The sequence below is a fragment of the Pararhodospirillum oryzae genome (assembly GCF_007992075.1).
Taxonomy (GTDB): domain Bacteria; phylum Pseudomonadota; class Alphaproteobacteria; order Rhodospirillales; family Rhodospirillaceae; genus Pararhodospirillum; species Pararhodospirillum oryzae.
The window spans coordinates 1-57,671 of record NZ_BJZO01000004.1 but is presented as its reverse complement, the minus strand read 5'-3'; the positions used below and the strand labels follow the sequence as shown (position 1 = coordinate 57,671).

At 62.6% G+C, this 57,671-nt stretch carries 47 protein-coding genes (1 of these 47 running past the window's edge); 22 read left to right on the top strand and 25 right to left on the bottom strand.

What is annotated here, in order from left to right; translation table 11 throughout:
• The 7 genes from ROR02_RS01385 to ROR02_RS01355 form a co-directional block, all read right to left on the bottom strand.
• A protein-coding gene (locus tag ROR02_RS01385) for an acyltransferase family protein (RefSeq protein WP_147162214.1) crosses the window boundary here: on the bottom strand, positions 1–328 show its beginning. 719 nt of this gene lie to the left of the window's left edge; the window shows 328 of its 1,047 coding nt (coding positions 1–328); its start codon is at positions 326–328; its stop codon lies off the left edge, out of view.
• Positions 329–640: 312 nt separating this feature from the next.
• Positions 641–1,642 carry a glycosyltransferase family 2 protein gene (locus tag ROR02_RS01380; protein WP_147162213.1) on the bottom strand — a complete coding sequence of 334 codons (1,002 nt, stop codon included), beginning with the start codon at positions 1,640–1,642 and terminating at the stop codon, positions 641–643.
• 35 nt (positions 1,643–1,677) lie between these two features.
• On the bottom strand, positions 1,678–2,571 hold the full coding sequence (locus ROR02_RS01375; protein ID WP_147162212.1) for a glycosyltransferase family protein: 894 nt from the start codon (positions 2,569–2,571) through the stop codon (positions 1,678–1,680).
• A 135-nt stretch (positions 2,572–2,706) separates the two neighbouring features.
• Complete coding sequence (locus ROR02_RS01370; protein WP_147162211.1) at positions 2,707–4,170, bottom strand: lipopolysaccharide biosynthesis protein; 1,464 nt, start codon at positions 4,168–4,170, stop codon at positions 2,707–2,709.
• A gap of 164 nt (positions 4,171–4,334) precedes the next feature.
• The gene (locus tag ROR02_RS01365; RefSeq protein ID WP_147162210.1) at positions 4,335–6,737 is read right to left on the bottom strand and encodes a tetratricopeptide repeat protein; all 2,403 of its coding nucleotides are present in this window, start codon (positions 6,735–6,737) and stop codon (positions 4,335–4,337) included.
• 82 nt (positions 6,738–6,819) lie between these two features.
• On the bottom strand, positions 6,820–7,731 hold the full coding sequence (locus ROR02_RS01360) for a response regulator (RefSeq protein ID WP_147162209.1): 912 nt from the start codon (positions 7,729–7,731) through the stop codon (positions 6,820–6,822).
• Positions 7,732–7,842: 111 nt separating this feature from the next.
• A complete protein-coding gene (locus tag ROR02_RS01355; RefSeq protein WP_147162208.1) occupies positions 7,843–8,502 on the bottom strand; it encodes a hypothetical protein in 660 nt (219 codons plus the stop codon).
• Between the two features lie 591 nt (positions 8,503–9,093).
• On the opposite strand from ROR02_RS01355, the gene ROR02_RS01350 reads away from it, so the two are divergent.
• The 4 genes from ROR02_RS01350 to ROR02_RS01335 all read left to right on the top strand — a co-directional run bounded on the left by ROR02_RS01350 (position 9,094) and on the right by ROR02_RS01335 (position 14,097).
• The gene (locus ROR02_RS01350; RefSeq protein WP_170244910.1) at positions 9,094–10,467 is read left to right on the top strand and encodes an undecaprenyl-phosphate glucose phosphotransferase; all 1,374 of its coding nucleotides are present in this window, start codon (positions 9,094–9,096) and stop codon (positions 10,465–10,467) included.
• A 296-nt stretch (positions 10,468–10,763) separates the two neighbouring features.
• A complete protein-coding gene (gene galE, locus ROR02_RS01345; protein ID WP_147162206.1) occupies positions 10,764–11,765 on the top strand; it encodes a UDP-glucose 4-epimerase GalE in 1,002 nt (333 codons plus the stop codon).
• 86 nt (positions 11,766–11,851) lie between these two features.
• Positions 11,852–12,853 carry a glycosyltransferase family 2 protein gene (locus ROR02_RS01340; RefSeq protein ID WP_147162205.1) on the top strand — a complete coding sequence of 334 codons (1,002 nt, stop codon included), beginning with the start codon at positions 11,852–11,854 and terminating at the stop codon, positions 12,851–12,853.
• Positions 12,850–14,097: a glycosyltransferase family 2 protein gene (locus tag ROR02_RS01335; protein ID WP_147162204.1), complete on the top strand. Its 1,248-nt coding sequence runs from the start codon at positions 12,850–12,852 to the stop codon at positions 14,095–14,097. Before ROR02_RS01340 ends, ROR02_RS01335 begins: the two co-directional genes overlap by 4 nt.
• 57 nt (positions 14,098–14,154) lie before the next feature.
• Here ROR02_RS01335 and ROR02_RS01325 read toward each other — a convergent pair whose 3' ends face one another.
• Complete coding sequence (locus ROR02_RS01325) at positions 14,155–15,339, bottom strand: ExeA family protein (RefSeq protein WP_218032744.1); 1,185 nt, start codon at positions 15,337–15,339, stop codon at positions 14,155–14,157.
• Positions 15,340–16,009: 670 nt separating this feature from the next.
• On the opposite strand from ROR02_RS01325, the gene prsK reads away from it, so the two are divergent.
• The 10 genes from prsK (at position 16,010) to ROR02_RS01275 (ending at position 27,313) form a co-directional block, all read left to right on the top strand.
• Positions 16,010–18,106: an XrtA/PEP-CTERM system histidine kinase PrsK gene (gene prsK / locus ROR02_RS01320; protein WP_170244909.1), complete on the top strand. Its 2,097-nt coding sequence runs from the start codon at positions 16,010–16,012 to the stop codon at positions 18,104–18,106.
• Between the two features lies 1 nt (position 18,107).
• Positions 18,108–19,529, top strand: a complete 1,422-nt coding sequence (gene prsR, locus ROR02_RS01315; RefSeq protein ID WP_147162202.1) for a PEP-CTERM-box response regulator transcription factor — start codon at positions 18,108–18,110, stop codon at positions 19,527–19,529.
• 102 nt (positions 19,530–19,631) lie between these two features.
• On the top strand, positions 19,632–20,279 hold the full coding sequence (locus tag ROR02_RS01310; protein ID WP_147162201.1) for a hypothetical protein: 648 nt from the start codon (positions 19,632–19,634) through the stop codon (positions 20,277–20,279).
• 17 nt (positions 20,280–20,296) lie between these two features.
• Positions 20,297–20,668 (top strand): hypothetical protein, encoded by a 372-nt coding sequence (locus ROR02_RS01305; RefSeq protein ID WP_147162200.1) that lies wholly within the window; start codon positions 20,297–20,299, stop codon positions 20,666–20,668.
• A gap of 10 nt (positions 20,669–20,678) precedes the next feature.
• Positions 20,679–21,110 (top strand): hypothetical protein, encoded by a 432-nt coding sequence (locus ROR02_RS01300; RefSeq protein ID WP_147162199.1) that lies wholly within the window; start codon positions 20,679–20,681, stop codon positions 21,108–21,110.
• A gap of 293 nt (positions 21,111–21,403) precedes the next feature.
• Positions 21,404–22,045 carry a polysaccharide biosynthesis/export family protein gene (locus tag ROR02_RS01295; protein WP_147162198.1) on the top strand — a complete coding sequence of 214 codons (642 nt, stop codon included), beginning with the start codon at positions 21,404–21,406 and terminating at the stop codon, positions 22,043–22,045.
• A gap of 10 nt (positions 22,046–22,055) precedes the next feature.
• Positions 22,056–23,267, top strand: coding sequence for a hypothetical protein (locus ROR02_RS01290; RefSeq protein ID WP_147162197.1), 1,212 nt, complete (start codon positions 22,056–22,058; stop codon positions 23,265–23,267).
• 34 nt (positions 23,268–23,301) lie between these two features.
• Entirely contained in the window at positions 23,302–25,116 is a 1,815-nt protein-coding gene (locus tag ROR02_RS01285) for a GumC family protein (protein WP_147162196.1), read from the top strand.
• A gap of 16 nt (positions 25,117–25,132) precedes the next feature.
• Positions 25,133–25,936 carry a P-loop NTPase gene (locus ROR02_RS01280; RefSeq protein ID WP_147162195.1) on the top strand — a complete coding sequence of 268 codons (804 nt, stop codon included), beginning with the start codon at positions 25,133–25,135 and terminating at the stop codon, positions 25,934–25,936.
• A 51-nt stretch (positions 25,937–25,987) separates the two neighbouring features.
• Positions 25,988–27,313 (top strand): O-antigen ligase family protein, encoded by a 1,326-nt coding sequence (locus ROR02_RS01275; RefSeq protein ID WP_147162194.1) that lies wholly within the window; start codon positions 25,988–25,990, stop codon positions 27,311–27,313.
• A gap of 235 nt (positions 27,314–27,548) precedes the next feature.
• On the opposite strand, the gene ROR02_RS01270 is transcribed toward ROR02_RS01275, so the two are convergent.
• The 4 genes from ROR02_RS01270 to ROR02_RS01255 all read right to left on the bottom strand — a co-directional run bounded on the left by ROR02_RS01270 (position 27,549) and on the right by ROR02_RS01255 (position 32,694).
• Positions 27,549–28,841 carry a glycoside hydrolase family 16 protein gene (locus ROR02_RS01270; RefSeq protein ID WP_147162193.1) on the bottom strand — a complete coding sequence of 431 codons (1,293 nt, stop codon included), beginning with the start codon at positions 28,839–28,841 and terminating at the stop codon, positions 27,549–27,551.
• A gap of 131 nt (positions 28,842–28,972) precedes the next feature.
• Positions 28,973–29,812 (bottom strand): glycosyltransferase, encoded by an 840-nt coding sequence (locus ROR02_RS01265; protein WP_170244908.1) that lies wholly within the window; start codon positions 29,810–29,812, stop codon positions 28,973–28,975.
• A 351-nt stretch (positions 29,813–30,163) separates the two neighbouring features.
• Entirely contained in the window at positions 30,164–31,738 is a 1,575-nt protein-coding gene (gene xrtD, locus ROR02_RS01260; RefSeq protein ID WP_147162191.1) for a VPLPA-CTERM-specific exosortase XrtD, read from the bottom strand.
• Positions 31,739–31,824: 86 nt separating this feature from the next.
• Entirely contained in the window at positions 31,825–32,694 is an 870-nt protein-coding gene (locus ROR02_RS01255) for a glycosyltransferase family protein (protein ID WP_170244907.1), read from the bottom strand.
• 579 nt (positions 32,695–33,273) lie between these two features.
• Between ROR02_RS01255 and ROR02_RS01250 the strand changes: the two genes are divergently transcribed.
• Together ROR02_RS01250 and ROR02_RS01245 are read left to right on the top strand one after the other, a co-directional pair.
• Positions 33,274–34,320: a glycosyltransferase family 2 protein gene (locus ROR02_RS01250; RefSeq protein ID WP_307725132.1), complete on the top strand. Its 1,047-nt coding sequence runs from the start codon at positions 33,274–33,276 to the stop codon at positions 34,318–34,320.
• Between the two features lie 136 nt (positions 34,321–34,456).
• Positions 34,457–35,374 (top strand): glycosyltransferase family 2 protein, encoded by a 918-nt coding sequence (locus ROR02_RS01245; protein ID WP_147162188.1) that lies wholly within the window; start codon positions 34,457–34,459, stop codon positions 35,372–35,374.
• A gap of 629 nt (positions 35,375–36,003) precedes the next feature.
• Here the strand turns inward: ROR02_RS01245 and ROR02_RS01240 are convergent.
• Entirely contained in the window at positions 36,004–37,428 is a 1,425-nt protein-coding gene (locus ROR02_RS01240; protein WP_218032742.1) for an inorganic phosphate transporter, read from the bottom strand.
• A 600-nt stretch (positions 37,429–38,028) separates the two neighbouring features.
• Here ROR02_RS01240 and ROR02_RS01235 point away from each other — a divergent pair.
• Together ROR02_RS01235 and ROR02_RS01230 are read left to right on the top strand one after the other, a co-directional pair.
• Positions 38,029–40,650 (top strand): B12-binding domain-containing radical SAM protein, encoded by a 2,622-nt coding sequence (locus tag ROR02_RS01235; RefSeq protein ID WP_147162186.1) that lies wholly within the window; start codon positions 38,029–38,031, stop codon positions 40,648–40,650.
• 25 nt (positions 40,651–40,675) lie between these two features.
• The gene (locus ROR02_RS01230; RefSeq protein ID WP_147162185.1) at positions 40,676–41,035 is read left to right on the top strand and encodes a NifB/NifX family molybdenum-iron cluster-binding protein; all 360 of its coding nucleotides are present in this window, start codon (positions 40,676–40,678) and stop codon (positions 41,033–41,035) included.
• 85 nt (positions 41,036–41,120) lie between these two features.
• Here the strand turns inward: ROR02_RS01230 and ROR02_RS01225 are convergent, their stop codons facing one another.
• Together ROR02_RS01225 and ROR02_RS01220 are read right to left on the bottom strand one after the other, a co-directional pair.
• Positions 41,121–41,525 (bottom strand): VOC family protein, encoded by a 405-nt coding sequence (locus ROR02_RS01225; RefSeq protein WP_218032741.1) that lies wholly within the window; start codon positions 41,523–41,525, stop codon positions 41,121–41,123.
• Between the two features lie 91 nt (positions 41,526–41,616).
• The gene (locus ROR02_RS01220; protein ID WP_147162184.1) at positions 41,617–42,528 is read right to left on the bottom strand and encodes a 2-dehydropantoate 2-reductase; all 912 of its coding nucleotides are present in this window, start codon (positions 42,526–42,528) and stop codon (positions 41,617–41,619) included.
• A 246-nt stretch (positions 42,529–42,774) separates the two neighbouring features.
• On the opposite strand from ROR02_RS01220, the gene ROR02_RS01215 reads away from it, so the two are divergent.
• The 4 genes from ROR02_RS01215 to ROR02_RS01200 are packed head-to-tail and all read left to right on the top strand — an operon-like array spanning position 42,775 to position 46,566.
• Positions 42,775–43,434, top strand: a complete 660-nt coding sequence (locus ROR02_RS01215; RefSeq protein WP_147162183.1) for a TetR/AcrR family transcriptional regulator — start codon at positions 42,775–42,777, stop codon at positions 43,432–43,434.
• Entirely contained in the window at positions 43,431–44,411 is a 981-nt protein-coding gene (locus ROR02_RS01210; protein ID WP_147162182.1) for an HlyD family secretion protein, read from the top strand. The genes ROR02_RS01215 and ROR02_RS01210 overlap by 4 nt, the downstream gene beginning before the upstream one ends.
• The gene (locus ROR02_RS01205) at positions 44,408–45,430 is read left to right on the top strand and encodes an ABC transporter ATP-binding protein (RefSeq protein ID WP_147162181.1); all 1,023 of its coding nucleotides are present in this window, start codon (positions 44,408–44,410) and stop codon (positions 45,428–45,430) included. The genes ROR02_RS01210 and ROR02_RS01205 overlap by 4 nt, the downstream gene beginning before the upstream one ends.
• Complete coding sequence (locus ROR02_RS01200) at positions 45,427–46,566, top strand: ABC transporter permease (protein WP_147162180.1); 1,140 nt, start codon at positions 45,427–45,429, stop codon at positions 46,564–46,566. The genes ROR02_RS01205 and ROR02_RS01200 overlap by 4 nt, the downstream gene beginning before the upstream one ends.
• Before the next feature lie 59 nt (positions 46,567–46,625).
• On the opposite strand, the gene ROR02_RS01195 is transcribed toward ROR02_RS01200, so the two are convergent.
• From ROR02_RS01195 to ROR02_RS01150, 10 genes are all read right to left on the bottom strand, one after another.
• Positions 46,626–47,249: a PqiC family protein gene (locus ROR02_RS01195; protein WP_147162179.1), complete on the bottom strand. Its 624-nt coding sequence runs from the start codon at positions 47,247–47,249 to the stop codon at positions 46,626–46,628.
• 5 nt (positions 47,250–47,254) lie between these two features.
• On the bottom strand, positions 47,255–48,874 hold the full coding sequence (locus tag ROR02_RS01190) for a PqiB family protein (RefSeq protein ID WP_147162178.1): 1,620 nt from the start codon (positions 48,872–48,874) through the stop codon (positions 47,255–47,257).
• Positions 48,871–49,548 carry a paraquat-inducible protein A gene (locus ROR02_RS01185; protein ID WP_147162177.1) on the bottom strand — a complete coding sequence of 226 codons (678 nt, stop codon included), beginning with the start codon at positions 49,546–49,548 and terminating at the stop codon, positions 48,871–48,873. The genes ROR02_RS01190 and ROR02_RS01185 overlap by 4 nt, the downstream gene beginning before the upstream one ends.
• 8 nt (positions 49,549–49,556) lie before the next feature.
• Positions 49,557–50,252: a paraquat-inducible protein A gene (locus ROR02_RS01180; RefSeq protein ID WP_147162176.1), complete on the bottom strand. Its 696-nt coding sequence runs from the start codon at positions 50,250–50,252 to the stop codon at positions 49,557–49,559.
• On the bottom strand, positions 50,249–51,037 hold the full coding sequence (locus ROR02_RS01175) for a cobalt-precorrin-6A reductase (protein ID WP_147162175.1): 789 nt from the start codon (positions 51,035–51,037) through the stop codon (positions 50,249–50,251). The genes ROR02_RS01180 and ROR02_RS01175 overlap by 4 nt, the downstream gene beginning before the upstream one ends.
• Positions 51,027–52,211 (bottom strand): tricarballylate utilization 4Fe-4S protein TcuB, encoded by a 1,185-nt coding sequence (gene tcuB, locus ROR02_RS01170; RefSeq protein WP_246135340.1) that lies wholly within the window; start codon positions 52,209–52,211, stop codon positions 51,027–51,029. The genes ROR02_RS01175 and tcuB overlap by 11 nt, the downstream gene beginning before the upstream one ends.
• The gene (gene tcuA / locus ROR02_RS01165; protein WP_147162174.1) at positions 52,195–53,607 is read right to left on the bottom strand and encodes an FAD-dependent tricarballylate dehydrogenase TcuA; all 1,413 of its coding nucleotides are present in this window, start codon (positions 53,605–53,607) and stop codon (positions 52,195–52,197) included. The genes tcuB and tcuA overlap by 17 nt, the downstream gene beginning before the upstream one ends.
• A 77-nt stretch (positions 53,608–53,684) precedes the next feature.
• Positions 53,685–54,590, bottom strand: coding sequence for an HAD hydrolase-like protein (locus tag ROR02_RS01160; RefSeq protein WP_147162173.1), 906 nt, complete (start codon positions 54,588–54,590; stop codon positions 53,685–53,687).
• Positions 54,591–54,601: 11 nt separating this feature from the next.
• Positions 54,602–57,247, bottom strand: a complete 2,646-nt coding sequence (locus ROR02_RS01155) for a valine--tRNA ligase (RefSeq protein ID WP_147162172.1) — start codon at positions 57,245–57,247, stop codon at positions 54,602–54,604.
• Between the two features lie 118 nt (positions 57,248–57,365).
• Positions 57,366–57,671, bottom strand: a 306-nt coding sequence (locus ROR02_RS01150; protein ID WP_147162171.1) for a DUF2497 domain-containing protein, incomplete at its 5' end; no start/stop codon positions are given.

Sequence of the window (57,671 nt, the reverse complement as noted above, 5' to 3'; positions counted from 1 at the left end):
TCAGGCTTGGTGTGTCGAACGAAAAGCGCCGGAACAATCCAGGAATAAGGGATGCGACACACATAATTATTGTTACAAACCAATAAAGAGGAACGATTCGTATTATGCGCTTGATCATAAAATTCATGGGAGATTCAATTAATCCGGTTTTTCCCATAACAAATCCAGAAATAACAAAGAATAAATCAACTCCACCGTATCCATGGTGTAGTGTTTCCGTATGAAATAAAATTACAAATATCGCAGCCAAAGCCCTTAGGTGTTGAATGGATAGATGCTTTTCCAAGGTAGAATTTGACGAAAATTTGTGAATTTCGTATGTTTTCATGGAGAATTCCTCGTCATGAAATCTTTCTTTTCTGCGTTGGGTCACCGTGCGGCGCCTTGGGTTTGTGGAGGGCCCTCCCTTCAGTCAACGACGTGTCACTGCGGTGGTGGGGCGGGAATGGCCCAAGGCAGTCACGGCAATCCGACAACGGCTCTCCCCCTCTGGAGACCCGGGACCTTTCTGTCTGTGCCGTGGTCTCCGCGTCCGCTTCACGCGGCTGAAAAGCCGATAGCGCGATGGATTCGACTGTTCTTTCCCGAAAGTCACCAATCGAACCCACGTTCTGATACATCCGATTGCATTTAATTTTGATCAAGACGGATGATATTTACCAATCACATATAATACGCAAACCTTGATAAGGAGTATTGGAAATAATAAAATGAAATACGGATCGCTTTTAAACATAGCAAGCACTTCCAGTGGAAATTTAAAATTGTTTTTGATGGTGCAGCGAGCTACATGAAATGTAAAGTCATGACGAAATTTAGATATAATCGAGTCATTAATTGATTTTCCGGAAGCTGTGAGCGGTATTCTTTTTTTTATGATAAGATGTGATATAATTTGATCTCTTTTTCGAAAAAAATATTCAGGATACTTCCAACCTAAATTACTAAAATAAATATTAACGCCATCTTGGCATTCGACACGAATTTCATTTGAAAATCCTACTTTTCCAGATTTGGATAAAATATCAACTAAAAAAAGCATATCTTCTCCAGCAAATTTCAAGTCTTCATTGAATCTTAAGGATTTACAAAGACTTTTTCTATAAACAACGGTTGAAAGTTGCGCGGCAAAACATTCAATGATTAAATTAACCGCAACATCGCGAGGTATATAAGAAAAACCCTTTGTTTTTGAGTCTCTTTCGACAAAACAATGAATTTGAGGGCAATATGTAGAAAAGCATGATTCGTGAAAACCTGACCTCATATTGTCAGAAAAATAAAAATCACATCCAGATTTCATTGCCTTGAGAGCATATAATAAGTGATCTTCATGCCACACATCATCTGAATCCATAAATGCAATGTAATCCGTTATATCATCAATGTTTTCAAGTGCTGTATTTCTGGCTTTTGATACGCCACCATTTATTTGTTTTATAATGTGAAGAGAAAATAAATCAGAAAAATTCAACTCCATTAATTCGGAAGACGCCGGAATCGGAGAACCATCATCAACAACAATAATATTGACGTGAGTTTCAGATGGAAGATTTTGTTTAAAAATAGATCTAAGAGATCGTTTTAGTATTCCAGGTTTTTTTTGGAAATAAGGCACAACAACACTGATCGTGGTTCCCATTTTAATTATTCCTCGTTTATTTTTGAGATATTAATCTAAAATGATCTGTATTTTTTTGTAAATTTTTCGATAAAATCTACCATTTTGTTCGTTGCGTCATTCATTTTTTCTTCCTCACTTAAACAAGGATCCTTCCTTGAGAGAACAATTAAACGCTGTGCCGCAATCTCATGAAAGGCCTGGTCGAGGAAACCGTGCAAGGGGGTGCCCAGGAGATTACGAGCCACGCCAGAAATAGAGGCGCGGTGGGGGAACCTCTCGTTTACCTCGCCTAAACAGGAGGGCCAAAGTCGATAAGGGCGGAGTGTTATTCCCAGCGCTTCCGACCAATCCAGCCATTTTTCACGGTGAAGGTGGTTTAAGGGGAGGACCGGAACCCATGGAATGCGCAAGGCGTCCGCCACAATCGCGCCATGCATGGCTTCGGCAATGACGAGGCGAGAAACAAGAAGCTGATCGATAACCTTTTGGACAGGCTGTCGTGGATCGATCAAATGGATGCCGGCAAGTCGGCATGCTTCCTGCCAATGGCCGGAGTCAAGGCTTTCCCAATGAGGAATAAAAGAAACGAAAGGTTGTGGTTGACTGGCAGATTTAACAAGAGTTCTTATCAAAATTGCCGAATCACCAACCCCTTTTTCCGGAGGAATATTTAAAAATTTAGCCGTACGGGGACCTCTAACAAAAAAAACATCCCATTCTTTTTCTGAGATATTAGGTATTTTATTTCCGTAGTGTGTTACAAGTCCGGATCCAAAAACTATTTTTTTTGCGCTATGATCATGGGAGAGGCTTAATACGGAACCAATCCCGATAAAAATAGTATTTGAGTCGTTGTCAAAAAAGTTTGGGATTAGCTTAGGCCAAATCCATTGGTTTAACTCGTCTCCGAAATTTGGATGTTTTCCACGGTAATAATAAATTTTCATTTTTATGTTCCTTTGCTTGTCGTTTGTTTTATGGTTATTATCTATATCTGGTTTAATGTTTTATTGGTGAGTATCAGGTTACACCGAGTATGCCATGATCGTTGGGAAATGACAATGATCCTGAGGTGGCGCGCTTTACAGACGACGACGTATTTTTTTGTAAAAAATCTGCAAGAGGGACCGTTCCACGAAAAAAATCGCAGAGGTATAAATAAAAATGCCCGTTAACAAACCAATGGAGAGTCGAGAAAGGGGTGTTTCAAGATATTTTGCTCCATAATCAAGGGAAAACTTGACAATAATCGCCATGAGTCCTGCGATTAATAAGGGTCTGTAAGCAAGAAAAATACTTCTCAATATATTGGTTCCGGCTATTTTGAATACTAAAAAACAATATAAGAAAGATATAGTGATATTCGCTATGCAAAGAGCCGTTAGAGTCACGGTTAATGATCCAAGCATAGCAGAAATGCCAACAGTTGTTGTTGTGATGCCGGCTCGGAATAAAGACCACCAAAAAAGCGTGTCGCCATGACCGCCGCCTTTCAGATAAGGGATGAAGACTCCGCACGGTGTAAGGACGGCTGTCGATAAGGCGGTTAATCCGAGAACCGGCCAAGCCCAGGCCCACTGGGGTCCGAACACCAAGGGCATCACCGGTTCTGCCACCGCCCACAACCCAAACATGATGGGGGCGAGCACAATTGACGTAAGTCTTGTGCTTATCAAAAGCGCCTGCGCCCCCCGATCCCGTGCCATTGCGCCAAAAGTCGGAAACAAGACGCTCATAATCGCGGATAAAACGATTTGATTTGGGATGGAAGACACGCGTCCGGCGACAGAAAAAGCTCCCGCATCTATTATTCCCAAAAATCGAGAAATCAATATTATGGGTGATTGAAAAGTAAGAAAATTGAATATCTCGGAAAACATGATTCCTGAGCCGAATCTGATCAGATTAGCAAGGTTTTTCATATTGAAAACAAACAACGGCATGTATTTGGAAATAAAAATAAGTCCAATAAGGCGCATAATGGCTGACGTAAACAATTGAAATACTAGTGAAAAAACACCAAACCCAGTAAAAGCAAATATAACCGCCAAAATAGAACTTAGAGAATCGGAAAGCATGCTCCATGCGGCCTCTTGTCGAAATTTCATTCTTTTTGCCAAAATAGAATAAAATACCTCTCCAGACATCTGGAGAGGGATGAGGGGCGCCATGATTCTGAACAACGAGGCCGCTCCTGGCGCTCCCAACAAGGTCGCGGCAGGTTCCGCAAACACAGCAAGCAGGGCCGCTATTGTGATCCCGGTCGCAAGATTCATCCAGAATACGGAAGCAAGTGTTTCCCGATTCTCGTCTGGTTGGATGATCAGTGCAGCTCCAAAGCCTGCGGCTCCAATCATGGCGAGAAATTGGATGGTTGTCAGTGCGACGGCAACGGAGCCGAATTCTTCTGGTGTTAAAATTCGCGCAAGAATAGGAACTGTTACGAACTTAAGGCCGAACGTGGCTATCTTTGATGAAATACTCCAAATAATGTTGCGGCTTATATTTTGTGGTGTGACTGAGCAATCGTTTCCAGGTTCATTCATGATTTGATCTACCGGATTTTGTCATTTATAAAAAAATCATCATATTGTTGTTTTTGATTAGGAAAGTGAATGAGAGGTATTTATCTTTTCCTGATAGGAACCGGGAGGCTTCCTTGCCTCCCGGTGGCGATCTTGCATGTTTTGCCGACGGGGCAGGAGGTGCGTCACGGGGCCAGGGCGGTTTTCAGGAGGGCTCGCGCTTCTTCCAAGCCGGGGTACGGCTGGGGGGGATTGATGGCCTGCTGCAATTGTACCGCCGCGTCGGCTTTTCGCCCCGCCTTAAGGTAAATCGCCCCAATGTGAAAGGCGACATCGGGTGGAATCGCCGGGGCACTCACCAGACGGTCCGCCAGGACCAGGGCTTCACTGTAGCGGCCCTGGCGATAGTAAACCCATGCCAGGGTATCAAGGGCGGCCGCATTGTTGCTGCCAAGAAAGCGTTCGGCCGCGTTGGCCGCGCGATCAAGGGCATTTTTGTTGTTGTAGCTGTAGTCGGCGATCAGCAAGGCCATGTTGTTGGCCGCGACGTCCAGCATGGGATTGTTGGTCAGCAAGCGGTCGTAGAGGTCGATCGCTTGATCAATCCGGCCCATTTCCTTTGAGATCGAGGCCAGTTCCAGGGGCAGGCGGATATCGCCCGGGATGATTTCGATCCCCTGGCGCAAGATGTCGGCGGCGGTTTCAAGATGTTTCCCCTGCTTCTCCATCCGGGCGCGATTGAGGAAGGGTTCGGCTCGCTTGTCCTGGCCGGCGATCGCCTGATCGAAATAGAAGGCCGCCTGCTGGGAATCGCCTTCCGTCAGATAGATCTCGCCCAGCACGGTTATGGCAAAGGTGGTGGGGGCGGGAATGGCCTCGATGAAGGCCTTGGCTTCGTCCAGTTTCTTCGTCTCGTTACAGATTGAAACGAAGGAGGTCAGTGCCAGTTCCCCAAGCGGCGAGTCAAGGCTGGTTTGGAGAACCTGTTTGTATCGAGAGAGTGCCTCACTCGATTTTCCGGTGGCCTGAAGAATCTGCCCCTCCAGAAAGGCGACGATGAGGCCTTGATCGGGAAGGCGGGCAAGAGCGTCCACGGCCTTTTGCGCGGCGTCGTAGTCGGCATGGGCGAGGTGGAGCCGGGCCTGCGTTTCCCAGGTGACCGGGAATGCCGGATCGATGGACGCCGCTTCCTCCAGAAGGTCGAAGGCCCGGGCCGTGTCGCCGTTCGCTTCCGTGATCTGGGCCAGGCGAACCCGGGCCCCGGGATCAAGCGGATAGAGCTTGACCAGGGTGTTGGCCGTGTCCAAGGCGAGGTTCAAGTAGCCCTGGCGCATCAACGTTTCCGCGAGCAGGGGCATGGCCTGCGGGTCGTTGGCGCGTTCGCGAAGAATGGCGCGCAGGTCCGTGACCGCGCTTTGCAGGGCGCCATCTTGTAACGCCAGCGAGGCGCGCAGCAACAGGGCGTTTCGGTTCCCGGGGGCCTTTTCCAGAACCGCCTCGATCAGATGATCGGCAAGGGCGCGGTTGCCGTGGCTGACGTTGATTTGCGCCAGCAATGCCCGCGCGTTGAGGCCGGCGACTTCCGTCTTGCGCTGGGCGACGATCTCTTCCAGGATTGCCGTCGCGCGATCCGACAGCCCGTTACGCAACAACACCTCGGAAATCCAGAAATAGGGAGCGATTTCGTCGGGGGCTGCGGCGATGAAGGCGCGACCCTCCCTTTCAGCGGTGTCCAGATCCTTGTGATCGGCGAGAAGGAAGACCAGCATCCGCTTGAAATCAAGATCGTCAGGATGGGCCGCGATCGCCTGGCGCAGCACCTGTTCGGCGGCGTCGAAGCGCTCTTGGGTCATCAGGGTGTCCGCGAGGTCGAACCAGAACGGCCGTTCCTCGGGATGGGCCGCCAGAATGGTGCGCAACGTCGCCTCAACGGCCGGGGCGTCATCAAGCGAGCGCAGCACCTCAAACTTGAACGTCAACAATTTCATGTTGCCCGGCTGCCGGGTCAGGGCGTCATCAAGGGTGGCCATCGCCTTGCCGGTCTGTTCCTTGCGCACCCAAACGGTCGCCCGGACGGCGATGGCGGCCACGTTGTCGGGCTCAAGCGCCAGCGCCCGCGTCGCGGCGGCGTCGGCGCCGGCAAGGTCGTGGCGCTTGAGCAACAAGGCGCCGCGCAAGGCGTGGGCCTGGGGATTGTCGGGCTCGGCGGCGAAAACGGTGGCCAGGCGGCGCTCGCCATCGTCAAGGTTGTCCGTGAGGATATTGATTTCGGCCAGTTTCAGCAGCGCCGGCAGGTGACCCGGGTCTTGCTGCTCGGCACCGATGAAACTCTGGAAAGCCCCGCGCAGATTACCCGTCCGTTCTTCCAGCAAGCCGATGCGATAGCGGACTTCCGCGTCGGTTGGCATCAGCCGCAGCGCGTTACGGTATTCGATCCGGGCCTTGTCGATTTCGCCGGACTGGAAATAATCGTTGCCGCGTCGCAGGTACTTGCGTTCCTTGGCCGCGGGATCGTCGCATCCCGAGACCAGCAGGCCGGCCAGGACCGCCGCCAAAATCATGCGACCAGCCCGTTTCTTGATCGGCATTCTTCATTCCCTCTGGCGGAATCCGGCGGGCCGTGTCCCGCGCCGCTCCTGTTGCCTTTTGTTTACCCTCGGCCCTGGTGTGTTAGGCGCAGGGGTCCGACGAAACGATAGTATGGACGATCTCTCCCATCAGCTCGATCGAATCCTTTTCAACCCGCACCGCGCGTTCGATGGCCTGGGTCAGCTTTTCGACCAGGCGCGGATCCCGGGCCAGGGCGTCGCGGTCGTCGCGGCGGCCGATGAAGCTGGAAAGAAGCCCCAGAAGATTGTCCAACTGTGGGGACAGGGCCTGACCAATCCGCCGGCGCAGTTCCATCACCAAGGTCGCGATTTCGTCCAGCGTTTCCTCGGGGGCCTGGGCCGGGTCGGGCCGGGTCAAGGTTCCGGCCAGCCGAACCAGACGGGCGGCGTGGGCCTCGATCAGGGAATCCTCCAGCCAGGCGCTGGCCTGGTTCACCCGGCGCACCAGGTCGCCTTCGTCCATCTCTTCAACCACCTTGGCCCGCAAGGTGTTGGGCACATGGGTCAGCCCCCGGGCATCGGCCAAGTCGCGGCTGGCCGCGCGCCGGGTGGGGCCGACATAGGTGCAACTGGTCGAAAACGGCTTGCGCGATTGGGTATAGGCCTGAATGGTCGCGGCCAGGGTTTCCGTTGGAAACGGCTTGCGCACGACGTGATCGACGCCGGCGTTGATCAACTGGCGTATGGTTTGGGGACTGGTGTCGCTGGCCAGGGCGATGACGATGGCGAAGGGATTCGTGCCCACCCGTTTCGTCCGCAGTCGGCGCAACCACACGACAAGGTTGTTTGGGGCGGCGTCGTGGTCGAAGATCACCAGGTCGATCAGGCGATCGGCGCAGCACTCCCCCAAGGCCTCCGGGGTCCGGGCCCGCCGCAGCGACCGGACCCCGAGGGATTGCAAAACGATGGCCGCCGGCGAGGCCCCATTGTCCGGGTCATGGAGAACGGCATTGACCGTGCTGTATTGTTTCATGCCTTTTCTCCTTTCATGCCCGCGTGGAGCACTTTTCCTTCAACCCGTTGGCGGAAAAAGGACCGGCCCCCGTGGGGACCGGTCTTGCCTGTGGAAGCCGCGAGGATGCGATCAGGCGGCCTGGCGGGCGCGCAGGCGCCGGCCCACGACACCGGCCAGGACCAGCGCGCTTCCCAGCAAGGGCAGGGCCCCGGGCAGCGGAACCACGGTGGTCGAGATGTTGTCAACGTACAGGTTGTCGATCGATCCCGTGCCGCTCACCCGAGTCGCGTACAGCGACAGGCTGGTGATGCCCGTCAGATTCGCGGCCCACCGAACGTCGGCGTAATCGCCTACCGAAATATGCGCCCAGTTGTTCATCGCGTTCGTCTTGTAGTAAACGGTGTATTTCATGCCCCTGCGGTCGTTGTAGAGATCCAACGATGCAACATTGAACGCGACGTTTGACGATAGGGAGAAGGGGCTGTTCTTAGTAACCCCTGTCAGCGACGCCGCATAATTGGGCTTGGTGGCGCGGCTGCTCACCACGGGACCATTGTAGTTGGATTCTGTCACAACGTTTAGGTTGTTCCACGTAAAGTTGTAGTAGTTCTCTCCCGGGGAGCGCGTGCTGTAGTCTTCGAACGTGAGGACGACGGCGGTCCCGTTCGCGCGGCCTTTCACATTGGCTTCGTCGCCCCAGGTTTCCGTCGCGTGCGACGCGGTGGTGACCATCAGGCTGGCGGCAGCCAGCGCTGCGGCAGCAAAAAGATTTTTCGTGAAGGTAAGCATGGCTGAGCCCCTTGGCTGGTAATCCGGACTGACGTGCCATCTTGTAAGCACGATCCATGCCAAAGAAATTTTCTTTTAAAAAACAAAGCGTTCTCCTTTTATGCGGTCCAGACGTAAAGAATCCCGACAGTTTTTGGGGGGACCGGGCGGCGGTCGGGCCCCGGGGGTGTCGGGGGGCTTTACAGAGCGGGTCCGGGCGCGAGGGGGCCCGGGGTCCGCAAGGGGCGCCGGGCCTTCCCCGGGTCGCGGGCGCGTTCCTCGGACCGGCCCATCCGGGGGGCGGGCCGGAATCCGTTATCTCCATTCCGTTTTAGAAACAAGAACCTGGTCCTCCCGACCTCGAAGCCGGCCGTGGCGGCGGCGGGGCGAAACGTCGGCGGGCAAGGACGGGCGGGGCGGAGTGTCGTTTTTTTTTACAACCAGTAATTTTTTGGCCCGGCTGGTTTTCATGGTATGAGGGGCCGGAAACGGGACCGTTTCAAACCGTGTCGCGAGGGTCGCATGTCTCCGAGTCCACGCCTTGTCACCCCCTCCGCCCTGCCGCCGGCGAGCGGGAGCCCTCGCTCGCGCCCCTTTTGCCGGGCGTGCGTCATGGTTTTGTTCGCCCTCGTTGATCATGCGCTGATGGCGGGGGCGTATGCTCTTTCCTACCTGGACGCCCAAAGCGCGGGGGGGATCGACACCGATATCTGGCGCGGGACGGACGCCTTGTTCTGCGTCGGGGTGTTGTACCTGTTCACGGCGTCCGGTGCCTATCGGGTGATGGCGCTGGCCAACATGTCGGCCCAGATCACGAAACTGCTGGTGATCAGCCTGGGGATGCTGACCTTCGAGTGGGCGGGGCTCGTTCTTCTGGACCTTGTCAGCTATTTCCGCTGGCCGCTGCACGGCCCGCTGACCCTGGTCGGCGGCGCGGTGTTCGCCATGGTTCTGGTTCGGGCGGGGGGGGCGCTGGTATTGGGGGAGCTGTCGCGACGCCAGCGGCTGGTCCGCACGGTGGCGGTCATCGGGGGCGGCTCGCAAGGCGCGCGCCTGCTGGCCTTGCTCAAGCATCAGGGGGAGGGAGGGGTTCGCGTCCTGGGGGTGTTCGACGACCGCATGGACCGGGCCCGCGACGTCGTGGAGCCGGCCGGCACCCTTGACGACTTGATCGCGCTGTCGCGCCATCAGGCGATCGACGACATTTTGATCGCCTTGCCGTGGGGAGCGGAACAACGCCTGCTGGAGGTGCTTGACAAGCTGAAACCGATTCCGGCCAACATCCGTCTTGCTCCCGACGCCATCGGTTATCACTTCCTCAACAGCGGGTTCGAGCGGTTCGAGGGGGTGCCGGTCTACAATATCGTCGGCCGGCCGATGGGCGAGTGGGGGGCCTTGCTCAAGCGCGCCGAGGATCTGGTGCTGGGCTCGGTGGCCCTGGTCCTTCTTGCTCCCGTGATGGCCCTGTGCGCCCTCGCCATCCGGCTGGAAAGCCAGGGGCCGATTCTGTTCAAGCAACAGCGGTACGGCTACAACAACGCCCTGATCGACGTTTACAAATTCCGCTCCATGTACCACGAGGCCCGGGACGAAAGCGCGTCGCGCCTCGCCACCCAGAACGATCCGCGCATTACCCGGGTCGGGCGCCTCTTGCGTCGGACCAGCCTCGATGAACTGCCGCAGCTGTTGAATGTCCTGAACGGGTCCATGTCCCTGGTGGGCCCCCGGCCCCATGCCACCCGGGCCAAGGCAGGGGGGCGCCTCTACCAGGAAGTCGTGCGGGAATACGCCGTGCGCCACAAGGTAAAACCAGGCATGACCGGGTGGGCCCAGGTCAAGGGCTGGCGAGGAGAAACCGACACCGAGGAAAAAATTCTGCGTCGGGTCGAATGCGACCTTTATTACATGGAACATTGGTCGATCATGTTTGATATAGAAATCATGTTTCGCACGGTTTTTGTTCTTACCGGCAAGAATGTATATTGATTATTTATTTCTTGTGCATTTCGTTCTGCGTTTTAATCGCTCCTTGAGTGCAGCCAGACCCCCGTATGTCGTGATCCATGAACGTGCCCGGCGCGCTCAGGGCGACGGGCTGGAGGCGTCGCGGGATGTTATTGTTTCGGTGCCAGGATGATTTTCTTGCACTGCCCATTCTTTCGGCGTAAGTCCTGGGCGCAACGGGGCCCGTTTTTCCCACCCCTGGTCGGGGGGGAGCGATCGCCACGACCAGGCCCTTGGCGCCGGCGGGACGGGGAACGGAGCAAGGAGCGGTCGGGATCATGAGGAGCCAATACCCTGTTCTTGTGACCGGCGGCGCGGGCTTCGTCGGGAGCCACGCGTGCAAGGCGCTGGCACGGGCCGGTTATGGGCCGGTTGTCTATGATTCCCTTGTCGGTGGCGTTGCCGAGGCGGTGCAATGGGGGCCGCTGGAAAAAGGGTGCCTGAGCGAGCGCGACCGTCTCCTTTCCGTGTTCGACCGCTACCGTCCGGTTGCGGTGCTTCATTTCGCCGGGTTCATCGAAGCCGGCGAGTCGGTCCACGCCCCCCGTCGTTTTTACCGCAACAACGTCGCCTTGACACTGGCGCTTCTTGACGTCATGCGGGCGAGTGGAGTGGACATCTTGGTTTTTTCATCCTCGGCGGCCGTCTACGGGATGCCCGACGCGGTGCCCATCCCGGAAAACCACCCCCTTCACCCCGTCAGTCCCTATGGGTGGACCAAGGCCATGGTGGAGCAAATGCTGGCCGACGCCGCCGCCGCCGAGGGATTGCGCTACGCGGCGCTTCGCTATTTCAACGCATCCGGCGCCCATCCCGACGGCGATCTGGCCGAAAACCACGCTCCGGAAACCCATCTGATCCCCCTGGCCATTCAGGCGGCGTTCGGGGCCCGCCCCCCGCTGTCGGTTTTTGGCACGGACTATGATACCCCGGACGGAACCTGCATCCGGGATTATGTGCACGTCTGCGATCTGGCGGATGCCCATGTGCTTGCCTTGCGCCACCTGCTGGAGGGGGGGGACTCCCTGGTGGTCAACCTGGGCGTCGGGCGTGGCGCCTCGGTCCGCGACGTCGTGGACACCGTCGGCGCGGTGACCGGTCGCCCCGTCCCGACCATGGTCGCCCCCCGTCGGCCCGGGGATCCCGCCGTTCTGGTTGCCGATCCGCGACGGGCCGAAGGTCTTCTTGGCTGGCGGCCCCGGTACACCGTTTTGTCGGATCACGTTGCCCACGCGGTGGCGGCGTTGCGCTCGCGCCCGGCCGCGTTGTCGCCGGGGTGAGAGGGGCGGGGGGGGCTCCCCATCATCCCCCCACCTTGTGTTTTTCGGGGAGTTCTTGTCATCGCGCCGTGCACGGGAGGGCGTTCATGAGCGAATCGGGGGAGGGCTTGTCGGCCGTCTGCGACGGGCCCCGGGTGGACGTGATCATCGCCGCCTGGAACCGGGCCGATACCATCGAACGGGCCATCCGCTCCGCGCTGGATCAAGAGGGGCTGGGGCGGGTAGTGGTGGTCGATGACGCGTCGATCGACGACACCTTGGCCCGGATCGAAGCCCTGGCCCGCGCGGACGCCCGGGTGGTGGCCGTCGGCCTGCCGGTCAACCGGGGGCCGGCGGCGGCCCGCAACGCGGCCCTGGCCCTGGCGTGCGCCCCCTTCGTGACGATTCTGGACGCCGACGATTACCTGCTGCCAGGCCGGCTTGTCGGGCTGATGGCCTGGGCGTCCGATCAGGATTTTGTCGCCGATGACTTGGTGCGGGTCGAGGACCATTCCCTTGGTCCGGCGACGACGCCGTCAGTGTCGGACCAGGCGGCCTTCGCGCCGTGGTCGTTGGATTTTGAAACCTTCGTGCGGGGCAACATCGCGCGGCGTGGGCGGCCGCGTCGGGAGCTTGGTTTTTTCAAACCCCTGATCCGGCTGGAATTCCTGCGTCAGCACGCTCTTGCCTACGACGAAGGTCTGCGGCTGGGCGAGGATTTCGACCTGTATGCCCGGGCGCTGCGGGCCGGCGCCCGTTTTCGGGTGGTGCCGGCCCTGGGGTATGTCAGCGTCACGCGTGTCGGTTCGTTGAGCGGTCGCCACGGGCGGACCGACCTGCAACGCCTTCTGGAACGGACCCTGGCGCTTGACGGTCCCGGCCTCAGCCGCCGGGAGCGGATCGCCCTGGCCGCCCTCGGGCGCAGCCTGGATGCCCGGATTCAGTGGCTGCTGTTGATCGACGCGGTCAAGGCCCGGGAGTGGGGGGGCATGGTCCGGCCGTTTCGGCGCTCGTTCACCGTCACCGGTTTTCTGCTCGCCAACTTGGGCGACCAGGTGGTGCGACGCAGCTTTTCTTGCCTGCGAGGTTTTTGGGAGACAAGGCGATGACGACTCCGATCGCGATCAGCGTCATCATGGCCTGTCGCAATGCCGGCCGTTTCTTGGATGCCGCCTTGCGCTCGGTCCGCGCCCAAAGCCTGGGCGACATCGAAATCCTGGTGGTGGACGACGCATCCACCGACGATACCGCCCGGCGCTGCCTGGCCCATGCCGCCCAGGATCCCCGAATTCGTCTTCTGCGCGGGCAGGGCGTCGGACCGGGGGCCGCTCGCGCCTTGGCCGTTGCCGCTGCCCGGGGCGCGTGGCTTGCGATCGTCGATGCCGACGATCTGATCCACCCCCGCCGGCTTGAGCTGTTGCACGCCGAAGGAGAGGCCAGCGGTGCCGAGATCGTCGCCGACACCGTGATCGCCTTCCATGACCAACCCGGTTACCGCCGGGCTTTCCCCCTGTTGCAAGGCGCCGCTTGGACCCGTCTCACCGAGATTTCCCTCCCGGCTTACATCGACGCCAACCGTTTGTTTGAGCGCGTGCCGTCCCTTGGATACCTGAAGCCCCTGATACGGCGCCAGTGGCTGGCTGAAACCGGGATTGAATACGATCCTGACTTGCGCATCGGCGAAGATTACGACCTGATGGTTCGTCTGTTGGCGGCCGGGGGGCGGTTTCGGGTCATTCCGACCCCTCTTTATCTGTACCGCCGTCATGCCGGATCCACATCGCACCGCATGCGCAGTGCGGATATCGAGGCCTTGCATGCGGCGGGAGAGCGGTTTCTTGCCGGATTGCCCGACGGCGACGCCCGTGTCGCGGCCCGGCGGCGCCAGGTCTCGTTGCGAACGGCGCTTCATTTCTCCCGCGCGGTCGATGCCCTGAAGCAGGGGCAAGCCCTGCAGGCGGCCCGCCTGTGCGTGAGCCGGCCCCGGGCCGGGGTGTTGCTGGCCCGGGCCCTGGCGGCGGCGGTGCGCAATCGGCTGCAACCGGCCTGGAGGCGCCTGGCTCCGCCAGGCCGGCGTCCGCCCGACGTTCTGGTGCTGGGCCCGGATCGGCGCACGGCAACGGACACCCTGGCCCGGTTGCGGGCCGCCGGACTGCGTTCGAGGTATCTGGCCACTCCGCCAGGGGCGGACCAAAGGGGGCTTGAGGCCGTGTCCGCGTCCTGCCTGGTGGGACTCGCCACGACTCTCGCCGGCCTTGACCCGCCCCCCAGACTGATTGCCGCCGAGCCTCTTGCCAGCGACTTGCGGCCGTTCCTCATTCCCGGCGTTTACGAGGATGCCCCAAGTGCGTGAAATCGGACGGGCCATCGGACCCGGAAACAGGGCCTTGGTGCGGGAAGGGACGTGTTTTCAGCGGCGCTGCCGGCCGGTGATGCCCTGCCAAAGACCCGCCAGCACTCTTCGGCGGCGGGGCGGCGTGGCCACGACCACCGTTCCCCCGTGGTGGGTCGGTTCCTCGTCCTGGCACGGAGCCAGGGGCCTGTCCTCGCCTTCCGGAGCGGGCAGGGGCACGTCGGGATGTGGCTTGGAAGGGGCCTCCGACGCGGGCGTTTCCTTTGGGGCGGGCGTCTCCTCCGGGGCGGGGGGGCTTCCGCTCGCCGCCGGGACAACCGCCGGCGCAACCGGAAACGAAGGGGCCGGAATTTCCTCGGGAGAGGGGTAGCGGGCGAGAATTTCGGTTTCCAGGCGGGAGCGATCCCATTCGGGCGGAATGGCGGTAAAAGGGCTGAGCCCGGTTTCGGTGCGATCAAGCACGACGTCTATGATCGTTGGAGCCTCGATTTTTGAAAAGTCTTCCGAGAATCCGTACACCAAGGCCACATCGCAGAGAAGATTGATCAGGCGGGGGACCCCGTTGGTGAAATAGTGTACAGCCGCGCAGCCTGAGTGTGTAAAAATTTCAGATGACGAACCTGCAATTGTAAGTCGATGGCGAATGTAAAGGGCTGTTTCAATGGCACTTAAGGGGGTGAGGTGGTAGTGAACCGATATTCTTTGAACAAACTGCCTCAGTTCTGGTTTTTTGAGATTTTCAAGAAGCTCCGGCTGTCCAAGAAGGATTATTTGGATAATTAAATCTGTTTCGTTGTTGATGTTCGACATCATGCGCAGATGTTCAAGATTTTCGACGGTCAAATTCTGTGCTTCATCGACAATCAGGACCGTTCTTTTACCTTTCGCATACTGATCAAGAAGAAATTCCAGTAATTTTTCGTGTAACTGGACGGGGTCAAGCCCATGGTGATTTACGTCTAGAGCGGTCGCGACCCACATCATCAAATGTCCGTACGTCGAGCCGGAGTTGGTGATGAGGCCGACGGTCACGTCGGGATGATCCTGTTTCAGATACCTTCGAATCAGGGTTGTCTTGCCAGATCCGACATCACCGCTGATCACGATAAAGCCGGCCTGACTCATCAATCCGTAGTCAAGCAGGTTTATCGCTTGTTTGTGCTTCCGGCTGGGAAACAGGAATTCCGCATCCGGGAGCAGTGAAAAAGGTTTGCGATTCAGGCTGTAAAAATTTTCGTACATTTTGAATGTTCCAGATGAAACAAAACAACTCTCTCTTCGGAATGGCCAGCCGGATTTCTCCTTGCCTCCCCTTTACACAATAGGCCAATTCGCGGCAAATTATGATAAATTTTTTGAAATTCGGCTGGGATTGCCAGGGTACTGTGACGGGGTCGGGCGGGTGGCGTCAGGAAGCGGTGGGCGCCCTCCGTTCGGAGCTCTGTCCTTCCGTGCGCAGGGGCCCTGTCCTCTTCGGTTGTGCCGTGGGCGGGAGGGGGCGGCGAGGAAAAAATATGCGATCAATATGCGTAAAATTATCTCTATTCCAGTTTTCTGGACTGAGATATAAGCTTTCGGGTGAGTGAAGAGGCGTCTGCATCCATTTAGGGCTGAATCTTATTTAGTTGCGTTCTGATTGCTGATCTGCGTGAAGCCGTCCCCCGAGGGGGCACCGCTGCCAAGACGGGGGACGCTTTGTCGCCAACGAGTGGCCCTCGGAAATCAAGGGGCCCCTGGAGAGCCGAGGATATGCGTTTCAAGACCGTTTTTTTCGACGGAGACCTTCTGTCGGGGGGGCGCGCCAGGACGGCCGCGTTTCTTCCGAACAGGGCCTTCGGAGGGACTCTTCCAGGGCCTGCGGTGGGGTGCGGCGGTGTCGCGACCGCCTGGCCATCGCCTGATGGGGCTCCGAATGCCTGATTCCCTTGTGATCCTGTCGCCCCATGGTATCGAGCGATACGGTCTTGCCCTGTCCGTGGTGTTTTATCTCTTCTTGTCGGTCGTGGCCTGGAAAGGGCTTGCCTCGCGCCTCGGACGGACGTGTCTGGGAGGGGCGTGCCTTGTGACGGCGGCCAGGGGGGTGGGAGCGCTTGTGCCGGTGGGGCCGATTGGTTTGCTGGTGCTTGAACTGGGTCGCGCCAGTGCCTTGGTCCTGGTGCTGTTGCTGTCCGGCGTGGGGGACAAGGGGATCGCGAGGCGGCGGGTCGGGGGGCTCCCCCTTCTGATCCTGGTCGGGGCCGTGCTGTGCGTGCCGCTGGCGGGAGCCGGGTTTGCCCTGGCCGATCCGCACCGGGCGTGGACCTATGGGGCCGTTTTGCACATCCTCTTGGACGTTGCCCTGATCTTGCTCGTCGAATCCCTTCTGCATGGCTCGGTGGAGCAGGCGAACACCCCGGAACGGATATTCTTCCTGACCCTGGGGGGGCTTGGTATTTTCGATCTTTTTTATTACGTTCGTCTTATTCTGGTAGGAGAAGTCGATCCCTGGTTCGACGCCACCCGCTCGGTCGTCATTGCCCTGTCGGCGCTTGTTCTGGCCGGCGTGATGCTGTGGCCGGGCCGGCGGCCGTTCGGCCTGTCCCGACGAATGGTTTTTCAATCGACGATGCTGATCGGGGCCGGGACCTATCTGATTTTGATGTCGTTCCTGGGGACGTACCTGCGCTTGTGGAGCGACGACTGGGGGCGTACCGCCCAAGTCCTGTTCTTGGGGCTGGCCGCGACCTTGCTGTTGCTGGTGTTGCGCTCCGCCTCGGTCCGGGCCCGATTGTCGGTGTTGATCGGCAAGCATTTTTTTCGCCTCAAGTACGATTACCGGGAGGTTTGGCTCAATTTCATCGGGAAAATGGCGTCGCCGAATTCGACGGTTTCGTTGCAGAACCGGGCGTTGCAGGCGGTGGCCGAGGCCGTGCATTGCCAGGGGGGGGTGTTGTGGATCTTGCAGCGGCCGATCGATCTTTACACGGCCGCCGCGACCTTGAACCTGACCACCGACGTGCCGACCATCGCCGGCGATGAACCGCTGATTGGCTTTTTGAATCGCACCGGCTGGATCATCGACATCGGCGAGTGTCTGGCCGAGCCGGAGCGGTACGACGGTCTGATCTTGCCCGCGTGGTTCGCCGAGACTCCCCGGCTTTGGGTGATCGTCCCGTTGCTGCACAACCGGGTTCTTGAGGCGGTGATGGTCTTGGGGCAGGCACGCTCCGCCCCGAGGTGTCTGGGGTGGGAGGAATTCGATCTGTTGAAGACGGTGGGGGCCCAGGTGGCCGGCTATCTGGCGGAAGAACGCGCGTCGCGCGAGCTGATGGATACCCGCCGGCTGGCCGAATTCAATCGCCGCTTCGCCTTCGTCGTTCATGATATCAAGAACGTCGTGACTCAGTTGTCGCTGATGGTCCAAAACGCCGAGCAGCACGGCGCCGACCCGTGTTTTCAAGAAGACATAATCGTGACCGTCGCCGACGCGGCCCAACGCCTGAAAACGATGCTGGTGCACCTGGGCAAGGAGAGCGACGGGGGGCGGCGGGATCTTCCCTTGGCGGGCTTCGACCTGGGGGCGGTCGGCGCGGCGGTGGCGCGACACTGGCGAACGTCGTTCCCGACGCTGATCTTCAAGGCGCCGCCCGACGAAGTGGCCGTCGTGGGGGCGTCCGAGCAACTGGCGGTCGCTCTCGACCACCTGATTCAGAATGCCATCGACGCGGCCGGGCCGCGAGGTCGTGTCGTCCTTGAGGTCCGCGCTTGCGCCGATAGTGGGGTGATCGAGGTTGTCGACGATGGCCCGGGCATGACGCCGGAGTTCGTCCGGGATCGTCTGTTCCGTCCCCTTGAAACCAGCAAGCCCCAGGGCAGTGGAGTCGGTGCCTATCAGGCCATGCAACTGATTCGCGATATGAAGGGGCGCCTGGAGGTGGAAACCCGCCCCGGAACGGGAACCAGCATGCGGATCCGACTTGCCCGTCTTCCCGTCGGGACCACCGCCGACTCCGTCAAGGCAGAGGTCTAGCATGGCGTCCGAACCGTCCGATCTGCCGCGCATCCTTATTGTCGACGACGAGCGAAGTTTGCGAGTGCAACTGAAATGGGCGCTTTCGGCCTATCCGGTTCTGCTGGCCGGAGATCGAGGCTCGGCGCTGGAACTCTTTGAACGCGAAAGACCGCCCATTGTCATTCTCGACCTCGGCTTGCCCCCCGATTGCGACAATGCCACCGAGGGTCTGGCCATCCTGCGCGAAATCCAGGCCCGCCAACCGTTGACCCGGGTCATCGTCGCTTCGGGCAATCAAGACCGGCGCAATGCTCTGATGGCGATCGGCCTGGGCGCGTGTGACTATTACGCCAAGCCCATTGATGCCGCCGTGCTGGGGGTGATGGTGGAGCGGGCCTGGAATTACTACAAGCTGCAATCCGACCTGCAAGCGCTACCTTCCGGGGCGGACGATGCGCCGGTCGCTTCCACGGCGGCCGGCTTGGTGGCCAGCAGTCCCGCAATGCACAAGGTCTGTTCCCTGGCCCGCCAGGCGGCGGCATCGACCGTCAGCGTTTTATTGACCGGGGAAAGCGGGTCGGGCAAGGACATGCTGGCCAAGGCCATCCATGGCTGGAGTCCGCGAGCGGAAGGACCCTTCATCGCGATCAACTGCGCGGCGATTCCAGACGCGTTGCTTGAAAGTGAATTGTTCGGTCACGAAAAGGGGGCCTTCACGGGAGCCGTGGGGCGGGTCATCGGCAAGGTGGAGCAAGCCCACGCCGGCACCTTGTTCCTGGACGAAATCGGGGACATGCCCTTGGCCTTGCAAGCGAAGCTGCTGCGCTTCCTTCAGGAGAAGACGATTGATCGCGTTGGCGGACGGCGGCCCATTGCGGTTGATGTCCGCGTCGTTGCCGCGACGAACAAAAACCTGGAGGCAATGCGTAACGATGGTCGCTTTCGCGAGGATCTGTTCTTCCGTTTGAACGAATTCGATATCGCGCTGCCTCCTTTGCGCGAGCGGCCCGAGGACATTGTGCCCATTGCCCGCCATTTGCTGACCAAGCACCGCCACACGGTTGCGACACCGCCACAGGCGTTTTCCCCCACCGCCCTCGACCGGATGCAGGCGTATGCCTGGCCCGGCAACGTGCGCGAGATGGAAAACCGGATCAAGCGGGGCATCGTGGTCGGGCAGGGGGTCATCACGGCCGAGGACCTGGGATTGGCCTCCTTTCCCGTCGACGGCGCCCTGGAGACCGGGGCGGCGCCGATGGATCAAGGCGACGACCTGCCGACCTTGCGGGCCGCTCGGGAAGACGCCGAGCGCCACCTGATCAACCGGACGTTGGCCATGACCGACAACAATATTCAGAAGGCGGCGCGTATCCTGGGGGTCAGCCGTCCGACTCTTTATTCCCTGATCAAGTCCTTGGGAATCCCCCGGGGGGATGAATAGGGCGCCGGATGGGGCGGCGATCAAGGCGGTTGCCTGGCCATCGCATGAATGCGGGCCGGCATGGTTGACGGACCGGGGTGGTGTTCGAACAGGAGGGGCGCGATGTTCGCGATGAAGTCCGTGGTGTTCGGTTTGGGAGTGATCGTGCCCCTGGCGCTGATCGCCGGGAGCGCCCATGCCGAGATGGATTACCGTTGCCTGACGGCCTGCATCAATGTCGCCAAGGGAACGCACGGCGGCTGCCAGAGGCGATGTTCCTTCCAGGGGACCGAGGCGGCTGGTTCTCAAGGCGAGACGGTTATTTCCCTTCAACGGCGGGTTTTGGGTACCGTGCAGGTCGAGGGGGTGCCACTGACCCTTGCTCCCTCGGTGGCGGTTGGCGCGACGACCGCCGTGACGCGGCCGACGAACGGCTATCTCCAGACCCACCGGGTGTTGCTGGCCCCGATTCCCGTGGATGTGGCGCCCGAGCTGGTGGAGGGGGGGACCCCCACCGTTGACTTGACGGAAACCTCGATGGAAGACCGGATCCGGTCTTGGGCGCCCTCGACGGGGGCCCGAGCTCCAAGTCGCATTCCCACGGTATCGCGCGTCAACTACACCTGTCTCTCGTCATGCGTGAAGAGCGGGTACCAGTACCAGAACTGCCGGGCGCAATGCACGCCCCCGGAAACGTGGTCGGCCCCGGCTCCGAGAAAGGACGCGCGGACCGTGGACCGCTTCCCCTTCCTGGTGGGCTTTGGCCAATGATTTGCCGGGGCCTTCCCTTGCCCGGCTTGGTCTTGGGGCTGGTCGCGGCAAGTGTCGCGAGCGGGTGCGCGGCCCCGGAACGCTTGGTTCTTTCAATCGAATCGACTCCTCCAGGAGCACACTGCGAACTGATCCGCGGCAACATTCAGTTGGGAGGGATGACGACCCCCGGCCGCGTTCACGTTTCGCCGTCGAGGCAGGACATCCAGGTCGTGTGCAGCAAGCCTGGCTACCGCGACGCCTTGTTCCTCATCCCTTCAGAAGAGGCCGGGTTCGAGGCGAGCGATCTTTTGCTTCCCATGGCGTCGACCATGAAATCATTGAAAGGGCATCGAAATGGGTACCAGACCTCCACTCGGATCGAGCTGGTGCGCGTGGCGGATCGCTAGGGTGCTGGTCGTGCTGCCTGTCCTTTCGGCGTGCGGTGTGCCGGTCTTCCTGGTGGCGGATCCCGTGGTGAATGCCGGGCTGGGCCTGGACCGCGATGCCCTGCGCGAGGATGCCCAGGAGCTGACCGACAAGCTCAACGCGAATCTGGCGGTGGAGCCGGATCTGGAGTCGGTGACGGTGATCGCCGCCCTTGACCGGCGTCCGCCGTCCGAAGGCATGGGGCGGGTGTGCTACCTTGTCGCGTCTGGTGATGTGGCAAGAGAGGAAAACGCGCGCAGATTGCGAGAACGGCTTCAGGCCTGGGTGGGATCCGACTGTCGGGGCGTGGTCAATCTTTCCCAGGTCTCATGGCCGGGGTCGCCCCGGACTCGGGGGAGCATCCTGTTGTCCACGGCCGACGAACGGTCCGTCGAGACGCCTGCCCCTCGGGTCTCTCCCTGACGGAACGCGTGAAGTCTTGCGCCGGAACCGGCTTACGCATCCTATTGTTTTGTTTTTACGGTGTTTTTTGACCTGGTACCGTTCATTCGGAGAGAGGTGCCAACGGGGCTTGACGCGCGTTTTTGTTGCAAAAGCCATCTTTTTTGGGTAAGTTCAGATGAGTTGATTTTATCGCAAATTTTATCTTTTTCTGATTAGTCTCAACGATTATATACACTTGTTTTTGTAGCCGCCTTTTGGGGATCGGTGGTTCGTGGCGTGTCTCGTTCATCGAGCAGGATAGGGAGGGGAACATGATCAGAGTGCACACCAAACTCGCGCGGATGGGGCGAGCCGCTGCGCTTGGCGTGGGTCTTGGTGGACTGGTCTTGCTGGCCACCCCGTTGACGGGGCGTGCCCAGGACGGCGCGTCTGTCCCGGAGATGGGGGAAGAGTCGGCGGTCTACACCATCAACCCGGGAGACGTGTTGCAGGTAACGGTGTGGAAAGAAGAAGGGCTGGATCGGGAGTGCCTTGTCGTCCCCGATGGGTCCATTTCCTTTCCACTGATCGGGGGCATCAAGGCCAGTGGCAAGACCACCGAGCAACTGCGGGCGGATCTGGAAGCGGCGATCTCTCCGATGATCCGCGACACTCACATCACTGTGACGGTCAAGGCGGCCCTTGGTAACTCGGTGTCCGTTCTGGGGCAGGTGGCCCGGCCGGGGGACGTGGTGTTGTCGCGTCCGACCACGGTGTTGCAGGCCCTCAGTCAGGCCGGCGGCCTGACTCCGTACGCCGCCGAGGGCAGGATTATCGTCATCCGCTCGGAAAACCAGAAGGAAACCGCCATTTCCTTCGCCTACGACGACGTGGCGCGCGGGGAGGCGCTCGAAACCAATATCTTGCTGCGCCCGGGCGATACGATTCTCGTCCCGACGGAATCCTTGTTCTAGGGGCGGGTCGATGCGTCACGCCGTGCGTCTCAACTCCCGAGGGCCGCTTGCCCTGTTGGTCGTTGTTGCCAGTGTCCCGGCGGGCGGGGCCGTTCTTGCCCAGGCGCAAGAGGCGACGACGCCGGTTTCAAGCCTGGAGGCGGTCGGTTCCGTTACCGGCCGCTTCGAGACCATCGACAATCCCCTGCTTCAGGTTGGCGCGAGTGACACCTTGTATGGGTGGGTGACCGCCCCCCGGCTGACCGTGACGGGGAGAACGCCCACCACTTCCCTGTCGGTCGATTCGCGCATGGAAGTGGGACTTTACAATCTTGAGGATTATGGCTCCACCGACGCCCACGTTACCGTGAACGGCGCCAACCAGGGACAACGGTGGACCCTGGGCGCGATGGGGCTCGTTGACTACGACACAACCCGTACCAGTGAAGAAACAGGGTCGGGCAACAATATGACCGGGGTTCGCCACACGGGGCTGAGCGTGGCGCCGTTTGTCCGCTACGCGGTGACGCCGGTTGATCAGCTTCAGCTTCAAGGCAGCCTTGCCGATTCGTCCTATTCGGACAAAGCCCTCTACACGGATTACCGGACCACCGGCGCGGGGGCCACGTGGCAGCACGCCTTGTCGCCGATCAGTGCGCTTGTGGCGGCTTTCCAGGTTGGAACCTACGAAACGACCCATGGTCCCGAAACCGTCATTTTCACGTGGTCGCCTCAGGTCGGCTGGAAAGGAGACCTGAGCGAGACGCTGACCGTCGCCGTGATGGCCGGGTATCAAAATTCCAACACTCGCACCGAAGCGACGGCGTTCACCCCCAAAAGCAACGTTTCGGACGGGGATCTGACCTTTTCACTCCAGGCACGCCACCAGTTGGAGCGTAATACCCTTGATCTCAAGCTGGCCAACCAGCTCAACCCGCAAAGCAACGGCAGCCAGTCCCAAACTCTTTCGCTGTCGCTGGCCGACAGCTATGTGATCGAGCCCCGTCTGACCGCGTCCATCCGGGGCTATGTCCAACGCTCCAGCTACGACAGCGTTTCATCCCAAGGTGACACGTATTACGGGAATATTGTCCCTCGTCTCACCTATGCCCTGAGCGAGAACATCAGTCTCGATCTCAGCTATCAGGGGCGCATGCAACAGGCCCTGGATGAAAAGAAAGCTTGGTCAAATGCCGTAATGCTGAGTGTTACCCTGACTTCTGATCAAATGAAGGTTTGGTAATAGGGCGGTCGCCACCTGATCGCAGGGGGAATCCATGGAAGAAATCAACGTTTATCAGTATTTTGCAATCTTCAGGAGAAGATTGATACCGTACCTTGTTACCGTTATTGTTGTTGGTGTTTTGGTCGGGGTTATTGCGTCGAGCTATTCTGTTTATAAATCGGAAGCGATTATCAACGTTCAAGCCCCCGATATTCCGGAAGGAATGACCCTTCCAATCGGGATGGCGCCTCAGCAATTCGCCCAAAGTCTGGCCGACGAGCGAATTGAACAGATCCGTCAAAAAGTGATGGCTTCGGCTGTCCTTGTGGAGATCATTACGAAATTCAATCTATACCCCACCTTGCGCCAGACACGGCCGATGAGCGAGGTGGTTGATCTGATTCGTAGCAAGATCGGTTTGAGCTTCATCAGCGCCGACGTATCGAACCCGGGCATGCTGGCGCGCATGCGCTCGGGACAGGTCGGGGCCTTCGCCTTTCGCCTGAGCTTCACGTATGATCAGCCGCTGCTGGCCCAGCAGGTGGCCAACGACATCGTTTCACGCTTCATTGATGAAGACATGAAAGCACGTCGGGAGACGGCAAGCCAGACGGCGGAGTTCCTTGCCACCCAGCTTGCGGCGCTGGAACAGACCATGAGCCAGCAAGAGCAGGCCCTGGCCGATTTTCGGGAGCAAAATCCGACGGTGCGCCCGGAGTCCCTGCCTTTTTATCAGCAGATGGTCGCCACCATCGGCTTGCAGATTCAAGATGTCGAACGTCAGCTTGCCGCCACGGAGAAGAGTCGGGGGGATTTGCGCGCCCAGATTGCCTCCGTCGAGCCCTATTCCCGCGTCATTGCCGATGGCCAAGTGCTGACCACCCCCGCAGTCCAGCTCAAGGCGCTACGAACCAAGTACAACAGTATGTTGGGGCAGTATGGCGAAAACCATCCAGACGTCCAGAAGCTGCGCAATCAAATAGCGGCGATCGAGGCGGAAGGGCATGGGGGCGGCGGCGGGGATAATTTGCGCGCCCTGATTGAAGATACCCGGACCAACTTGGCCGCGGCCGAGCAGAAGTACGGCCCCAATCACCCTGACGTGGTCGCCCTGCGCAACGAGTTGGTCCGTTATCAACGCCAACTCAAGGCGCATGGATCCACCGGGTCGGCGGGCCTTCGGCGGGATGCCGACAACCCGGCGTATTTGATGTTGATTTCTCAAATCGAAGGGGCGGATGCGCAATACGATGCCCTGGTCAAGCAAATAGAGAGCCTGCGCGGGCAACAAGCCCAGTACATGGAAATTGTCGCCAGCTTGCCGGCCCTTGAAAAACAGTACGAGGTGCTGACCAGGGATTCCGATAGTTCAAAGATGCGCTATCGAGAGTTGATGGACAAGAAGATGGCGGCCGACATGTCGCACCAAATGGAGCAAGGCCGCCGCTCCGAGCGTCTTGAGGTTATCGACCCGCCCGCCCTACCGACTCAGACCGCGCCGGCCCGTCTGAAAATTCTCGGCCTAGGGGTTCTTGCCGCGCTCATGAGCGGGTTCGTCAGTGTTGTCATTTTTGAAATCGCGGATCGCACCCTCCATGGCTCGACCCAGATCGTGCGTCTGGTCGGGCAGCCGCCTCTGGTGGCCATTCCCCATATTGTGACTTCCGCGGAGCGAGCCCGCTTTCGCCGGGTTGTTGCCCTGGTCGCCGTGGGGGGGATCGTGTCCGCAACGGCTTTGCTGATTGCCTTTGACCGCACGATTATGCCGCTGGACGTGGTTGTGACCGTCGTCATGCGCAAGCTTGGACTGACCGCGCTGCCCATCGCCGACTTCACCCACGCCATCATCCAGAAAATCGGCTTGTAAAAGAGAGACGAACGCCATGGATCGGCTGGAAAAAGCCCTTGAAAAAGCCCGTCAGGCGCGGCAAGAGGCCCACGCGGTCGTCGCTACTCCCCCGGTTTCCTCGTCTCCGGTCGGGGAGGGCGCTCCCCGGCCGGGACCGGCGGCGGGGCTGGTGCCAGTCGACGCGAAGGTATTCGAGCGCAACCGACTTTTTGCTCAGCGTCAACGTGATAATGTCGCCGATATTTTCCGTATCCTTCGGAGCAAGGTTTTACAGATTATCAGCAAATCCAATATCCGAACGTTTGCGGTCACAAGCGCTAATTATGGTGATGGAAAGAGTACCGTCGCTCTGAACCTGGCCATCAGTCTTGCCGCGGATGTCAAGCAGACGGTTCTTGTTGTTGATCTTGATTTGCGCAAGCCAAGCATACACGAGTATCTTGGCATTACGCCTAATGCCGGCTTGGCGGACTATTTTATGCGAGATGTCCCGGTGCCACAATGTTTGGTGCGCCCCGAGATTGAACGTCTGGTGGTTCTGCCGGTCAACGGCGCGATCGATAACTCTTCCGAACTCCTTGGCACCCCCCGCATGGCGGCCCTGGCGCTGGAGCTGAAGGAACGCTATGCCGACCGCATTGTGATCTACGACATGCCACCACTCCTGGTCCAAGACGACGTGATCGCCTTTTTGCCCAATGTCGATGGCGTGTTGCTGGTGGCGCGGGAAGGTAAAACGACGCAAGAAGATCTGACGCAGTGTCTTTATGATCTTCAGAGCACGAACCTTGTCGGCGTTGTGCTGAACGATACTCGCGAAAAAATGGTTCCCGTCTGATTATTAGGCACACGTATCACGGAATGGGAAAGGCCACGGGAGGGAGTACTCATGACGCTGGCAACTTGCAATCCTCCGGCCTTTCCGCAGAATACCGCTACCAAAGGCTCCACGGAAAGGGAACGTGGATGGCGGCTGGGGGCTTTTCTGACCGGCATCACCTGCTTGGGGGTTTTGCTTATTCAGTCTGTCGGCACATATGGGGCTATTCTCTTTCTCGCGCCCCTACCGATTCTTGTCGCCTTGCGGGCCAAGTCATTTTTAGAGGGAGTCAGGCGGGATTTTTTCCTTTTTGTATTCCCTTTCCTGGCGGTGCTTTCCACACTCTGGTCTGTCGCACCTGGCTGGTCTTTGTGGGCCTCCCTGGAGTTGGTGGGGACCGTTATCGTGGGGATCGCCGTCGGTTACTGCGTCCCGTACCGGTCGGTCGTCTTCGGGGTGACGGGGGCGTTGCTTCTCACCGCGCTGGGATCGCTGGCGGTGGGGGTCGCGAACGGCGGCGAAGCGGGGGGCATGGCCGGCTTGTTCCAGAGCAAGAACCAGTTCGCCACCGCTATAGCCTTTTTGCTATTTATCAGCTATACCAACTTGAGCGATCGTTCGATGGGGGCAGGAGTCAGGGCCATCGCCGTGTTCAGCATCCTCCTTTCCATGGTGCTGATCTGGAAAGCCCAGTCCGTCGGGGCGTTGGTCGCTGTTTTTGCCGCCTTTCTGGGGATGCGGATGCTGCGGAAGGTGAGCGAAAAGCCGAAGAGCGTTCGGCGAACGACACTCCTTCTGCTCGCAGGGGGGGGGGGCGTTCTGATTTTGTTTGGTTTCCTGGGGCTACTTCCTCTAACGGATATCCTCTCGGCACTCGGGCGGGATGCCACGCTGACCGGTCGGACTTATTTGTGGCATGAAGCCAAAGGATTCATGGCCCAAAATCCTGTCTTGGGTCTTGGATACCAGGCATTTTGGCGTGGAGAGAATTACGACGCGGTCCGTTTGTGGGATATTTTCGGCCAGCCGCCGGGTGCGGGCTTCCATTTTCACAATATGTATTACAATGTGGGCGTGGACCTGGGGGTGGTTGGTCTATTGATCATTAGCTTGACCATGGTGGTGACGCTGGTTCGATGCATCAAAGCCCTGTTCGTGGATGCGACACCTCGGGTTGTTCTGGCCGTTCTTCTGTTTTTATTCTTGTTGATTCGATCTTTTGTGGAAGTTGATTTGACTTTCCAGTTTACGGGATCCATGCTGTTCTTTTGTCTTGTGTGGGCCTTTTCCCGTATCCCAGACCAGGGGGCTCCATCGGCGGGGTCTCTCGTGGGAGGGGGGCGGAAGAAGGACGCGTCCCATGTATCGATGGCCCTCGGCGGATCGGGCTCCTGAAGGGGGCCCACGCGAGCCTTTTTCTGTTGGCGGCGACCAAAGGCACGAGGCATGCGGCCCTCGTGCGGGGTATCCTGAGCCCTTTTCGTGCCAATGCGGGCATCGGTAGAGCAGGATAGGGGCAACGCCAAAAAAATTAAGCGCATTCTGATTCGTTCTTGATCAGAATGCGCTCGTCAAAATGGGACCTTTGCGGTGGTGAAACCCGTTCATTCCGGATCGAGGGATAAGATCCCTATTTCGGTTTGACTGTGATGTACTGGGCAAACGGGCTGTTGAACAAGCGCTTGCTTGTCAGGGTTCCATTCCCGGGACCAGTGGCATAGGTGGCCCAAATCCACAGGCCATGGTATCCCGGCTCCACCGATGGCGGGATGGTCAGGTTTCCTTTGATGGTGTATGTCTTGCCCCGTTCGAGCGTCGGAATGTTAAGGCTCAGCTTGGCCACGTCTTCCTTGCGTCCGTGATAATCGTTGACATTGCCATAGCTATACAACCCGAATGTGACGTTGCCATTGCCCAACCCGGACGCTCCCACCTTTACCTCGGCTGTGATGGCAAGGGTTTCGCCCGGCTTCGGATTGCTCTTGGAAAGCCGGATGTTCTGAACCGCGAAGGGCAAGGAAGGGGAAGCGGGCAAATCGGTGTATTGGTAGGCCCGAACGTAGGCAACGTCGTGATACAAAGGGAAGGACTGATTATTTTCCAGGTACCCGGCCCAACCCGGTTTCTCCATCGTGCCCCCCGAAATCGCGGTGTTGATGATCATGTACATGGGCATGGCAGGGATTTTTAGTCCTTTGAGGGGGTCATCAGCCGTGCAAAAAACGGTCTTGTTGTCGATCTGATAGACCAAGGACCCGGGGCGCCAGTCAACACTGTAAACATGAAATCCAGTGTATGATTCGTCGTAGCCCTCTGGAGGTGGGGTCTTGTCCCAGGAAACATCGGTGCGATAAAGCGGGATATCGCTACCAATGCTTGGGGCGATAAAGGAATGTTTTCCCAGATTATCCTTCCAGTGAAACGTTGTCTGAGGATAGGATTCCCCATTGCGGTTGTTGCCCCATGGGGCGTAGATGTATTCGTAAATATCGATTTCCGGGGGCCACTCGCCGTTTTCGGGCATCAACCAAAAGGCCGGCCACAGACCATTAGCCTGGGGTAGCTTGGCCAGGATTTCAAACCGGCCATAGGTCTGGGAGAACAGACCCTGGCTCATGATCTGGCCCGAGGTGTAGGCGTGTCCGATGACGTTGCGTCTGTCGGTCTTGATTCTCAGGCCGTAGCCAGGGGTGACGCTGAGTTCATCGGGAACATAAAACTGAAGTTCATGGGACAAGGGGCCATGTTGTCCGACATAGGCCCGCCACTGCGTGCTGTCGATGGTCCCCGATTTTGCGAAATCGGACTCAAAGGTCAACGAGCGGGCCGAGGCCGGTTGAACGGGGGGGCAGGTGTCCACGCCAGCCCAGGCGTCGGGGGAAAAGAACCACACCATAACCGCAGCTGCCGTAATGGCTCTCATGGGAATGCCTCCATCGGGGATGCGATTTGAAGTTGTTAAAGTTTAAGGTTTCTTAAGGCGCAAAACGTAAGCAACGAGAGGTCCTCGTGATGCCGGGCTTTTTGTGGGGGCCCGGTCAGACTCCGGTGGGGCTACAGAAGGGTGGGATAAAGATCATCCCAGTACTGGTTCGCCGGACCCGCCGCGAACAGCTGTTCGGCGGTTTCGTAGGCCTTCCGCCGCATCTGGCGATACCCCTCCGCGGTTTGCGTTGCCGCCACCATTCGGGCCAGCCCTTCTTCGGCCAAGCGGTCGGTTTCCGCCTTGAACAAGGCGCCATACGCCGGCTGGTCGCGGTCGCGGCGGCCGAGATGGACCCATTCGCCCCAGGCATCGGTCTCGAGAGGAAGAAGGAGGCTGTTCTCGCCGTCGCGGATGAACTCGGTCAAGGCCCCCTGAGCCGTCGCCACCACCGGGGTATGATGCGCGAACGCCTCCAGGACGCTAAAGCCAAAGGTATCGCTGAGGGTGGGCAACAGCAGGAAATGGGCCTGGGCAATCTGATCGAGAACGGCCCGGTTCTCCAACGTCCCCAGGTGGTTCACGTTGGGCAGCGACGACAGCAGATCGAAATACGGCGCGAAGAAGCCGCGATCAAGGGGATCAACCCAACTGGATGCGCCGACCTCAAGCGAGGAAATGATCGTCAGGTGCAAGGGAATGGCGCGTTGGTGCGCCAGGTCCGCCATCCGCAGCGCCACCAAACCGCCTTTGCGCGCGAAATGATTGCCGACGAACACAAGGCGCAGGGGCATTCCGGTTTCATGGATGAAAGGATCGGTGGCCTCGGCCAGTTCCGTATTCGGGTACCGAACCCGCACCTTGGCGGCCAGGGTTGCTGCTTCCGGCCCCCCTTCATGTTGGCGCAGGAACTGGGAACGGGCGAACTCGGAAATGGCCACGATGGCCCGGCAGCGTTCACCGGCAAGCATGGACCGCATCCACCGAAACAAGGGGGTCTTTTCCATGCCAAAGGCGCGGGGCAGGTGAGATTCGAAGCCAATCAGGAACGGAAGGGGTTCCAATGGAATTCGGTTGAATCCATGGATCAGATCAAATCCCTTTATAGGAAAAGGATTGAAGGCCGTGATCCCTTCTATTTTATTGGATATATAGTTTCCCGGAAAATAAAGCCGGCGAGAAATATCGTGGCGGGACCGCCGGGGACCGTTGAAGGTCCAAAGATAACGTTGGGGAGCAAGAATGCGAAGGGGCGGGGTCATGGCGTGACACCAGGCTTGAGGAGAGGAAATGGGAAGGCATGAGGGGGCAGGCTGTGGCTGCTATTGAAGTCCCGTGCCACAGTGGTTGAGACGGTGCCTGAGGAGGGGGTAGGCGAGATCCAGGAAGCTGCCGAGCCGGGCGTCGGCCTCCTCTTCCGTTTCATCAGGGAGAACCGCCGTCACTAGGCGAATCAACGATCCGTCGGTGCGGTCTTGAAGCAAAGAGTCGTGAAAAAGCCACCACTTCAGCTCAATCTGGTTTGTGAGAGACCGGCAACGTTGCTGGAACCAGTAGTACACCAATTGCCGGGTCTCGCCTTTTCCAACCAGGACCCGGCGGATGGGCAAGGAAAGGCTGTTTTCAACGGGTAATATCCGTTCGTCATCGGCAAGGACTTTCCAGCCCGCGCTGGGAATGCAACTGGCCGGACTGTGGGTCATGGCGCCGACTCGTTGCTGACCGTAATACGCGACATAAAGATTGACGGGAGGATTTCTCTGGTTGGGCTGGTAGTCTCCTAGAAAATAATCCTGTAATTTTAATGCGCCTAAAACGTCGGCGTCCAGCGTAAGTGGAGATCCGTGCCAATCTCCAAACCTTAACGGGAAATTCGCCACCGGGTGACGATCTCCGACTGGAATGTGGCGCGGGGTGCCGATGCCGGCGCTTGCAAGAACAGCGATGGCTGCCGACAAGACGATCAAGGTCAGCGTGGGGCGCGAGAGCCGCAGCGGACCGGTCCAGAACGGAGGGCGGGGGACGGTCAGGTAATCGAGGCAGATTCGATCCCCCCGGCTCGGCGTGGCAAGGATCACGGCTTCGGCCAGCAAGACCGCGACGCACAATAAGAAGACCACCCACCCCTCGAAATCATGGATGAGTCCTTCCGCCGCGCCCACTCCCCAGCGATCCACCGTGACGCCGATGAGGGTGATTCGCAAGGAATTCATCAAAATGGCGATAGGAATGGTGGACAGAAGCAGGATTATTCTTTTCCATAAATATCCCTTGAAAAAGTAGGCAACAATATACCCGAAGCTTATCATTGGAAAGAGATAACGAAGGCCGCTACATGCCTCGACAACCTGAAGTCGGACGAGGCCAAGATCAATCACATTCCCATCCTGATAAACAGGGATGCGTGCGATTTCTAAAAACAAAACTCCAATATAAGAAGATATTATTTGAAGTTTATTTGACAGCCCAACGAAAAAAATATTGGGAAGAGGAATTGCAAAACAAAGATAGAGAAGAGATGGCCAACATATCCGAAAAATTTGAAATCCCCAAAATCCGACGAGAATGGCCAGAATTCCGACGATTAATCCGTAAAGAGACAGGGCGTTGAAGGTTGAATAGCGTCCGGCAACCAGCAACAAAATGGAGAGCATAAGCAATCCAGCCCCCGCCCAGGAAGGATGGGGCACGGGCCGAGCGTGGGCCATCTGGTGAAGGCCAACCACCAGGGCAACAAACGGAATCAGCGGGCCATGGCTGTATTCATCCGTTTTCCAGACGTCCCACACTCCGGCAAGGGCGTCCGAAAACGTGAACAGCAGCGCTGCCAGGCAGAAAGCCGCTCCCCCCAAAACCACGGCGGGACCACGGGAGGGTGTGGGCAGAAAAAAATCCATGGGATGGTCTCACGGAGCGGACGGACAAGAAAGCGGGCGGGGGGGGCGGCATGATGGAGAAACATCGTGCCGGCCGGGTGCGGGGGTCATGGCGACGCCGTCGTACCCACCAGGGTCGCCACGAAGGCCTCGCAGTCGCTTGTGGCATGGCGGAACAGGCCTCGATCAAGCGTGGACAGATGCGCGGCTTGTTTTTCATAGTCTGCTGGGGTCAGCGCGGCCAGAAAAGCGACCATGGAGTCCGCCAGGGGCTCTTCCAATCGGCCCGTCAAGCCGTGGGCTTCCAACCACCGCCCTGTTTCCACTGTCGCCACCGCCAGCGGCTGGCAATCATGAAGGCAGCTTTCGTACAGCCGATTGGGAAGAAGCCACGCGGAATTCAAGCCGGATTGGAAATAATCGATGGCCCAGCAAAAATGAACTCTTCCGTAAATTTCGGGAAGGTCCCGGCTTTCATAGCGTCCATGCCAGAAAACGTTGGGAAGATCTGCCACTTCCTGGGGAAGTGTCGTGAGAGTGTCGCAGGCGATGATCCCTCGAAGGTCTATTTCAATTAAAGAGGGCGTTCGGCGTGCCACCTCAAGAAGGCAATCAAGGCTGGTTCGGCAGCGCAGGTTGCCAAACCAGCCGATCCGCCAGGGCGGGCCTGACGGGCGGAGCGCGGCTCCCGGGCAGGTGGCGGGAAAAACCTTGTTTTCCACCAGGAGGGCAGGCGGGTGCCCGGCCTGGAAGCGCGCCAAGTAGGAGTGGATAAAGGCGGGGGAACTGACGATCACCAAGCGGCAGGAACGTAAAAGGACACGCTCAATCGCCCGCAATCCCCTTCCCATCGGCGTGCGGCCGACCATCAAGGTGTGGATGTCCAGCAGTTCGTACACTAGCGCGGCGCGAGGAGCGAAAAACCAGCGGGCCAGCCAAGCGAGGAGTAGCATTTCCAGGTTTCGAGCCACGATCACCCGGGCGTCGTGGCAACATCGTCCCCAGTGACCGACGGTCACGGCCGCCCGAATGACCTGTCCGATTCGCCGGACCAGACGAGCATCCCGGGTGCGCCCCAGGGCGCGGGCGGGAAGACCCGCGACCTCTGGCGGGGGAACCGGGCAGCGATGAAAGCCGGCCAGAGTGATCTCGGCCCCCCCCGCGCGCATCATGTGGAGCCGGCGGCTGACCGCAGGGTCGGCAAGGTCGTGGACAAAATACGTGATCGCAGGATTCATAAGCGCCCCAGCCCCCTTTTCCGACCCGGGACCGTCCCCGTTGCGCCCCATGAGTGGGGCTTATATCCTGGTCACCGAAAACCCTATCGGAATCGAAATGAGAAAAGATTAGGGGAGTGGGCCGTAATTGTCTATTAAAACTTGTCCCTTGCGCCGGAGGGCCTCCGATGTCACCGTTCCTCGCACGGGAGGTTTTCGGGGCGCGCGGTAGCCTGCCGGCGGGGCGGCGACTCAAGAGAGCTACCGGCTCGGCTTTGAGGGCACGACCCGGATCCGCCGTCCGGACCTCGCATCAGGCAAGAAGGCGGCTGGCGCACGATGGCAGGGGAACACAAGAACATGGTGGCGCATGATGCCCGTCCTCTTCCGACGCGGGATTCGCCTTCGTCCGGGGAGGGGGAGGACGGGCCAACCCTCACGATTGTGATGCCGGCTCTCGACGAAGAAAGGCATATCGCGGCCGCGCTGGCCTCCCTGACCCGGATCGACACCGAGTGTTACGAGATTCTGGTCATGGATGGAGGCAGTCGCGATGAAACCCGCGCGATTGTGGCCCGCCTGGCGGCGGACAATCCCCGTATCCGGTTGATCGACAATCCGGCCCGACGACAAGCGGCGGCGGTGAATTTGGCGGCGAGCCTGGCCGCGCCCTCGGCCGAGGTCCTGGTGCGCGCCGATTGCCACGCGCTTTATCCGGACAATTTCGCGTCAGAGGCGGCGCGCCGCTTGCGCGCGACCGGGGCGACGGCCGTGGTGGTGCCGTTGGTCACCACCGGTGTGGGGTGCATGCAGCGGGCGATTGCTGCCGCCCAGAATAGTCGCCTGGGCAACGGCGGTGCCGTGCATCGACGCCTGGGAGTGGCTGGTTTCGTCGATCATGGTCACCATGCCGCTTTTGACCTGGAATTTTACCGTCGCCTTGGCGGCTATGATCCCAGTTTTTCCCACAACGAGGACGCCGAATTCGACCTGCGCCAGGCACGGGCCGGAGGGCGGATCTGGCTTGAACCCACCCTGGCCGTGACCTATTACCCCCGCGAAACCCTCCGGGAGTTGGCCCGGCAGTACTTCCGCTATGGGGCTGGTCGTGCCCGGACCGTGCGCAAGCACCGCGTCCGTCTTCGTGTGCGTCAGTTGGCGCCGGTGGCCCTTGTCGGTGTTGGCGGCGCGGGGCTGCTTTTGGCACCGTGGCTTCCCCAGGCCCTTCTTGTCCCCCTTGCCTATGGGCTTCTGTGTCTGGGCTGGGGAGGAAGCGAGGCCTTGCGCCACCGGGATCCCTGCCTGCTGGCCAGTGGGGCGGCGGCCGTGGTCATGCATGTAAGCTGGGCGTTTGGATTCTTACGGGCCATCGCGCGGCCGGTGTGAGGGGGGGGCTCGCGAGGGGCGGGATGCTGGGAACCGGCCAGGCGAAGGCGCTTTTGCGAGCGCGGGGGACGTGGTTCGAGGTGTTTCCCATGCCTGCCGCGAGGCAAGGCCAAGGAAGGCGAGAGGGGGATGGAGCATGACAAGGGGGAACACGGCTCCTCCCGTGGAGCCGACTAAAGATGTAACAATTTGTATTTGCACGTTTAGAAGGCCGTCGCTCGCAACCGCCCTTGAATCCGTCTGCTGTCAGGAAGGGGTGGCGCGATCCGCTGTTCCGATCCTTGTCGTTGACAACGACGAGGGTCCAACGGCCCGAAGGCTGGTGGATGCCACGGCGGAGCGGCTTGGGGCCAAAATCGACTATTTGCATGCGCCGGCCCGGAATATTTCAATCGCCAGGAACGCGGCGATGGATGCGGTTTCCACAACGTGGATTGCGTTCATGGACGACGACGAATACGCGGCGTCCACATGGCTGGAAACGCTTCTGCGCGCCGGGACCGACAAGGATGCCGTTGTCGGACCGTGTATTTCCCTCTATGCCCCCGAGATGCCGGAATGGGTACGAACGTGTGATTTCCACAGTAATCGCATAACAGGCCGTCTTGATAACGCCTATACATCGAACACATTGATCAATGTTGATTTCGTGAGGGCGAACGGACTGCGTTTTCCGATTGAATGTGGGGTCACAGGGGGAGAGGATACTATTTTTTTTCGTTTGTTTTCTATGGCGGGCGGAAAAATTTCTTATTGTAAAGAGGCTATTGTTTACGAAAAAGTTGTACCACAACGAGCGACAATGAAATGGGTTCTTCTTCGTCGGTATCGTTCAGGGCAGACGCATGGGCTTCTTCTTCACAAATTTGATAAAAAAAGATATCGTATTCTCATTCTGACGGCGGGGATAAAATTTTTTATTTGTTTATCGGCAGCTCTTTTTTGGGCGCCAATGAGTGGAAAGTGGCGGCGCTGGCTTGCCCGCGCGGCGCTTCATGCCGGAGCTGTGTCGTACAGACTCCAAGGGACCGTATATCGGGAATATGCCGGATGACGCCCCCCGTGCCATCCCGGCACGATTGGCGGAATCCAAGGTCATGTTCGGGATGAATCCATCCGCAGGACGCTGGCTTGGTTCGGCTTGGTTTCGCCGATGAGAGTGTTGTACGAAACCCGCTTGATTGACCCCATGAGTTGCAATTCGGTTCGCGAACAATAAATCTTGGTGTTTGGGCGATGGGCGCGGGGGTGGAGGTGAAGGGGCATGCGGACGCGGCCAAGGTTTTGGAGGCCTATCGCGCGGAGCGCGATGGGGTGCATCGCAGGCACCTTCAGGTGACTTGGCTGTTGCTGTCCGGGGAACCGCGCAAGGAAGTGGCGCGGCCGGCCATTATTTCCTTGCCGTCGGCACGCATCGTTACAAATGGCTCTGTCTCTACGCCTTCAATTGGTCGCCCTCGGAATGAATCATCCGGAATCCGCATCAGAGGCGATGTCGACTGGAGTCTGTCCGTTTCACGTTGAAGCGGACAGACTCCAGATCCTTTTGCTTGAGTGCGCGGCGCGGGGGGATCGGTGGGCGTGCCGCCCGGAGACGGCCGGCCTTCAAGGGCCGAAAAAACGAAGGGGGGCGCCTGTCCGTCCCAACCCCCTTCGTTTCGTGCGTGAGGCGAGCCCCAAGCGTCAGAACATCGCGCGCAGGGTCAGGAAGGCGAGGGCGCTCAGGATGCCGGCGGCTGGCAAGGTGATGACCCAGGCCAGCGCGATGGGTTTCATCAGGGCCCAGTTGGTCTGGCGGTTGACCATGCCAATGCCGAGGATGGCGCCGATCAGGATGTGGGTGCTCGACACCGGCAGGCCGAAGGTCGAGGCCAGCATGACCACGGCGGCCGCCGACAACTCGGCCGAAAAGCCCGAGGCCGGGTGCATCTTGGTCAGGTTGTGGCCCACCGTGGTGATGACTTCCTTGCCGATGAACCAAAGCCCGACGACCAGGGCAATGCCGAAGGTGACCATGGCCAGGGTCGGCACGGCCGCGCTTTCCGACCCCATGGTGCCGGTGCGCAGCACGTCCAGGATGGCGGCAAAGGGGCCAATGGCATTGGCGATGTCGTTCGAGCCGTGGCTGAAGGCAAAACCCGAGGCGGTGAACACCTGCATCCAGCTGAAGATCACGAACGTGGCCCGCCCCAGCGATTCCCCCTTCAGGGTCTTGGCGAAGATCAGGGTCGCCATCCACACGGCGGCGCCGATCATGATCATGATCAGGTAGTTGTGCAGCGTGTCCAGGCCCAGGTCCATGTGCTGGAGGCCCTTGAACAACACCATCGAGGCAATGATGACCGCGCCCAGGGCCGCCACCAGGGGAACCCAGGTTTCCAAGGCGCGATGGGCCCTGAGACGTCCGCGCTTTTGTTCGATCAGGTAGAGGCCCTGGTAGTATTCCGATTCAAGATCGGCCGGATCAAAGTCCTCCTCGCGCGACAGCGAGGCATCCCGGGCCATGGCCTTGGTGTAGGAGGTCTTCTGAATCTCGGAAAGGCGATCGAATTTTTCCTTGTGTTTTCGATCGTGCTCGCGACGCTCTTCCTTGATCTGCTCGATCTGCTTTTCAACGGTTTCGTTGAAGGTGATGATGTATTTTTTGATCTGGTAGAACAGGATGTAGGCAACCACTCCCCCCAGAAGAGGCGAAATGACCCACGACAGCGCGATCTGGCCGATCTTGTCCCACCTCACCAAGGTGAGGGCTTCACTGGTGCCGTTCAGCAGCAGCCCCAGGGTGATCGAGCTGCCCACGATGGCGCCGACGATGGAATGGGTGGTGGAAACCGGGTAGCCCTTCTTGGTGGCGTAAAGCAGCCAGATCGCCGCCGCGATCAGGGCCGACATCATGATCAGCACGAAATCCAGCGGGGTGACCTGCATGCCCCCCAGGTCCACGATTCCGCCCCGGATGGTGGCCGTGACCTCGCCGCCGGCGATCACCGCCCCGCTAAGCTCGAAAACCGCCGCGATGGCCAGGGCCTGGGTAATGGTGAGCGTGCCCGCCCCCACACTGGTGCCAAACGAGTTGGCCACATCGTTGCCGCCGATGTTAAAGGCCATGAAGACACCGAACAGTGTCGCCAGAAGAAGAAGGGTCCAGTGGTTACCGTTTGTGTATCCGGTCGCCCAAAAAAGGAAATAACCGGTGATCGCAATCAGGAGTCCGGCGAATATGAGGCTGAGTGGAGAAAGGAGTGTCGATCTCTCCAGTACCTGTCCATTCATGAGACTTGATTGTGTGTTCATGGGCATTCTCTTTTGGGCGAAACTTCATGGGAAGCGCACGCCGAGGGAGAGGGTTCACATCGGGGTGTGGTGGCTTGAAAACTTACGGCAGGACAGGGCATGAGGCATGAGGCCAGGTTTTGATTTCTGTTCTCGGCGTTTGTTTCGAGTCGATCTTTTCTTTGAAGAGATTTTTGTTTTCATGACAAGATGGACTTGCTGGATGCCCCTGCTGTCGGGGTTCATCAAATAACCGGGGACGATCGTCTCAACAAGCCTTCTCTTGAGGGGGGGAGGCATGCTTTTACCGGCCCCACCCTGGGGAGCGCCCTTGCCCGTCGGCCCGGCGGGGAACGAAAGGGAAAACGCCCCTTCTGGTCGGGCGCAAACGCGCTATGATCGGGGGCATGCGCTCCGATCGCGAAGGCCCGCCATATGAAATCGACCGCCGCTTCCGCCCCGCGCCCTTTCGATGAAGAGGCGGCCCTGGCCGACATCGCCCGCCTGATGAACGCCGGGGCCGGGGCCCGCGCCGAGGAACTGGCCTGGACCCTGGTGCGCCGGCGCAACCCGGGGCAGGGTTTGGGCAAGCGGCCCCGCACCCCGGTTGAACGGGCGTTGCGCGGCGTGTTCCTGTCTCATGCCCTGTTGCGCGCGCGCCTGTTCGCGCGGGCCGCGCGCGAGGCGGGCCGCGCGCTCGCCGACGATCCCACCCAGGCCGACGCCGCGATGATCGAGGCGGCCGCCTTGTATCAGAACGGCAACTGGGAAGAGGCGGTGCCGGCCGCCCGCCGGGCCCTGGCCTTGCGGCCCACCCTGGCGCCCACCCTTGCCTTGCTTCTCCAGGCCCTGCTTGACCTGGGCCGCGTGCGCGAGGCCGAGGCCGAGGCCCGGGGGGCGCTCGCCCGCCTGGGCACCGATCCCGACGTGGCGCGCGCCGCCGCCGGGGCGCTGGTGCGCCGGGGGCACGTGGACGAGGCCCGCGCCGCCCTGGAGCGCCTGGGCTCCCATCCCCAGCGCGGTCCCGAGTTCCTGGCCCTTGCCGCCCAGGCCCTGACCACCCACGGCCGCCACGGCGAGGCCCTGCCGCTCTACCGGGTGGCCGCCGCCCGCGCGCCGCGCCTGGCCGAGGCCCATGCCGGCCTGATCGCCTGCTTGCATGCCCAGGGGCGCGAGGCCGAGGCCACCCAGGCGCGTGAGCGCGCCTTGCGCGCGCTGCCCCGCTTTTCGCACGAAAACTTCGATTTCCATGTGCCCTTGTCCCTGACCCCGTGCCCCGAGCCAACCCCGGACGAGGCCCCGGCACCGCTTGATCCCACCCGGGCCTTGCTGGTCAACGGCATCGGAGTGTTGCCGGCCCGCCCCCTGGGGATTGCCCAGATCAAGGGCGCGGTCGAGGCGAACGGGGCGTTCCAGTGCGCCCTGGTCGATCTCAATGCCCTGGTGTACCGCGACTTCATCCGGGCCTTGCGCCAGGGGGAAACCGATCTTGAGTTCGACGGTCGCGCCGATCTCGACGACGCCTTCGCGCGCATGGAACAGCTCGACCCTTTGTTCGTCGATCCCGAGGGCTACAAAACCCTGGCACCGCGCCTGCTGATGGCCTTGTCGCTGACCGGGCGCACCTTGCAAGGCCAGTTCGAGCGCGCGGCGCAGGGACGGGGGCCGGTGTCGTGGGTGGTCGAGGCCTGCGCGGCCCATCTGCTGGCCCAACACGCCGCCGTCATCGGTTTTTCCCTTACCTTCACCGATCAGCTGCCGTTCACCTTGCAGTGCGCGCGCCTTGTCAAGGCCCGCCGGCCCGAGACCGTCGTGGTGTTCGGGGGAGGTTTTTTCAAGGATTCCAATCTGGAGGGCTTCCTGGCCGAACCGTGCGTCGATGCCGTGATCCTGGGGGAGGGGGAGGGCGCGTTCCTGGCCCTGCTGGAAGCTCACCGCGACGGCCGCCCCTTGTCCTCGGTGCCCGGGGTGGTCCGCCACGACCCCGACACCGAAACCATCACCCGCCAGCCTAACACCGCGACCGTGCGCCCGGGCGATCTGCCCTTCGCCGATTTTGGCGATACCCCGGCCGATGCCTATCTCACGCCGGTGCCTGTGGTGCCGATTCTCAGCTCGCGGGGCTGCTATTGGCGCCGGTGCACGTTTTGCAACCATTTCGCCTCCTATGCCGCTTCGTACAAGGCGGCTCCGGTGGCGCGGGTGGTCGATGAGCTGGCCCACCACGTGGCGCGGGGCATCCGGCACTTTACCTTTGTCGACGAGATGATTCCCGCCTTGCGTTTGCGGAAATTGAGCGAGGCCATCTTGGAGCGCGGCCTGGACCTGCGTTTTTACGCCCTGGCCAAGCCCACCGCCGATTTCACCGCCGAGACCCTGGCGCTCATGCGCAAGGCGGGCTGCGTGTGCCTGTACTGGGGCCTGGAATCGGGATCGGACCGGGTGCTGGCCCGCATGGACAAGGGCAACGACGTGGCCGGGTCGGCCCGCACCCTGACCCTGTCCGCCGAGGCCGGCATTCGCAACCATGTGTTCTTGATCGTGGGCTTCCCCGGGGAGACCCGAACCGACCTGCGCGCGACCCTGGATTTTCTTCACGCCCACCAGGACAGTATCCATGCCGCCGTGGCCGGGCCCTTTGTCCTGGAACCGGGCACGCCCATCCACGCCGAGCCGGAACGCTTCGATATCCGCCACGTGTACCCGGCCCGGGCCCTGTGCGACAGCCGCCTCGCCGATTACGACATCGATGCGTCGGTCAGGGAGCGGCTGACCCAGGCCCAGGCAGCGCGCTACGCCGATATCCTGCGCCCGTCGTTTTTCGATACCCTTTCCGCCTATGGCCCGTGCCTGGGCACGCCGCGCGACCATGTGGTGGCCCTCTACGAGCACGGCCCGGCCAGCCTTCCTCCGCGCGCCGTGCCCGATCCGGCCGAGGTCTGGCCGCTGCTGGAGGCCGACATGCCCAGGCTGAGCGGCGTTCCCGACTTCGTTCTTACCCCGCGCTGGCGCTCGACCAGCGCGCCGGATCCCCAGTCTCCCCCCGCTTGTTCCTGACACGTCAACCGGACAAGGATGCCCCATGCGCATCGCGATCAGCACCATGAACTTTCGTACCGTCAGCGCCCACGCCGGCCGGGCCCGGCGCTTCCTGATCTACGAAACCACCCCCGACGGTGAACCGGTGGCGCAAACGCCGCTGCAACTGCCCCCGTCCCTGATCATCCACGATTTTCATTGCCGGGGGCCCCATCCCCTGGACGACGTGGACGTGCTGATCACTGCCGGGTGTGGCATGGGGTTCGTCAAGCGCATGGGCGCGCGCGGCGTGAGCGTGCTGATCAGCACCGAGCCCAACCCCGACGTGGCCGCCCGCCTGGCCGTCCAGGGCGCCCTGCCCGACGCCGCCACCGTCGAGGGACTGAAGGCCTGCCACGGGTAGGTCGGGAAGGCGGGGGCGGCTTCCCGGCCCCCCTTCTTCCTTGCGCGATCCCGGGAAGGCAAGGAGGGACGCGCGAGGGACAGGGTCAGGCAATCCGCTCGGCGAAGGTCAGGACCAGTCCGTTGCAGTCAAGCATCGCGAACTCCCGCATGCCGTAAAAGGTATCGTGCGGCTCCTCAAGGATTTCCGCCTTGCCGAGCACGCTGGCGAAGAGGCCTTCCACGTCGCGCACGGTGATGAACAAACTCAGCCCTCCGCCCGGAACCCGATCTTTTAAAACAGGGTATTGGGCGATCAGGCTATGGCTTTCCTGAAACATCAGGGCCACGTCGTCGCGCTTCAGCAAGGCCCATTGCAAGGGCACGGTTTCGGGAACGGTGACCAGAGGCTCGAACCCCAGTACGTCGCGGTAATAGGAAACCGTGCGGGCCACGTCGTCCACCATCAGGTTTGCCGTGACGCCTTCCAGGGAGGGGGTGAGGCTCGTCATGGGCGCGATCTCCCGACAGGGGGGCTTTCTCGTGTGCGGCGGGGCGCGAGAAGCAGCGTCGGGCCAGGGACCCCCGGCCGGGCGCGCTGGTTCAGGGTCTGGTGTCCTGGAGCCCACGATCCAGGGCTTCGAGCAAGGCCAGCACGGCCTCGTTCAGCGGAACCCCAACCCCGTGGCGCCGGGCGGTTTCCACCACGGCCCCCGTGAGGTGGGCGTGTTCCAGGGGAGCGCCGCGCAGCCGGTCGTAGAGCATGGATGACCCTCCGGAGGGATTGACCCCCCGATAGATGGTCATCACGTCTTCCACGTCGTCGGCCGACAGGCGGGCGCCGGCGGCCTGGCCGGTGGCCACCGCCTCGGCCATCAGGGCGCGGGCCAGGGCGTTGATCCCCGGCTCCGCCATCACGTCCATGCGGCGCAAGGTCAGGGTCGTGATCGGATTCGCCGCCACGTTGGTCAGCAGCTTGCGCCAGGCCGCGGTGAGGAAATCGGCCTCGGTCCGTACCGAAAGCAGTGACCCGGGGGCCATGAGACGGGCGAAGGCCTGGGCGGCGGCATCGGCGGGCACCACCACGTCGTGCCCGGTGTGATGAACGATGTGGCCGGGCGCCGTGCGTTCGATCGCCACGTACACCAGGGCCGGCACGATCGGGCGCTCGCCCACCAAGGGGCGCAGGCGGGCTTCGTGGTCAATGCCGTTTTGCGCCACCACCACCGGGGTGGACGGGCCCAGCAGCCGCGCAAGCCACGGCGCGATCAGGGGCGTGTCGTGGGCCTTGGTCGCCACGATTACCCAGTCCACCGGCGTGACACTGGCCGGATCGGTGATCACGCGCACGGGAAGGACCCGGGTCTCCCCCTCGTACTCGACGCTCAGGGTCTCAAGGGCGCCGCGCGCGCACACCACCACCGCCACGCCCGCCTCGTGAAGGGCGGCCGCGAAAAGGCCCCCGATGGCGCCAGCTCCGATGATCGCCACGCAAGGGGAGGGGGGAGAGGGCATGCGCCAGACTCCTTATCATGGAAGAGGTTTCCCCGCCCGGCCGCGCGGGGAGCGAACGCGGGCACGGAGCGAAAAGACACACTCCAGCTGCCCTTGTCCATCTTGTCACCGGACGAGGTTCGATCAAGGGGAGGAAATCCGCAATCCGCCCTGTTCTTTTTTGGGCTTGACCCCGGCGGTACAGGGGAACACCATACTGACTGACCATCCAGTCATTAATGGATCGTCCCAGGAAAGGCAACACCCATGGAAGACGCTCCCCCGCCCGCCGCCCGCCGTCGCAAGGAGGCCCGGCCCCAGGAAGTGCTGGAAGCGGCGCTTGATACCTTCGTGGGGCGTGGGTTCGCGGCCACGCGCATGGAAGACGTGGCCCGGCGGGCCGGCGTGGCCAAGGGAACCCTTTATCTGTACTACGCGTCCAAGGAAGCCCTGTTCGAGGCCGTGGTCCAGGCCATGCTGGGAACGACCATCGCGCGTCTTGAAGGGGACCTGGGGGAAAGCCCCCTGTCGGCCGGTGATCGGTTGCGCGCGGTGGCCCAGGGCATGGCGGGGATCATTGGCGATCCCCGGCGGGCGGCGCTGCCCAAGCTCGTGATCGCCAATGCCGGATCGTTTCCCGGCCTCGCGCGGTTCTATTACCGCGAAGTGGTGTGCCGGGGGCTGGGGTTGATCGGGCGCATCCTTGCCCACGGGGTGGCCACGGGCGAGTTTCGCGCCATCGATCCCACGGTTCACGCGCGCTTGTTCGTGGCCCCGGTTCTCATGGGGGCGGTGTGGCAGACCACCTTCGCGGCCGTCGAGGAAACATCGGTTCCCCCCGCCGATTTGCTGCACGCCCATGTGGAGCTGTTCTTGCGCGGCCTTGCCCCCGGGGCGGCGGACGCGCCAGCGGGAGAGCGGTCATGACCCCTTCGGATCCGGGCACGAAAAGACACACGCGAAACGTGGTGCTGGCGGGCGTCCTGGCGCTGGCCGTGGGCGGATGCGACGCAACCGACCCGTCTCCCCGGTATCACGGGTACATCGAGGCCGATTACGTCACCCTGGCCGCGCCCGAGGCCGGCTGGCTGGAAACGCGGCCGGCGGGCAAGGGCGAGGCGCTGGCCCAAGGGGCCCTGGTGTTCACGCTGGAAAGCGCGCGCGAGCAGGCCGTCCTGGCCGAGGCCGGGGCCCGGCTGGAGGAAGCCCGGCGCACCCTGGCCGACCTGCGCAAGGGAGCGCGGCCCGAGGACCTGGCGGTGCTGGAGGCCCAGAAGGGGGAGGCCGAGGCGGGCTTGCGTTTGGCCACCCTCGCCCTGGGGCGGGAGAAAACCCTGGTCGCCACCCGGGCCTCGGCCCAGGTCCGCCTGGACCAGGCCCGGGCCGACGAGGCCGCCGCCCGCGCCCGCGTCGCGCGCCTGGAGGCGGAACTGGTCCAGGCCCGCCTGCCCGCGCGCGCCGATCAGGTGGCCGCCGCCGTCGCCACCCAAAACGCCCTTGAAGCCGCCCGCGATCAGGCCGCCTGGCGCCTGGCCCAGCGCACGATCACGGCTCCCGTCGCCGGTCGGGTGGAGGACACGGTGCGCGAGCCGGGCGAATGGGTGGAAGCCGGCGGCGCCGTGGTGGTCCTGCTGCCCGACGCGCCGTGGCGCGTGGTCTTCTACGTGCCCGAACCGGCGCGCGGGGGCTTGCGCCTGGGGCAAGGGGTGGGGGTGTCGTGCGACGGCTGCCCGGCCGGCCTCAAGGCCACCATCAGCCGGGTGGCGAGCGAGGCGGAGTATACGCCCCCGGTGATCTACAGCCTGGAAACCCGCGCGAAACTTGTCTACCGGATCGAGGCCCGCCTGACGGGCGCGGACACCCCCACCCCGGGCCAGCCCGTTGACGTGGAGATCGGATCATGAGCGCGGTCCCGTCGCCGGTGTCGCCCGTGTCGCCCGTGTCGCCGTCCGGTCCGGCACCGGCTTCCCTGGGGCCGGCGGTGAGCGTGCGCGGCCTGACCAAGCGCTTCGGGCCGCGCGTGGTGGTCAACGGGTTTTCGCTGGACGTGGCCCGGGGCGAAATCCACGGCTTCCTGGGCCCCAACGGCAGCGGCAAGACGACCACCCTGCGCATGCTGTGCGGGCTGTTGCATCCCGACGGCGGGCAAGGGACCTGCCTGGGCCACGACATCGTCAAGGACAGTTGGGCGATCAAGCGGCAGGTGGGCTACATGACCCAGCGCTTCAGCCTGTACGAGGATCTGACCATCCGCGAAAACCTGGAATTCGTGGCCCGCCTGCATGCCTTGCCCGACCGGCGCCAGCGGGTGGCCCAGGCCCTCGACCGCCTGGGGCTGGCCGGGCGGCGCACCCAGCTGGCCGGTACCTTGTCGGGCGGCTGGAAGCAGCGCCTGGCCCTGGCCGCGTGCATCTTGCACAATCCAAAACTGCTCTTGCTCGACGAACCCACCGCCGGGGTTGACCCCAAGGCTCGAAGGGAATTCTGGAACGAAATTCACCAGCTCGCCGCCGACGGCATGACCGTGCTGGTCAGCACCCACTACATGGACGAAGCCGAGCGTTGCCACCGCATCGCCTACATGGCCTATGGGCATCTGCTGGCGCAAGGCACGGTGGACGAGGTGGTGGCCGCCTCGGGGTTGTCCACCTGGCACGTGGAAGGGGCGGGGGCCACCCTCAACCGCCTGGCCCTGGCGCTCGAAGGCCGGCCCGGCGTGGCCATGGTGGCGCCCTTTGGCGCGACCTTGCACGTGAGCGGCCCCGACGGCCCCGCCCTCGACCAGGCGGTATTCCAATATCAGGATCAGCCCGGTCTGGCCTGGCGGCGCGATCACCCGACCTTGGAGGATGCCTTCATCCACCTGATGGCTCGCGCCCCCGACAGCGGGCAGGGGCCACAAGGGAAGGGGGGCGTGTCATGACCGGGCCGCGCTTTTCCTTCGCCCGGCTGGTGGCGGTCCTGATCAAGGAATTCATCCAGATGAAGCGCGACCGGCTGACCTTCGCCATGATGATTGGCATTCCGGTCATGCAGCTTCTTTTGTTCGGGTTTGCCATCAACACCGATCCCAAGCACCTGCCCACCGCCGTCCTGGCCGGCGACAACAGCCCGTTTTCGCGCGCCATCGTGAGCGCCTTGCAAACCAGCGGGTATTTCCGGATCACCACCCGGACCGATGACCCGGCCACCTTGGAGCGCCTGCTGGCCGGAGGCGTGGTGCAGTTCGCGGTCGAGATCCCGTCAACCTTTGCCCACGATCTGCGCCGGGGCGACCGGCCCGCCCTGCTGGTCATGGCCGATGCCACCGATCCGGCCGCCACCGGCAACGCGCTGGGGGCGTTGCCCCGGATCGTGGACGACGCCCTGGCGCCGTTGCTGGAGGGAGCCCTGGCCGCCCGCGCGCCGCGTCCCGGCGCGGTCGAGGTGCGTATCCAGCGCCGCTACAACCCGGAAGCCCTGAGCCAGAACAACGTCGTGCCCGGCCTGGTCGGCACCATCCTGACCATGACCATGATCATCATGACATCGCTCGCCGTGACCCGCGAACGCGAGCGCGGAACCATGGAAACCCTGCTGGCCATGCCGGTGCGTCCGACCGAGGTCATGCTGGGCAAGCTCGCGCCCTTCATCCTGGTGGGCGGACTCCAGGTTGCCGTGATCTTGCTGGCGGCCCGGGTGCTGTTCGACGTGCCCATGATCGGCTCGCCCCTGGTCCTGGCGCTGGGGCTGGTTGTGTTCATCACCGCGAACCTGGCGGTCGGATTCCTGTTTTCCACCCTGGCCCACAATCAGTTGCAGGCCATGCAGATGAGCTTCTTTTTCTTTCTGCCGTCGATCCTGATGTCCGGATTCATGTTTCCATTTAGGGGGATGCCGGATTGGGCTCAGGTTTTGGGTGAAGTCTTGCCACTGACCCACTTCCTGCGCATCGTGCGCGGCGTCATGCTCAAGGGCAACGGCCTGCCCGAGGTCTGGCCCGACCTGTGGCCGCTGATGGCGTTCTTGCTGGCGGTGTCGGTGATCGCGGTCAAGCGCTACCGCCAGACCCTGGATTAAGCAGGGGCCTGCCACGCGCCTTCCCGCACGTCTTCAAGGGGCCCGTTTTCGCCCGGGCCTCAGGGACAAGGCGGGGTTTTTCCCTGGTGGACCCGGGCCACGCCCTCGGCCAGCGCGGCGGCCACCTGGGTGGTGCCCTGGCCCAGGGCGCGCACCGCTCCGTCCACGGATGCTTCGGGCAAGGGCACGACCCGGGCGGCCCGGCAGACCACGGCCGCGCCCTGGGGCAGGCGGCGCACGGTCCAGCCGATTTCGATCGTGGCGGCCTCTCCGGGAATGGCCTGGAAACGTTCAACGCGCACCGCCAGGCGATACAAGGGCAGGTCGGTGGCCCGCTCGCTCACGGGAGCCTGGTACACATCCACGGCCTTGAGCTGGCGCCACAGGGCGTCGGCCACGGCCTGGCGGATCTCGTCGGGCAGGGGGCCGGCCCAGCGTTCTCCCGGAACGGTGGTCAACGGACCTCCGGCTCCCAGGACGATGTCATCGCGTTCCAGGCGCTGGGGCACGGTGACGGGCAGGATTTCTACCAGCACCGCCGCCGCCCCGCCCGCCGGAGGGTCGGCGGGGGGAAGGGTGAGGGTGTGCAGCCGGGGCGCGGGCGACGCCCCGCAGGCCCCCAGCATCAAGGCGGCCAGGGCAACCGGGGCAAGGCGGACGAAAAGGGCACCGGGCACGGGCATGGGGGTTACTCCGAACGGCCGCGCAACAGGGATTCCGGTTGGCGGTCAAGGGTATCGGCCAGGGATTTCAACGAACGCGCCGCGTCGGTCAGGCCGCGCAGGGCGCTACGCATGTCTTGCGACAGGGGAGCGTCGGGCGCCACCGAGCCGTGCAGGGTTTCAACAGTGCGGCGCAGCTCGCCCAGGGTGTCGCGCACTTCGGGCAACACCTCGCGGTCGGTGCGGGCCAGGGCCTTGTCCAGGCGGCCGAGCGTGCCTTCCAGGCGGGTCAGCACGGCGTGCAGATCCTGGCCCAGGGTATCGAACGGGACCTTGCCCAGGGAATCCAAGATGGTGCGGATCTGGGCATACAAGGCTTCCAGGTCGCCCGGGACCGTGGGGAGAACCGGCGGATCGGCCTTGGGATCAAAGGCAACCGGATCGGCCTTCTCGAAGAAGTCGAGCGCGATGTAAAGCTGGCCGGTCAGCAGGCTGTCGGAGCGCAACTGGGCGCGCAGGCCCCGTTTGACCAGGGCCGCCATGCGCTCGGTCCAGCGCGCGCGCAGTTCCTCGTCGCGGGTGGGCATGCCGGTGCGCGCCAGCCGCGACAGCGAGACATCCACCGTGACCACGGTATTGAAGTCGCCGGCCACGCGGTCGTAGGACAGATCAATGGAGCGCACCCGCCCCACCTCCAGCCCGCGAAAGTCAAGCGGCGCCCCCACCGCGAGCCCGCGCACCGACTGCGTGAAGCGCAACACCACGGGGAACACCCGTGAATCCACCGCTTCCATGGCGGTTGCCCGGCTCGATGCCAGGGTGAAGGTGGATCCCGGATCGGCGGGCGGGGCGTCGCCTTGCTCGGGCGGAGCCTCGAACGCCACGCCGCCCATCAGGATGGTGGCCAGCGACTGGGTATCCAGGCGCACGCCGCGCGCATCCACCGTCAGGTCAACGCCGCTTGCGTGCCAGAACCGGGTGGCGGTGGTCACGAAGCGGTCGTAGGGGGCCTTGATGAAAACCCCCATGGTCAGGCCGTCGCCGGAAGAATCCAGGCTGAAATGTTCCACCTGACCCACGGGGATGCGGCGAAAGAACACGGGCGAGCCGGCATCGAGCGACCCCAGATCCTCGGCCTTGAGCGTGAACCGTCGCCCGGGCACGTCCCAGGCCACCACCGGCGGCGCCTCCAGGCCCACGAAATGGGTGCCGGTGGCACTGGAATGGCCGCGCTCGGCACCGATGTAGGCCCCCGACAGCAAGGTATCGAGCCCCGAAATGCCGCTGCCCGCCAGGCGGGGGCGCACCACCCAGAAGCGGCTGTCCACGGCCGCGAAGCCGCGCGCGTCGCGGACCAGATCAACGCTGACCAGGACATGCGAGAGGTCGTCGCTCAGGCGCACGGCCGAGACCTCGCCGATCTCCACGTCCTTGACCTTGACCTTGGTCTTGCCCGCCTCGATCCCCGTGGCGGTATCGAACTGCACGACAATCGACGGCCCGCGCGCCATCATGGTCTGCACGACCAGCCCCAGGCCGGTAAGCGCCGCCGCCAGCGGCACCAGCCAGATCAGGGACGGGCGACGGGACCGGGGCGGGCGCAGCACCGGTTCCGCGGGGGCAAGGGGCAACGAAGGCTCGGTCATCGCGAAGAAGATCCGGGTTTGTCCCACATCAGGCGGGGATCGAAGGCATGGGTGGCCAGCATGGTCAGCACGACCACGGCGCCGAAGGCCGCCGCCGCCGGGCCGGCCTCGATTTCGGCCACGGTGCGAAAACGCACCAGGGCCACCATCAGGGCGACCACGAACACATCAAGCATCGACCAGCGGCCGATGAACTCGATCAGGCGGTAAAGACCCATGCGCCAGCGGGTGCCGGGCCGGCCCAGGGAAACGGAAGCCGCCAGAACGGCAAGGCTGGCCATCTTGAGAAGGGGAATCAGGATGCTGACCGAGAAAATCAGGATCGCCAGCCCCTGCGAGCCCGAGGTCCAGAAGTACACCACCCCCCCCATGATGGTTTCCTGCCCGTTTCCCCACAGCGAGGACCGCACCATGATCGGCAGCGTGGTGGCGGGGATGTACAAGATCGCCGCCGCCAGCAGCAAGGCCCAGGTGCGCGCGAGGCTGTCGGGCCGGCGCGCCTCCAGGGGCGTGGCGCAGGTCGGGCACCGCGCCTCGGCCCCCGGGGGCATGCCCTCCGGCTCCGCCCGGCTGACGGTGCCACAGATCGAGCACGCAATCAGGCCCGCCTCGCACGCGCGCAAGGGGGGCGCGGCGGCAGGCGGGGCGGGGTCCGGGGCGGGCTGGGAGCGCATGGCAAGGGTCACGGTGGGGCGGAAGGGGGCGGGGGCACGGCATCGGTGCCGGCGGGCAAGGGGGCGTCCCACAAGCTGCGCAGGTCGAAGGACAAGATCGCCGCCAGCAAGACGGTGAGCGCGCCAAAGGCCCACAGCGCAACGCCTGGGACGATATGGGCCATGGTGGACAGCTTGACCAGCCCCACCGCGATCCCCAGCGTGAAAACCTCGATCATCCCCCACGGGCGAAGGTGCAGCAAAAGCCGCAGCGCCACGGCGGCCCAGGCCGGGGCCGCGCCTTGTCCCCGCCCCTGTCGCGCACCCACCAGGGCCGCGAGCACCAAAAGCAGATCACACAGCGGAATCACCTGCGTGGTGAGGAAAACCAGCGCCGCGACAATCCGCCGGCCCTCCTGCCACAAGGCCAGGGCGGCCCCCGACAAGGTGGTGGCGTTGCGAATGCCCTGCAAACGGATCTCGACGATCGGCCAGGCGCTGGCGATCAGGAAGGTGATCAGGGCCGCGATCACCAGGCCCATCAGGTGTTCGGGCGTCAGGGCGGGGCGTCCGTACAGGCGTTCGCCACAGGTCGGGCACCAGGCACTTTCACCCCGGCGCACGGACCGGCGCGCATACAGGGTATCACATCCGGGGCAGGCCACGAGATCGCGCCCGGACGGCGGGGGAGACGAAGACGCGGATGCGGCGGGCGGATCGTTCATGCGCGCAAGGGTCCGGCCAGGGTTGCCTCCAGCCACGCCACCGCCTCGGGCACCCGGGCCACGGTGGGCACGCCGGCGGGGCGGGGCGGGCGCCGCTGCACGATCACTTCCACGCCCAGCGCCCGGGCGGCGGCCAGCTTGGCGTCGGTCGCGCTGCCGCCGCTGTTCTTGCATACCACGGTATCGATCGCCTGGTCGCGCAGCAAGGCGGTTTCGTCGTCCAGTGAAAAAGGCCCCCGGGCCAGCAGCACCTGCGCGCGCGCGAACGCGGGCAGCGGATCGGGCGGATCCACCGAGCGGATCAGGAACCATGTGTGGTCCAAGGTGGCGAAGGGCGCCAGTTCCTGGCGTCCCAGGGCCAGCAGCACCCGGCGCGCGCCACGGGCGTCAAGGCGCGCCACGGCTTCTTCCCAGGTATCGACCAGGGTCCAGGCGTCGCCCGGCCCCGGAGTCCAGGCGGGACGCTCCAGGCGCAGCAAGGGGACACCGGCCTGTTCGCAGGCGGCGGCCGCGTGCCAGCCCATGCGCCGGGCAAAGGGATGGGTGGCATCGATCACCGCCCGTGTTTGCGTGGCGCGCAGGTAGGTGGCCAGGCCTTCAATGCCTCCGAACCCTCCGATGCGCAGGGCGCCGGCGGGCTTGCGCGGGTTCTGGGTGCGTCCGGCCAGCGACGTCACCACGGCCAGGGCCTCGGTCAGCGCGAGGCGCTCGGCCAGGGCATAGGCTTCGGTGGTGCCTCCAAGGATGAGAATGGGAAGAGGGGCGGGCAGGGGATCAGCGGTCATGGGGGCGCTCCAGCGAGGCGCGCAGCAAGGCGGCAAGGCGGAAGGGGGCGTGGCGGAATTTGCCAAGCGCCAGGGTGAGGAACAGGCCGGCCACCGTGCCCAGGTGCAAGGCCAGCATCAAACCCATGGCCGAGGTGGCGCGGGCCAGCAGCAAGGCAAGCCCGCTCGCGGCCACGGCGGACAGCAGGCCCAGGAAGGCGGTGTCGTCGACCAGGGTTTCGCGCGCGGTGGGGGCGGGGTCGGCGCCCTGGCGGCGCACGAACAAGGCGGCGGCGGCCACGAGGATGAGCACGCCCCCGGCCGTGCCCAGGAGAACGGGCAAGCTGAGCCAGGAATAGGGGGCAACCCAGCCAAAGACATGATGATACATCGACGCGGCCAGGGTCGAGGCCAGGCACAGGCCCACCCCCCCGACCAGGGCCTGATGAAAGCGCCGGCGCAGGCCCGAGGGCCGGGAGTCGCGATCGGTGCAGCCGGGCCCGCCCCCCAAAAGGTTGGGCAAGGCAAAGGCCTCGCGCAGCGCCCGGGGCCAGGCGCGCAGCCGCGAGCCGCGCCGGCCGGCCGAAATGGCATGCCAGAACCGCCAGGTGCTGATCAGGAGCGACAAGGCTCCCAGCCCCAGGGTGATCCCCCCGAGGGCGGTCATGGTTTCAAGGGAGATCACCTCGTAAAAGGCGCCAGGCCCCAGGTGCAGGCCAAACAGCTGGGTGGGGGGCACGCCAAGCAAAACGAGCCCCGGAACGACCAGGATGGCGAGAACGGCGATCAGCACGGCCACCACCCCCGGCACCCCGTCGCCCACGCCGCGCCCGCCCAGGCCCGGGGGCCAGGCGAAGGTGCGATAGGCACGCTGGCGCACGCGGGCCAGCACCGCCGGCACATTCAGGCCAAAGGTGTTGGGGGGCGCGTACTGGCAGGCGTACCAGCACGATCGGCAGTTGTGACACAGCACCGCCAGATAATAGATATCGGCATCGGTCAGGCGCGGACAGCGTCGGGCGGCGCGAAAGGTCTCGCAGTACCCGGTGCAGTAGGCGCACACGTTGCACACGGTCAACACCCGGCGCGCCTCGTCCATCAACGGATCGGGAGCGGGCGGCGCGGGCGGGCGGGGCAACTGCTGGCGCAAGGCGGCGCGCGAGGGGCCCAGGGGCGGCTCAGAAGACGCGGACATGGCTGGCGGCCTCCCATCCGGCGATGCGGCCGAAGACCGCGGCAAGGGTCAACGACACCCCCGACACATACCCGCTGCCCAGAAGCGCGGGCCCCATGGTCATGCCGGCGGCATAAAGGGTGGGGCAGGAAAACCCGTCGCGCCGCAGCACCCGGGCCCGCTCGTCCACATAAAGGCCGTGCCCGGTGAAGGTGATGCCCGGCGCGAAGGGCAGGGCGTGAAACGGGGGCACCTCGATGCAGGCGGCCGGCGGCGTGCGCGGCGGATTCAAGCGCCGCCAGCGGGTGCCGTGGCCCTCGGTCAAGGCCCGGTTATAGCCGGTCACGGTATCAACCAGGGTCTCGGGGTCCAGCCCCAGAACCTGGGCGAGCGCCGGCAGCGAGGGGGCCTCCAGGGGGGGGAACACGGGCAGCGGCAGCAAGGCGGCCTTGCCCCGGGCATCGAGGATGACAAAGGCGCGCTGCCCGGCACACCCCGCCACCTGTCGGCCCCAGGTGCCATAGCGGGTCGAGCCCGTATCCTCGCCTTCGTCGAAAAACCGCCGGCCGGCCTGATTGACCGCGAGCCCCAGGTGCAGGCCATCGATGCGGGTGACAATGCCGCCGTCGGCCTCCGGCGAACGGGCATCGACCGCGACCAGATGACCGCCGCCCGGTTCCCCCGATTCCTGGGCCCCCTGCTCGATCAGGGCGCGCATCAAGATTCCCCGCGCGAACGGCGTGCCCCGGACCACCAGCCCCTCGGCCGAACGCCCCCAGGTCTCGCGCAGCCACGCCCGGTTGGCCTGATAGCCCCCGGTGGCCAGGATGGTGGCACGGGAGTCGACGTCGAACACCCGGCCGCGATGGCGCAGGCGCGCGGCCCCGTTCAGGTCCAGGGCGACTCCCTCGGCTTCGTAGAGAACGTGCACGCCCAGGCGTTCGGCGGTGTCGTAGAGCGCGTTCATCATCGCCGTGCCGCCGCCCAGCAGGAACACGGTCTTGCGCGACCAGGGCAGCACGCCGTCGTCGGGGCTTTGGAACAGCACGCCTTGCTGGGCCAGCCAGGCGGGCAGGTCGCCGGCATGGTTGGCCAGGACGTCGATCAGGATGGGATCGCCGGTTCCGCCCGAAACCCGCTCCAGATCCTGGCGCAGCACGGCTTCCGGATAGCGGCCGGGGGACAAGGCGGTGGGGGCGTCGTGGGGCACCCGGATGTTGCGGGCGTGGCGCGCGTTGCCCCCCCGGCGCCAGCGCGGCGCCTGTTCGGCCAGGATGACCCGGGCCCCGGCGCGCCGGGCGGCGATCGCGGCGCACAGCCCGGCCATGCCTCCCCCCAGCACCAGCACGTCGGTCCGGTCGTCGGGCGGCGGCGGTGGCTCGGGAAACAAGGTGGAGGGCAACTTGAGACGGGGCATGAGCTTCTCGAACACGGACGGGACGCAACAAGCCCCGGTCAGGACGGGATAAAACGCCCGGGTGCGCCGCCCCGATGTTACACGGTGGCGGCCACGAAATCCGGCAAAATGCCAAGCTCGGCACTGCGGGCCAGGGAGTCCTGCCCGCGCAGCAGGCCGTTTTCGATCAGGAGCGCGGCCATGCCGGCGCCGCGCGCCCCCAGGATATCGGTTTGCGGGCTGTCGCCCACCGCCAGGAGACGGGGGGCTTGCGGGAAACGGGCCCGGACCTGGGCATACACCCCCGGCCACGGCTTGCCCAGGAAGCGGACCATGCCCGGGGGCAGGGCGGCGGCCAGGGGAAAGGCCACGTACCCGGGCTCCAGGCTGAGCCGGCCCCGGAACGGGCAGGTGATATCGGGATTGCACACCACCAGGGGCCGGGGCCGGGCCCGGAGGGTTTCGATCAGCCGGCGTTCGGGGGTGTCGTCTTCCCAGTCGTTGGTGTCAACCAGGATGAACCCGGCCGCGTCGTCGAGGTCGGTGGTTTCGTAGGTGCCCACCCGGGTCGCGGGCAGGCGCTCGACCACGGCGCCGGGATCGTGACCCAGGACGGCAAAATCCCGGCCGTCCTCGAAGGGAGCCAGGGCCTCGGGCAGGACCGAGCGCCCGGAGATCACCTCGTCGGGGGCAACCGGCAGGCCCAGGGCCGCGAGACGGGCCGCGACGGCCTCGGGGGGGTGGGTGACGTCATTGGTCACCACGCACAGCGCAATCCCTTGGGCGCGCACGGCCTCGAAGGCGGCCAGGGCTTCGGGGAACACCCCGTTGCCTTCGTGCAAAACGCCATAGGCATCCAGCACGATCCCATCGAAAGCCGGGGCCAGGTCGGCAAGTCCCGCGACCCGCCGGGGCCCCGGGGAGGGGGGCGGCGGTGGCGGGGGAAACAGCGGCCGGGCGGCGCGAACCACCGCCCAGGCCTGATCAAAGGACACAAAACGCATGACGCGGCCGGTCAGGCGATGCGTGCCAGGGCCTCGCGCACGCGCTGGCGCTGCAAATCATACTCGGCCCGGCGTTCGCGCTGCTCGGCGACCACGTCTTCCGGGGCCTTGGCCATGAAGCCGGGATTTTCCAGCTTGCGGTCGATGCGGTCCACCTCGCCGTCCAGGCGCTTGGCCTCGCGGGCCAGGCGGGCGCGCTCCTGCTCCAGGTCGATGAGACCGGCCAGGGGCAACACCAGCGTGGCTTCGCCCACCACCACCTGCGCCACGCCCCCGGCCGGCGTTTCGTCGGCGAGGGTGATCGACTCCAGGCGGGCGAGGGTCAGCAGCAAGGCGCGGTGTTCATCAAGCAGCGCCTGCGTGGCCGGGTTGGCGTCCCGCACCAGAACCGGCACCTTGGCCCCCGGGGGTACGTTCATTTCGGCGCGGACCGAGCGAATGGCGCTGACCACGGCCACCACCCAGTCCATGGCCGCCTCGGCCTCCGGCGCGCTGAAGTTCCGCGCCGCCGGCCACGGCTGGCTCATCAGCAAGGCGCCGGCGCGATCGCTGGTGTTTTCCCACAGCTCCTCGGTGATGTAGGGCACGATGGGATGGAGAATGTGCAGCAAGGCATCAAGCACCCAGGCCGCCATGGCCCGGGTCTCGGTCTGGGCCGGGCCGCCGTCCTGGTCTTGCAAGAAGGGCTTGGCCATCTCCAGGTACCAGTCGCAAAACGTGTTCCAGGCAAAGGCATAGGCCGCCTGGGCCGCGTCGTTGAAGCGATAGGCCGAGATTGCCTCGGCCACCTGGGCGGCGCACGCCTCGGTCTTGACCGCGATCCAGCGGTTCAAGGGGAGCGTGGCCCGGGCCGGGTCGAAGCCTTCCACCGGGTGGCATTCGTTCATCTGGCAAAAGCGCGCGGCGTTCCACAGCTTGGTGCAGAAGTTGCGGTAGCCAGCCACGCGCTGCTCGCTCATCTTGATGTCGCGCCCCTGCGCGGCCATCGCGGTGAGGGTGAAGCGCAGGGCATCGGTGCCGTACTGGCCGATGATGTCGAGCGGGTCAATGATATTGCCCTTCGACTTCGACATCTTCTGCCCCTTTTCGTCGCGGACCAGGGCATGGATGTAAACGTCGCGGAAGGGCACGTCGCCCATGATGTACTCGCCCATCATCATCATGCGGGCGACCCAGAAGAAGATGATGTCGAAGCCGGTCACCAGAACGTCGCCCGGATAATAGCGGGCCAGTTCCGGGGTCTGCTCGGGCCAGCCCAGGGTCGAGAACGGCCACAGGGCGGACGAGAACCAGGTATCCAGAACGTCGCTGTCGCGGGTCAGGGGCTCGGCCTTGCCATAGTGGGCCTGCGCGGCGGCCTGGGCTTCTTCCTCGGTTTCCTCGACGAAGATGGTGCCGTCGGGGCCGTACCAGGCCGGGACCTGATGGCCCCACCAGATTTGCCGGCTGATGCACCAGGGCTGAATGTTGCGCATCCATTCGAAGAAGGTATTTTCCCACTGGCGGGGGACAAAGCGGGTGCGTCCTTCCTCCACCGCCTTGACCGGGCCCTCGGCCAGCTTGGCGGCGTCCACGAACCACTGATCGGTCAGCCAGGGCTCGATGATCACCCCCGAGCGGTCCCCGTAGGGCTGGGTCATCGGGTTGTCTTCGATCTTGTCCAGAAGGCCCAGCGCCTCCATGTCCTCCAGCACGCGCTCGCGCGCCACGAAGCGGTCAAGGCCACGATAGGCCTCGGGCACGGCGTCGTTCAGGCGGGCATCGCGGTCGAGGATGTTGATCAAGGGCAGGTCATGGCGCCGGCCGACCTCGAAGTCGTTGAAGTCGTGGGCCGGGGTGATCTTGACCGCGCCCGAGCCCTTTTCGGGGTCGGCGTAGGCATCGGCAACCACCGGAATCGGACGGTTGGCCAGGGGCAGCATCACCTGGCGCCCGATCAGGTCCTTGTAACGCTCGTCATCGGGGTGGACGGCCACGGCGGTGTCGCCCAGCATGGTCTCGGGCCGGGTGGTGGCCACGATCAGGAAGCGCCCTTCCTCGCCCATCACCGGATAGCGCAGGTGCCACAGCTTGCCCTTGGTCTCGCGCTGCTCCACCTCAAGGTCCGAAATCGCGGTGTGCAGGGCCGGATCCCAGTTGACCAGCCGCTTGTCGCGATAGATCAGGCCGTCCTTGTACAGGCGCACGAACACCTTGCGCACGGCGTGCGACAGGCCGTCGTCCATGGTGAAGCGCTCGCGCGGCCAGTCGGGCGAGGCGCCCAGGCAGCGCAGCTGACGCTGGATGGTGCCGCCCGATTCGGCCCGCCATTCCCAAACCTTGTCGATGAAGGCGGCGCGGCCCAGGTCGTGACGGGTCTTGCCCTCGGCCGCCAGACGGCGTTCCACCACCATCTGGGTGGCGATGCCGGCGTGATCGGTGCCAGGCTGCCAGAGGGCATCACGGCCGCTCATGCGATGATAGCGAATTAGCACGTCTTGCAAGGTGAACGTGAGGGCATGGCCCATGTGCAGGCTGCCGGTTACGTTCGGGGGCGGCATCATGATGGTGTAGGGCTGGGCCTGGCTCTGGGGGTCGCAGGCAAAGGCGCCCGACTGCTCCCAGCGGGCATACAACCGCGCTTCGACATCGGCGGCGTTGTAGGTCTTATCCATCATGACGGAACGATTTCCTTAACGCGACGGCAACAGGGGAGGGGAGGGCCGTGGGGCCCGGATTCCCCATACGAAAACCGGCCCCAGGGGGCCGGCCATCATAGAAGGCATGGGAGCGGAATCAAAGTTTTTCCGCGCGATGCACCAGGCGTTCGATTTCCTTTTGCACCAGACGCTCGGTCAAGGTGGGCAGGTTCAGGTCGAGCCACTCCTTGACCAACTCGCGCAGGACTTCGCGCACGATTTCTTCCAGCGTCAGATTTCCGTTCCCCAGGCCAACCGTGCGTTCACGGGCCACGGCCGAGGCCAACTCGGCCAGCAAGCCGCCGGCGGCGGATTCCGTATCCATGGATACCAGGCGATCCTCTTCCACGGGCTCCTCGAATTCAGGTGGTGGGGGGGGCGGCGGTGGTGGTGGTGGTGGCGG

Coding starts and splice junctions, on each gene's coding strand:
- ROR02_RS01245 (WP_147162188.1), top strand. CDS start 34,457: ATGACAAGGGGGAACACGGCTCCTCCCGTGGAGCCGACTAAAGATGTA.
- ROR02_RS01370 (WP_147162211.1), bottom strand. CDS start 4,170: ATGAATGAACCTGGAAACGATTGCTCAGTCACACCACAAAATATAAGC.
- ROR02_RS01180 (WP_147162176.1), bottom strand. CDS start 50,252: ATGAACGATCCGCCCGCCGCATCCGCGTCTTCGTCTCCCCCGCCGTCC.
- ROR02_RS01350 (WP_170244910.1), top strand. CDS start 9,094: ATGGTTTTGTTCGCCCTCGTTGATCATGCGCTGATGGCGGGGGCGTAT.
- ROR02_RS01205 (WP_147162181.1), top strand. CDS start 44,408: ATGAGCGCGGTCCCGTCGCCGGTGTCGCCCGTGTCGCCCGTGTCGCCG.
- tcuB (WP_246135340.1), bottom strand. CDS start 52,211: ATGTCCGCGTCTTCTGAGCCGCCCCTGGGCCCCTCGCGCGCCGCCTTG.
- tcuA (WP_147162174.1), bottom strand. CDS start 53,607: ATGCCCCGTCTCAAGTTGCCCTCCACCTTGTTTCCCGAGCCACCGCCG.
- ROR02_RS01185 (WP_147162177.1), bottom strand. CDS start 49,548: ATGCGCTCCCAGCCCGCCCCGGACCCCGCCCCGCCTGCCGCCGCGCCC.
- ROR02_RS01240 (WP_218032742.1), bottom strand. CDS start 37,428: ATGGCCTTTAACATCGGCGGCAACGATGTGGCCAACTCGTTTGGCACC.
- ROR02_RS01235 (WP_147162186.1), top strand. CDS start 38,029: ATGAAATCGACCGCCGCTTCCGCCCCGCGCCCTTTCGATGAAGAGGCG.
- ROR02_RS01310 (WP_147162201.1), top strand. CDS start 19,632: ATGTTCGCGATGAAGTCCGTGGTGTTCGGTTTGGGAGTGATCGTGCCC.
- ROR02_RS01195 (WP_147162179.1), bottom strand. CDS start 47,249: ATGCCCGTGCCCGGTGCCCTTTTCGTCCGCCTTGCCCCGGTTGCCCTG.
- galE (WP_147162206.1), top strand. CDS start 10,764: ATGAGGAGCCAATACCCTGTTCTTGTGACCGGCGGCGCGGGCTTCGTC.
- ROR02_RS01225 (WP_218032741.1), bottom strand. CDS start 41,525: ATGACGAGCCTCACCCCCTCCCTGGAAGGCGTCACGGCAAACCTGATG.
- ROR02_RS01360 (WP_147162209.1), bottom strand. CDS start 7,731: ATGAAACAATACAGCACGGTCAATGCCGTTCTCCATGACCCGGACAAT.
- ROR02_RS01200 (WP_147162180.1), top strand. CDS start 45,427: ATGACCGGGCCGCGCTTTTCCTTCGCCCGGCTGGTGGCGGTCCTGATC.
- ROR02_RS01265 (WP_170244908.1), bottom strand. CDS start 29,812: ATGCTTGCCGGTGAACGCTGCCGGGCCATCGTGGCCATTTCCGAGTTC.
- ROR02_RS01270 (WP_147162193.1), bottom strand. CDS start 28,841: ATGAGAGCCATTACGGCAGCTGCGGTTATGGTGTGGTTCTTTTCCCCC.
- ROR02_RS01365 (WP_147162210.1), bottom strand. CDS start 6,737: ATGCCGATCAAGAAACGGGCTGGTCGCATGATTTTGGCGGCGGTCCTG.
- prsR (WP_147162202.1), top strand. CDS start 18,108: ATGGCGTCCGAACCGTCCGATCTGCCGCGCATCCTTATTGTCGACGAC.
- ROR02_RS01190 (WP_147162178.1), bottom strand. CDS start 48,874: ATGACCGAGCCTTCGTTGCCCCTTGCCCCCGCGGAACCGGTGCTGCGC.
- ROR02_RS01155 (WP_147162172.1), bottom strand. CDS start 57,247: ATGATGGATAAGACCTACAACGCCGCCGATGTCGAAGCGCGGTTGTAT.
- ROR02_RS01175 (WP_147162175.1), bottom strand. CDS start 51,037: ATGACCGCTGATCCCCTGCCCGCCCCTCTTCCCATTCTCATCCTTGGA.
- ROR02_RS01295 (WP_147162198.1), top strand. CDS start 21,404: ATGATCAGAGTGCACACCAAACTCGCGCGGATGGGGCGAGCCGCTGCG.
- ROR02_RS01215 (WP_147162183.1), top strand. CDS start 42,775: ATGGAAGACGCTCCCCCGCCCGCCGCCCGCCGTCGCAAGGAGGCCCGG.
- ROR02_RS01375 (WP_147162212.1), bottom strand. CDS start 2,571: ATGAAAATTTATTATTACCGTGGAAAACATCCAAATTTCGGAGACGAG.
- ROR02_RS01250 (WP_307725132.1), top strand. CDS start 33,274: ATGGCAGGGGAACACAAGAACATGGTGGCGCATGATGCCCGTCCTCTT.
- ROR02_RS01285 (WP_147162196.1), top strand. CDS start 23,302: ATGGAAGAAATCAACGTTTATCAGTATTTTGCAATCTTCAGGAGAAGA.
- ROR02_RS01160 (WP_147162173.1), bottom strand. CDS start 54,590: ATGCGTTTTGTGTCCTTTGATCAGGCCTGGGCGGTGGTTCGCGCCGCC.
- ROR02_RS01220 (WP_147162184.1), bottom strand. CDS start 42,528: ATGCCCTCTCCCCCCTCCCCTTGCGTGGCGATCATCGGAGCTGGCGCC.
- ROR02_RS01290 (WP_147162197.1), top strand. CDS start 22,056: ATGCGTCACGCCGTGCGTCTCAACTCCCGAGGGCCGCTTGCCCTGTTG.
- ROR02_RS01230 (WP_147162185.1), top strand. CDS start 40,676: ATGCGCATCGCGATCAGCACCATGAACTTTCGTACCGTCAGCGCCCAC.
- prsK (WP_170244909.1), top strand. CDS start 16,010: ATGCCTGATTCCCTTGTGATCCTGTCGCCCCATGGTATCGAGCGATAC.
- ROR02_RS01280 (WP_147162195.1), top strand. CDS start 25,133: ATGGATCGGCTGGAAAAAGCCCTTGAAAAAGCCCGTCAGGCGCGGCAA.
- ROR02_RS01210 (WP_147162182.1), top strand. CDS start 43,431: ATGACCCCTTCGGATCCGGGCACGAAAAGACACACGCGAAACGTGGTG.
- ROR02_RS01380 (WP_147162213.1), bottom strand. CDS start 1,642: ATGGGAACCACGATCAGTGTTGTTGTGCCTTATTTCCAAAAAAAACCT.
- xrtD (WP_147162191.1), bottom strand. CDS start 31,738: ATGGATTTTTTTCTGCCCACACCCTCCCGTGGTCCCGCCGTGGTTTTG.
- ROR02_RS01325 (WP_218032744.1), bottom strand. CDS start 15,339: ATGTACGAAAATTTTTACAGCCTGAATCGCAAACCTTTTTCACTGCTC.
- ROR02_RS01275 (WP_147162194.1), top strand. CDS start 25,988: ATGACGCTGGCAACTTGCAATCCTCCGGCCTTTCCGCAGAATACCGCT.
- ROR02_RS01335 (WP_147162204.1), top strand. CDS start 12,850: ATGACGACTCCGATCGCGATCAGCGTCATCATGGCCTGTCGCAATGCC.
- ROR02_RS01340 (WP_147162205.1), top strand. CDS start 11,852: ATGAGCGAATCGGGGGAGGGCTTGTCGGCCGTCTGCGACGGGCCCCGG.
- ROR02_RS01355 (WP_147162208.1), bottom strand. CDS start 8,502: ATGCTTACCTTCACGAAAAATCTTTTTGCTGCCGCAGCGCTGGCTGCC.